Genomic DNA, 57,671 nt, shown 5'->3' with positions numbered 1-57,671 from the left:
AGCACGAAGTTTGGCGGAGTGGGAGCCATCAGGGCCATCTATTTCTTTCTGCTGCTCACGCACATCAGCCTGGCTGTGGTGACGGTGGCGCTGGTACTGTTTACGCTTTACTTTGCGCTTACCGGGCAATACACCAAGCACAAAGCCATTGCCCGCTGGACCTTTCCGGTGTGGCTGTACGTGTCGGTGACGGGAGTTATCGTGTATTTCATGATTTCGCCGTATTACCCTGCGTAGCGGGAAACTTTGCTGGAATCCTCTTGTTGCCTAAATCATGAAAAAGACCTTCTTTGCCGCCGCTTTTACCCTGTTTCTGGGGATGATGCTGAGCTTGCTGCCGCTGGCGGCCCAGGCCCAGTGCACGATGTGTAAGTCGCAGGTAGAGGCTGCCCGGCAGGAGCGCGACGACTACGATGTGGCCGGCCTCAACAAAGGCATTGTGTACATGATGACCGTACCGTACATTTTGATGGGTGCGGTGGGCTATTTCTGGTATCGCCGCACGCACCCGAAGGCCAAAGCCGCCAAGGCCTAATGGAGCAGCCTGCCACGGCCATTGCTTCGACCGGGCTGGCACTGCTGGATTTACGCTGCCCGCGCTGCCACACCGGCAAGCTCTTTGCCCATCCTGCGCTGAGCACCAGCTTTGTGGAAATGCCGGCGCAGTGCCCCGTCTGCGGGCAAACGTATGAGCCGGAGCCGGGCTTTTATTTTGGCGCCATGTACATCAGCTCGGGGTTTTCGACGGGGATACTGCTGCTGATTGGTTTTTTGCTCTACTATTTCGCCAATGACCCGCCGCTCTGGGTGTATGTAAGCTGCGTAGCTGCTGCCGTACTTGTGGTAACGCCCCTGCTGTTTCGGTACTCACGGGCCGTAATGCTCTACGGCTTCGGCGGGGCTCGTTTCGACCCGCGTTATTTATTGCGCTAGCGGCTAGCGCATTGCCAGTGAGAAAAGTGCTGCCTGCGGGCAGCATTTTTTATTAGGCGTGGATTTTGCGGCAGTGCCGAAAGCCGGACTTGCGCTTGAAAATGCACCAAGCACTCAGATTCGGCGGATTACTGGCTTAAATTCTTTCCGTTTGCATCATCAGCGCTACCCTTTCTCTTCTGTGATTGAAACGCCGGCGTGGCGGCGTCTGCCCTGGTTGCTGCTGCTGAGCGCGGTGCTGTGTTTTGCGGGCGGCTACCTGGCCAGTCGCTACGCGCAGGCACCCGGCGTGGTGCAGCGTACCGATGTTGAGCGCCTGCAACAGCTGGTACGCACTGCCGAGGCATTGGCCCGCCGCGAGGCCGATACCGTAGCCGCCGCGTTGCCGCGTGGCAACTATAGCTTTCAGAAGCTGCTGGCCCAAACCACCTATCCCACCTGCGTGCTCGACAATGGCGTGCTTCGCTATTGGTCCGATGCCACGCTCCGGCCCGAGTCGGAGGTGGCCGGGGCCGCGTCGGAGCGCCTGGTTGAAACGCCGGTAGGGCAGTTTTTGCAATTGCGCCGCATGGCCGGCCGCTATTTGATTCTGACGTATTTGCCGCTGAAACGGCAATACGGCATCAAAAACCGGTACTTGAGCGAAGGTGGCGAGCAGGCCCTGTTTCGCGGAATGGACCTGCAGGTGATAGCCGATAGTGCCGCGCGCGGACCTGCCCGCTTTGAGGCGACCGATGGCCATTTTCTCTTTTCCATAAAGCGGCTGCAGCCCAATCCGCTCACGGGGCAATATGTGCCGCTGGGGTTGTTGGGGCTGGGAAGCTTGCTCTATGCGGCCGGTTGGCTGCTGCTGGCCTGGCGCTGGTGGCGGGCCGGGCAGGTAGGGGCGGCGGTGGGGGCGCTGGTGCTGCCGCTGGTGCTGCTGCGCGCCGTGCTGCTGTACCTGGGCCTGCCGTACTCATTTATCGAGCTGCCGCTGTTCGACCCCAAGGTGTATGCGGCGGCATGGTGGGCCCCTTCGCTGGGCGATTTATTGCTGGATGCCCTGCTGATGCTGCTGCTGGCCGCTGGTGGGGTAGCGCTGTGGCAGCATTTCGACGTGCTGGCGCGCGTGCGCGCCCCGCGTACGCCCAGCGGCCAGGCGCTGGCGGTGGCAGGCATAGGGGCCGCCTTTTGTGGCTGGCTGGCGCTGCTGTTTGCGTACTACACCATTGCGTTTGGCAGCTCACAGATTAGCCTGGACATCACCCGCAATCTGCAGATAACCGGGGCCTGGGCCACGCTGGCACTGGCGGTGCTGCTGCACACGGCGGCCTGGCTGGCGGGGCTTTTTGGCCTGACGCAGCTGGCCGGGGCGGTGTTGCGGCAGGTGCCGCGGCGGGTGCTGCTGCTGGGGCCGGCGCTGGTGGCGCTGCCGGTGCTGGCCGGTGGGCTGGCCCTGGGCGAGCCCTGGGTGCTGCTGCTGGCGGTGCTGCTGCTGTTTGCGGCGCTGGTGCGGGTAGTCAATCTGAAAGCCAGCCCCACTACCGGCAATTACCAGGCATCGGTGCTGGTGGTGTTGTTACTGGCCCTTACTTCGGCTACCGGGGCGCTGGCGCTTTACGGCCAGTTCGAAAAGCAGCTCCTGATTGATAAACAGCGTCTGGCTGGCAATCTGCTGATTGATAACGACCTGCAGGGCGAGTTTCTGCTGGGCGAACGGATGCGCGACATTGCCGCCGACCCTTTTGTGCGACGGTCCTTGTCGGCGGCATTTGGGCGGCCCGAGGCGGTGCGCGAGCGCATTGCCCGGCAGTACCTGAGCGACTATTTTGATAAGTACGAAAGCACCATCACGCTATATGATGCGGCCGGTGACCCGATTGGCGCACCGCCCGGCACGCCGCGGCTGAGCGCGGCCCGCGCCGCTACCGAGCGCATGGCCACCCCCACCGACCAGGCCGGGGTGTACCTGATGCAGTCCGACAACCCCTTCGGCTCGCGGCGCTACGTGGCGCACATCAACGTGCCGGGCCAGCGGGTGAATGGCTTCGGCCTTTCTTTGGGAGCCATCAGGGTGGAACTGGCCCTCAAGAAGCTGACTTCCTACAGCGTGTTGCCGGAGCTGCTGGTCGACCAGAAGTTTTTTCAGCCCGGCCTGGCCACCGAGCTAAGCTACGCCGGCTACAACCACGGCCGGCTGGTGTACAGCGAAGGTGATTTCGACTACGCCAACCGCCTGCCCGCCGAGCTGCTGGCCACCCCGCGCCTCTACACCACCGGCATCACGCGCCGCAATTTCCACCATTTTGCCGTGCGCGGCTCCCGGGACCGCATTGCGGTGGTAACGACGGCCACGTACTCGCTGGGCGACTGGCTGGCCAATTTCTCGTTTCAGTTTTTGCTTTCGGCGTTTTTCTGGCTGCTGCTGGCGGGCGTGGTCCTGCTGGTGCGGGGCCGGGCGCTGCCACGGCTCAATTTCAGCACGCGCATTCAGCTGCTGCTGAACGTGGGCATTGTGGTGCCGCTGCTGGTGGTGAGCGTGGCCACGGCCAGCCAGCTCATCGACTCCTACAAGCGCGACCTGGCCCGCACCTACGAGCGGCGCGGGCAGCTGGCGCTGGAAAGCCTGCGTCGGCAGCGCCACCTGTTATCGGATAGCACGGCGCGGCCTACGCTGGCGGCGCTGGCCAAAACCGTGGCCGCGCTCACCGAAACCGACCTCAACCTGTACGATTCCCACGGCGAGCTGCTGGCCAGCAGCCAGCCGCTCATCTTCGATGCCGGGCTGCTGGGGCCGCTGCTGAACCCGCAGGCGATGGTGGCGCTGCAGGAGCGCAACCGGCCGCGGGCATTGCTCACCGAGCGGGCCGGCTCGCTGTCGTTCAATGCCTTGTACCTGCCGGTGCGGGCCGGGGCGGGAGAGGCAGTGGCGGCCGATTTGGCCGGGCACACGCTGCAGCATCCGGTTTCGAAAGCGCCCGGCACCGGCCAGCCGGCTGCTGCCGACGACATGGCCATGCCGACCGGCCCGATTCTGGGCTACGTGGGCATTCCGTTCTTCGACTCGGAGAAGGAGCTGAATACCAAGCTCACGGAGCTGTTCACCACCATCCTGAACATCTTCACGCTGATGTTTCTGCTGTTTCTGGGGCTGGCGTTTCTGGCGGCGCGGCAGCTCACGGCCCCGCTCAAGCTCATCACCGAAAAGCTCACCCAAACCACCCTCACCGGCGAAAACGAGCTGCTGGACTACCGCAGCTCCGACGACGAGATTGGCCTGCTGGTGCGTGAGTACAACGCCATGCTCACCAAGCTGGAAGCCAGCAAGCGCGAGCTGGCGGCGCAGGAAAAGGAGGCGGCCTGGCGCGAGATGGCCCGGCAGGTGGCCCACGAAATCAAAAACCCGCTCACCCCGATGAAGCTGAGCCTGCAGTTCCTGCAGAAAGCCATCAACGAGCGCCGGCCCAATGCGGAAGAGTTGATTGGGCGCATCAGCCAGACGCTCATCACCCAGATTGACGTGCTGAGCGACATTGCCACCAGCTTCAGCACCTTCACCAACCTGCCCACCATGCGCCCCGAGCGGCTGGACGTGGCCGCCGTGCTGCGCCGCTGCACCAGCCTGCACCAGCCCGATGCCGACGATGGCGCCCTGGAGCTGCGCATGCCCGCCGATGCCGAAACCGGCCGCTACCTCGTGTTTGCCGACGAAAACCTGCTCGTCCGCACCTTCAACAACCTGCTGATAAACGCCCGCCAGGCCGTGCCCGAAGGCCGCGCCCCGCACATCGATGTTTCGCTGGAAGCCATTGGGGCCAAGGGCGTGCGCGTGGCCATTCGGGACAACGGGACGGGGATTCCGGAGGAAGTGCGCGAGAAGGTGTTCGTGCCCAATTTCACCACCAAGGCCAGCGGCTCGGGCATCGGGCTGGCGGTGGCCAAGCGCGGGATTGAGAGTGCCGGCGGCAAAATCTGGTTTGAAACGAAAGTGGGGGAGGGCACCGACTTCTTCATTGAGCTGCCGCTGGCGGGCTAAAAGCTGCCGGCCCAACGGCACGAAACAGCCCGCTTCCGGCGTTACCCGCCAAACCCGACCTTTACCGCATGATTCGCCGCTTACGCCTGTGCTTCCCCCTCGTGGGCCTGCTCGTTGCGGCGCTGTTTTTCATAAACCGGGACACAAAAGCGCAGGCGCGGCCGGCCAAAGCCGATGAAGCCCTGCCGCCCAGCACCCGGCGCTGCCGCTACGTGCGGCTGGCGCCGGGGCGCGATACAATCAGCTTCGCGCTGACTGATACGCTGACGGTGGTGCCGTCGTCCGTGCTCATCAGCGGGCGCGGGGCCGACTACGACGGGCGCACCGACCGGTTCCGCTGGGTGCGGCCCGCCCCGCGCGACAGCAGCGGTGCGCCGCTGGCCGACTCCGTGCTGGTGTGCTACCGGGTGCTGCCGCTGCGGCTGAGCGCGGCGCGGTTCCGGCGGCCCCGCAGCCTGATGGATAGCGTGGGCTTCCGGCAGCCGATGCTGCGGTTCGAGGATTTCTCGGTGAAGGAGCAGATTCTCAACACGCCGGGCATCAGCAAAACGGGGAATCTGTCGCGGGGGCTGAGCTTTGGCAATACCCAGAACGTGTTCGTGAACTCGGCCCTGAACCTGCAGCTGGAAGGCCAGCTGGCCGAAAATATCCACCTCACGGCCGCCATCTCCGACCAAAACGTGCCGTTCCAGCCCGAAGGCAACACCCAGCAGCTCCAGCAGTTCGACAAAATCTACATCACCCTCACCAACCCCAACTGGAACCTGACGGCCGGCGACGTGGTGCTGCGCAACAAGCCCGACTACTTTCTGCGCTACTACAAAAACATTCAGGGCGCGGCGGCCGAGGCCAATTTCGGCCCGCCCATCGTGGGGCTGGCGGGCACCGGGGCCACGCAGGGCGTGGCCAATGCGGTGTTTCTGAACGGCGTGGCCGGGCAGGTGCCCGCTGGGGGCGTCACGGGGCCGTCGCCGGCCACGCTCAACCCGCCGGCCATCAGCCAGCCCCAGCTCACCGACCCCAACCGGCAGGTGCCCGGCGCGGGCCCGCCGCTGGCGGCCGGCGATAAAGCGGGCGTGACGGGCCATACGGTGAGCGCCGGCGGAGTGCGCCGGGGGCTGGTGTGGCGCAGCTCCACGTCCGTAGCGGGCGGGGTGGCCAAGGGCAAGTTTGCCAGCACCGACGTGGCGCCCATCGAGAACGTGCAGGGGCCGTACCGCCTCAGCGGGCCGAACGGCGAGCAGTACATCATCGTGCTGGCCAATTCGGAGAAGGTGTACCTCGACGGCCGCCTGCAAACCCGGGGCTTCGATGCCGACTACACCATCGACTACAACCTGGCCGAGGTCACGTTCACGCCGCGCCACCTCATCACCCGCAACTCGCGCATCAAGATTGACTTCGAATACTCCGACCTCAACTATGCCCGCTCGCTGGTGGCCGCCAGCCACTACCAGCAGCTGGGCCGCCTGAGCGTGCACGGCAACTTCTACCAGGAAGCCGACAACCCCGACAACGCGCCCAACCTGAGCCTGAACGATACCCTGCGCGAGCAGCTGCGCCGGGCCGGCAATGTGGCCGTGGCCACGGCCATCGGCGGCGATTCGGTGCAGTACGACCGCCGCATTGTGCAGTACCACCGCGAGCTGCGGGTGGTGGGCGGGGCGCGCGTGCCGGTGTTTACCTACGTCGGGGCCGATTCGCCCATCGACTCGCTGCGCGGCTCCTACACCGTGCGCTTCACCGACGTGGGGCAGGGCAACGGCGACTACATCCGCAGCACGGAGCCGCGCTTTCTGGCGGCCAACGGGACGGTGTATGAGTACGCAGGGCTAGGCTTGGGCCGCTACCGTCCGGTGCGCCTCATTCCGACGCCGCTGCTGAAGCAGATGGTGACGGCCGGCCTCAGCTACCAGGTGGATAGCAGCACCACGGTGTTTGCCGACGTGGCCCGCTCGCGCCTCGACCGCAACCGCTTCTCGCCCGAGAGCGACCAGGACGGGGCCATGCACGTTGGCTACGTGATGCAGGACCGCCGCCTGCCCGCCGCGCTGGCCAATGGCGTGCTGCAGGGCTACCGCCTGCGCTCCACCCTCGACTACGAGTACACCGGCAAGCGTTTCGCGCCGATTGACCGCTACCGCGACATTGAGTTTGACCGCAACTGGAGCAACACGACCACCACGGCCACCGGCACCACGCCGGTAGCGCGCGAAGACAACATCTTCAATTTCAGCGTGGGCGCGGCGAAGGACGTGAACAACAGCGTCAATTACCGCCTCAGCCGCCGCTTCCGGCCGGGCGAGGTGAACGGGGTGCAGCACTGGCTGGACGCGGCCCAGAAAGTGGGCAGTCTGGAGATGCGCGGCTCGCTGTTTCTGCTGAATTCGGATGCCGGGCGCTTCCACTCCGACTGGGCGCGGGGCGAGGCCACGGGCCGCTTCGTGGGTGGGCGCATCGTGCCCGGCTACGCCTATCGGTTCGATAAAAACCGGGTTACGTCCACCACCACCGACACCATTCGCTCGGCCAATTATTTTGACGAGCACGACGTGTTTATCCAGAGCCGCGACTCGGCCCGCACCCAGTTCCGCCTCGACTACACCTACCGCCGCGACCAAACCCCGAACGCCGAGCAAACGGCCCTGCAGCGGCGCGGCACCGCCCAGACCTGGCAGGGCACGCTGGCCTCGCGCATTGCCAAAACCCAGGATATCCGGGTGCTGGCCACCTACCGCGACCTCGACTCGTTGGGCCTGGCCCGCAACCGCACCGTGCTGGGTCAGGTGTTCTACAACGCCAGCCTGCTGCAAAACCAGGTGCGCTCCGAGCTGAACTACAGCGTGGCCACCGGCCGCGAGCTCAAGCGCGACTACTCGTTTCTGGGGGTGCCGGCCGGCCAGGGCACGCACTACTACGCCGGCGACCTCAACGGCAACGGCCGCGAAGACAAGGACGAATTCTTCGAGGCGCAAACGCCGGATGCGCAGTACCGTACCTACATCAAGGTCTATCTGCCGACGACGGATTACATCACGGCCTTCACCAACCGGCTGGCTTACCGCCTCACCACGGCGGCCCCGCGCGGCTGGCGCGAGGCCGGCGGCTGGCGGGCCGTGGCCGCCCGCTTCGCCACCCTCACCAGCCTCACCGTGGACCGCCGCACCACCGACCCGTCGGTGCTCAAGCGCCTCAGCCCGCTGAGCTTCGACAAGGAGGACAACCAGCTGCTGGCTTTTAATCAGCTGTTTCGGAACACGCTGTATTTCAATCGCTCGAACCCGGTGTTTGGGGCCGAGCTGACCCTGCAGCAAACCCAGCAGAAAACGCTATTGGCGCAGGGCTTCGATACTCGCAACCTCACCACCCAAAGCCTGCTGCTGCGCCGCACGCTGGCGGCCTCGTTCACGGGCCGCCTCACGGGCAGCCGCGACATCCGGGAGGCCAGCAGCACCTACCTGGCGGCCCGCAACTACCGCCTGCTGATTTACGCCATTCAGCCCGAAATCAGCTACCAGCCCACGCCGGCCTTCCGCCTCACCGGCACCTACGTGCACACGTTCAAGCAGAACACCCTGGATGCGCCGCTGGCCACGCTGCCCACGCCCACCCCGGCCGAAACCCACCCCGGCATCTTCGACGATTTGGGCCTCGAAACCCGCCTCAGCCAGGTAAGCAAGCGCACCGTGTCGTCGGCCATTCACTACACCCGCGTCGGCTTCGACGGCACCGACCCCAACTCCGTAGTGGCCATCGAAATCCTGAACGCGCTGCGCCCCGGCAGCAACTTCACCTGGAACCTTAACGTGGAGCAGCGCCTCAGCAACGGCCTGAACATCACGCTGGCCTACGACGGCCGCAAGGCCAGCGGCCTCAATGCAGTGCACACCGGCCGCATGCAGGTGGCGGTGCTGTTCTGACAGTCAATTTACCAGCGCACTACGGGCTTCTTCGCCGCCCGCGCCGCCAGCCCGGCCGTCAGCTCGCGCTGCTTGTACGACAGCGGCAGCTCCGTGCCCGAGCGGAAGGCCCGCACGGCGATTTCGGCGCAGGCGCGGGCATCGGAAAGGGCGTCGTGGTGGTTGAGCGGAATGCCGAACTGGCCGGCCACGTGGTCGAGCTTGTGGCGCTCGAAGTGGGGCCAGCACACCTTGGCCATCTTCACCGTGCACAGGGCATGAAAGGCCGGAATGGGCAGGCCGAAATCGCGGCAGGTGTATTCGAGCACGCTCACATCGAAGGCCGAATTGTGGGCCGCTACGGGCTGGCGGTGCAGGTAGGGGAGCAGCGTGGGCCAGGCATCGGCCAGGGAGGGCGCGTCGTGCAGCTCCGCTTCCGAAATGCCGTGGACCTGCTGGTTGCGCCAGTCCATGCGCAGCACGCGGGGGCGCAGCAGGGTATAGAATTCCTCCACAATCTGGCCGCCCTGCACCCGCACCACGCCCACGGCGCAGGCGCTTTCGCGGCGCTCGTTGGCGGTTTCGAAATCGATGGCCGTGAAGTTGAGGTGGGCCAGGGCCCGGGTAATTTCTGCTTGCATAGCGGGAAGATAATCCAGCCCGGTGGAATCAGTTGGCCGTGCCGGCTGCGGCCGGGGGCGTTGCATCGGGGGCGCAGCACACGTCCGGCACTTCAAAGTAGCGCTCCATCACGCCGTTGATGTTGCCTTCGCAGCCGGGCGTGAGGTCGATGTCGAATTCGATGTCAGAGCTGAATTGCCGCAATGGAATAAGCACCCGGCCGTAGGGCAGGCGCAGCGGCGGGAGGGTGATTTGGGGCTGACCCGCCTGGTGCGCCTGCCGCAGCGCCGCAAAGCGGGCCTGCATCTGGGCATTGAATGGAACGGCGCTCTCGGCCAGCTCGCGCCAGGCTTCTGCCACGTGGCCGGCCCCGAACAGCCCCGCAACCAGCAGCAGCGCCGGCCACCGCCGCTGCCAGCGCCGGCGGTGGCCGGCTGCCGGCTGCCGCCGGCCCCAGGCCCAGCCCATCACCGCCGTGGACAGCAGCAGCACGAGCAGCATCTCGTTTTGCGCCCGCAGCAACGGCGGCCCCACCACGATGTAGCGGAAAAGCAGGAACCCAAGAAAATTCAGCGCCCCGTACGCGGCCAACACGGCCGCCCACTGGCGGCGGGACCACCGCCCCGCAACGTGGGCGGGCGCTTGCTGGCCCAGCCACAGGCCGCCCGCCGCCGCCACCAGCACACTCAGCCCAATGAGTGGCCGCGCCACGAACAGCCCCATCGAATACGCCGCCCGGGGCCCCAGCACCAGCCAGCGGTAGGCGTGGAGCGGGTCGGTGGGCGGGGCCATGGCGGCGGCGCGGGCCCAGTTGCCGGGCGCGGCCGTGGCGGCTGCCGTTGCCGCCGCTCCGATGAGCAGCCACAGCAGCAGCTGCGGGCGAGCGGCTTTGGGCAGGGCAAAAGCCAGCAGCGCCAGCACCGGCCCCGCCTGCACCAGCGTAAGCTCGTTGCCGGTGAGGGCCATTATCAGCGGAAAGCAGGCGATGGCTGCCGTGCGCCAGCGCGTTGGGGCCGGCCCCCAGCCCGTGCGCAGGGCCAGGGCGGCGAAGTTGAGCAGGCCAATCAGCGGAATCTGGTAGGCCACGGCCCCGCAAAACCAATACAGAAACGAGAACGGCGCCGGGGCGGCATTGCAAAACAGCGCCAGCAGCAGCGCGGCTGCCCATAGTGCCCGCCCCCAGGGGCAGGCCGCTTTCAGGGCCGTGTGCAGCAGGGCCCGCAGCAGGTGCGCCAGGCTGGCCCACTGGGCCACGAACAGCCCGGCCGTGACCACTTTCACCCCGCCCAGCCAGCCGTAGGCCACGGGGTTCAGCACCGTCATGATGAAGGTGGTGGTGAAGCGGCCGGTCCAGGTTTGAAACAGCCACAGCTGCACGCCCCAGGTGCCGTGCTCCCGCATCCAGTAGGCATTGCGAAAGTCGTCGAAAAACGGCTGATTGAAAGCCGTGAGCAGCAGGAAAGGGGCCAGCGCCAGCAGCAGCGCCAGGCGCAGCACATACCTGTAAAATAGGGAAGGACTCAACTGCTATGCGATAAAATCAGGGCCTGCAATTGGGGCTATTACTGCAGAAGCTTCGCAACCAAAGCTACCAGAAAGGAAAGCAACACGGGCCATATGGCCCAGCTGGCGCGCCGCACGCTGTTGTCCAGGTCTTTGCTGCGACGGATAATCCATTGCGAATACGCCAGCGAACCGATGAGCACTATGCCGGTCAGGGCAGTTATTGCCTTGCTCGAGGTGGTGTAGAACAGGTACATGATGGGCAGCACCAGCAGCCCGATTAGCGAAGCATACGTCTTATACCAGGCCGGCGCAGGCATGGGCACTACCGGACTGAAAAGGCTGAGCTCGTGGGCCAGCTGGTCGGGCTGTTCTACCTGAGCCGGCATCCAAATCATGTCGGCAGCTCGCGCAGCCTTGATGACGAATACGCCCGTAGCAAGGCGCTCAATCCGGACTATCTCAGCTGCGCTAAGGCGTTTGGTTGGGGTATCGTGCTGCGTACGAATGATTTGCCCATCGTCAATCGTGAGGCACATGCTTTCGAAAAGTACCCGCTGGCGCTTCATGTTCCGGAATAAGCTGAAAACCAAAGCCCCACTCAACATGGCGATGGTAAGGAGCGAGGCCAGTCGATTGGATTCCGAATTGATTGTCGCAATGTAGAGGCTGGCCAGCAACAGCACCGTGCTGGTAATGACCATACGGAGCAAAACTTTCCCTTTCAGCTCGTTGAAACTGCCGGGCCGAACGCGAAACGAAGACATAGGTGAAGCAGCGAAATAGATTGACAGCAATGAGCAGATGGTGCGCCTTCAGATTCCGACGAGCCTGCGCGCCGCTTTCACCACGGCTAGCTCGGCCTGCCCGGCCGGAGTCTGGGCGGCATCCAGCGTGGCGCGGGTGGCGGCCAGCCACGCGGGCGAAGGGGCCTGCCCGGTTTGCAGCTGCGTGAGGCGCTCCAGCACCACCGTGGCCACGGCCGCCAGCCGGGCTGAAAGCGGGGCGTATTCCGTCAGGCCGGGGTTGCTGGTGAGCAGGGGCTGCAGCAGCACGTCGTTGGCCTGCCAGCGCACGGCCTGGGCGCGCAGCGTAGCCAGCTGGCGCAACGAAGCCGGCAGCCAGACGGGCGAAGCCGGCTTGTAGGCCACTACGCTATCTACCAGCACACCGAAGCGGCGGGCCACTTCCGACTCGGCCGGCGCGGCATCCACCAGGCGGTTGTAGCGCGTGTCGGTGGTATAGGTATAGCCCTGGAAATGGCGCTTGTACTCCTTCACCGGCTCCAGCACTTCGGCCAGGGTGCGCAGCGGCGCCACGTTGCCGGAGCCGGCCAGCTGCCGGAGCAGCAGCTCCGGCACCCGCTGGTGGCGCAGGCCCAGCCGGTCCAGCTCGTTGGAAACCAGGTTGAGGCGGCGGTACATATCGGCCACGTTCCGGGTGGTGGCCTGCGGCGACCACAGCCGCTCGGCCACGGCCGCGGCGCGCGGCCAGATGCGCGACTCGATGACGACGGAATCGGCGAACTCGCCCCACATGGCGGCCTCGCCGCCCAGCACCAATTTCTGCTCGGCGGGCGTCAGGGGCGTGTCGGGCGGCAGCGGGTCGGTGAGGTAGGAACTGGCGGCCGTGAGGTTCAGGTCGAGGTAGTAGCCGTTGGACAGCAGCACCGGGTGGCCCAGCCTGGCGGCATCGTTCAGCCCCTTTTTGCCGCGCCAGCTCTGGATGACGGCCTCCTGGGGCAGGTCGGGCCCGAGAATCTCGTCCCAGCCAATCATCGTTTTGCCGCGCTTCTGCAGCAGGGCCAGCACGCGGCGGTTGAAGTAGGTCTGCAGCTGGTGCTTGTCCACGGTTTTGCCGTCGGCCTTCACCATTTTGTTGGCCTGCATGTAGGCCACGATGCGCGGCGTCCGCCGCCAGTTGCGCCCGTCGTTTTCGTCGCCGCCCACGTGGAAGTACGGGTCCGGAAACAGCGCCGTCATCTCCGTGAGCAGCGAATCGAGGAAGGTGTAGGTGGTTTCGCGGGTGGGGTCGATGGCCACGTTGGTGGTGCGCCACAGCTTGTAGGGCGCGTAGGTCGAGTCGGCCGATTTCAGGCGCGGGTAGGCCACAATCCAGCTGGTGGTGTGGCTGGGCATGTCGAACTCCGGCACCACCCGAATGCCCCGCGCCGCCGCGTAGGCCAGCACCTCGCGCACCTCGGCCTGGGTGTAATACAGGCCATCGGTGCTGCCCACGGTTTGCAGGCGCGGAAACACCTTGCTCTCAATGCGAAAGCCCTGGTCGTCGGTCAGGTGCCAGTGCAGCACGTTCAGCTTCACGGCCGCCATGCCGTCGAGGTTGCGCTTCACCACGGCCACCGGCAGGAAGTGCCGCGCCGCATCGAGCGACAGCCCGCGCCAGGCAAAGCGCGGCTGGTCCTGAATATCCACTTCGGGCAGGTAGCGCTGCTTTTTTTCGGTGCGGGGCAGCTGCTCCAGCGTGGCCAGCGCCCGCAGCACGCCCTGGCTGGTGGGCGCGTCTATGCTCACGCCCACGGGCGTCACGCGCAGGCTATACCGCTCTTCGTCGAACTGCTCGGGCTGGCCCACGCGGCCGTAGCGGATTTGCAGCACCGGGCCGGTGGCGGGCTCGGCCGGGCCTTGCAGGCGGGTGAGCGTGCGGCGGGCGGCGGCCCGCACGGCCGGGGCGGCGCTGGCATCGAGCTGCAGCTTCAGGGGCTTGCTCAGGCTCAGGCGGCCCTGGCCCCAGCGCATTTCGGCGGGCAGCGGCATCTGGGCAGAAACCGGGCCGACAAGCAGCAGGCTTAGGAAGCTACCGCAAAGGCACGCGGAGAAAACCCGCCGAGGCCCGCTGAGGCGTTCCAGAACAACTCGGCGTACCTCCCCGACAACCTCGGCGAACCTCTGCGGTAACTTCCCGAACAATGTCCTCATATCAATCCCCGAGCTTTGAATTCCAGATACTTATTAATGGTATTCACCGTCAAATCCTTCGGCGCCGTCAGCAGCGAGTAGATGCCGTAGCGCTGCAATTCGAGCACAATCTGCCGCTTTTCCTGCGCAAATTTCTCGGCAATGGTCTGGTTATACACTTCTTCGGTAGTGGCGGCTGGCACATCCAGAAACTCTCGCAGCTCGGTGTTTTCGAAGAACACCACCAGCAGCAGGTGGTCTTTCGCCAGGCGGCGCAGGTAGGGCAGCTGGCGCTGCATGCCGTGCAGCGTTTCGAAGTTGGTGAACAGCATGAGCAGGCTGCGCTGCTTGATTTTGGCCCGCACCATGGAGTACAGCAGCTCGAAATCGGTTTCGAGGTACTTGGTTTTCTGGCGGTAGAGGATTTCCAGTATGCTCAGCAGGTGGCCGGGCCGCCGGTCGGCGGCCAGCGTCGCGCCGGGCTTGTTGGAGAAGGTGACGAGGCCGGCCTTGTCGTGCTTGAGCAGGGCAATGTTGCTGACCACCAGCGTGGCGTTGATGGCGTAGTCGAGCAGGCTGAGGCCGTCGAACGGCATCCGCATCACGCGGCCCTTGTCGATGAGGCAGTACACCTGCTGGGCGCGCTCGTCCTGGAAGTGGTTCACCACCAGCGCGTCGTCGGCGCCGGTGCCGGCGCGGCGGGCGGTGGCCTTCCAGTTGATGCTGCGCGGGTCGTCGCCGGGCACGTAGGGCCGGATTTGCTCAAACTCCATGCTGTGGCCCACGCGCCGGATGCGCTTCACGCCCACCTCGGTGAGGCGGTTGTGAATGGCCAGCAGCTCGTACTGCCGCATTTGCAGAAACGACGGGTACACCGGCACCACCTTGTTCTGGTCGTAGCGAAAGCGCCGCCGCACCAGCCCCAGCGGCGAGGCCGCGTAAATATTCAGCGCCCCAAACTCGTACTCGCCGCGCTTCACCGGCCGCAGCTGGTACCGGATTACCTGCGTCTCGCCGGGCTGGATGCTGGCCTTGAACAGCACATCGCGCCGCTGAAACTGGTGCGGAATCTCGTCAATCGTTTCGGTATCGATGGCGAAGCGGTAGCGGTTTTCGAGGTAAATCTGCACGTCGTTGTCCGAGCCGTTGGCCAGCTTGTCGCCCAGCACGCGCCGCCCGAACACCGGCGCGGCCTGGCCCTTCACCGGGGCGTAGAGCAGCAGCGCATCGAGCAGCACCAGCACCGCGAGCAGGCCCAGCGCGATGTACATCGGGCCCAGCAGCCAGGGCAGAAAAAAGGCCACCACGAAGCCGATGATGACTGCGACCAGAGCCAGAAAAAAGCGGGGCGTGAGAAATAGCGTCATGAATTGCGCAGTTGGTCGCGGACGTGCATCAGCGCGAAGCCCAGTAGATTAGGTCCCTGCCAGCGGGCCGGATTATCGGCATCGGGCGAGTCGGCGGCCAGCCCAATGCCCCAAATAGTGTCCACCGGACTGGCCTCAACCAGCACCCGGTCGCCGGTCGAAAGCAGAAATTTTGCCAGGTCCTTGTGTTGGCCAAACTTGTGCAGGTTGCCGGCCGTCACGATTTCAATCTTGTGCGCTTCCCAGACTTCGGGCTCGAAGTTCTGAATCTCACGACCTAATTTCTTGGCTTCGGCCGGACTTTTAGCGGCCAGAATCCGGTCCAGCGTGTCTTCGTCGTGAAACAGCCGCGCTTTCTCCGCCATCATCCAATGCTCGGTAGAGCGGTAGGTGATGCCCGCCACCACAAAATCGGCCACCCACCACTGGCTGAGGCAGGCTTTGGTGACAACGCCGTCCTTGCCGGGCTGGTGCCCCCAGAAAAACAGGTACTTGACGCGGGTATCCTGTGCCAGCTGGTCGAGGAGCCAAGGGGTGGAGTAGGGCATGGGGCTGGTTGAGGTAGCGACGCGACCCTTCGCGTCTCGTCGTTGCTGGTGTTGTTAGGTCCGCGCGGCTCTGGTCGTTCAACGACGAGACGCGGAGTGTCGCGTCGCTACATGGTTCGAATCAAGCTAGCGCGGCACTTCCACGCTCTGAATAATCTGCTTCACCACGTCATCGGGCGTGCCGCCTTCCATCTCGCGCTCGGGCGTGAGCATGATGCGGTGGCGCAGCACGCTGGGGGCCAGAAACTGCACGTCCTCGGGCGTCACGAAGTCGCGGCCGCGCAGGGCAGCCAGGGCTTTGGCCCCGTTGAGCAGGGCCAGCGAGGCGCGGGGCGACGCGCCGAGGTACAGCGACTTGTGCGCCCGCGTCTGGCCCACCAGCTTGGCGATGTATTCCAGAATATTGGCCTCCACGCGCTGCTGGCGCACCTGCTGCCGGAGCCCGGCCAGGTCGGCGGCGCTCAGAATGGGCTGCACGGCCTCCAGGTTGGTGCCGCCGAAGCCGCTGTGGTGGCCCTGCAGAATCTGCACTTCCTCGGCCAGGGTGGGGTAGCCCACCTGCAGCTTGAACAGGAAGCGGTCGAGCTGGGCTTCGGGCAGGCGGTAGGTGCCTTCCTGCTCCACGGGGTTCTGGGTGGCCAGCACCAGGAAGGGCTCCGTCATGGCGTAGGTGGTGCCGTCCTGGGTCACGGTGCGTTCCTCCATCACTTCAAACAGGGCCGATTGGGTTTTGGCCGGGGCGCGGTTGATTTCGTCAATCAGCACCACGCTGGCGAAAATCGGGCCCTGCCGAAACTCAAAATCCCCCTTGTTCTGCCGGAAGACGGAAGTGCCCAGCACGTCGCTGGGCATGAGGTCGGGGGTGAACTGGATGCGGCTGAACGGCACCTGCAGCGTGCGCGCCAGCAGCTTGGCCATGAGGGTTTTGGCCACGCCGGGCACGCCCTCGAGCAAGACGTGGCCATCGGCCAGCACGGCGGTGAGCAGCAGCTCCAGCAAGTCGGTCTGGCCCACAATGATTTTGCCGATTTCCGTCCGAATGGCTTCGGCCTGGGCCGTGAGGCGGGCAAAATCGGTGCGTGCGGCCAGGGCGGCTTCGGGCGTGGGCGCGGCGTAAGCGTTGGCATCGGGGGCCGGGGTGGGGGGCGTCAGGTCGTGGGGGGAGGGTTCCATTTAGAGCGTGCTGGCGTAGCCAAGTAAAGTTTGAGCGGTTGCTTCGTCGGCGCAGGCGGCGAGCAGATTGGCGTGAATGGTGGCGGCGTATTCCTTTGAAACAAGGTTTTTGTGGTAGAGCCTGAGGTCGTTCAGCAGTTCGGCGGTTTCGTACCAGTCAAGGTCCATCAGGGCTTTTTCGGCCGGCATCGCCTCCGCCTCAAACAAGGGGAAATTCCAGTCATACTTGATGAGGACGGCAAGCTTTGCAACGGTGAGCATAAGGCATTAGCGGGCTTCGCGTTTGAAATCACTCAGCGCCCGGCTCAGCTGCAGCAGCTGCTGGTCGGTCATCCGGGGGGCGGTGCGGGCGTGGTTCACCAGCCGCAGCAGCTCATCGACGCGCGGACGGGCCAGGCCCGATTTCTGGCTCAGCCGCTCCCGAAACGCCTCGTCGCCAAAGTCCGGGCTCACTTCCTGAAAGCGGGTGCGCAGGTAATCAATGAAGAGCCCGACTTTCTTCTCGGCAATCAGCGCGTGGCTGCTGCCCTGGCTATAGAGGCCGGCCACCGTGCGCGTAAACAGCAGCGTGGTATTGGGCAAGGGGTTGAGGGTGGGGATGATGCGCTGCCGCCGCCGCGCCCCCATGAACATAAACAGCACTGCCCCGGCCAGCGTCACGAAGTAGGCCACGCGCAGGGCTTCGTGGGCCACCAGCACCCGCAGCAGCGACTGCTCGCCGGCCGGGCCCTGCTTCTGGTACTCGTCCCAGAACGTGCGGCGGGCCGGCAGGTAGCGCAGCGCCGCCCCCGCAAACTGCTGCGAAGCCGGCCGCAGAAAGTAGATGTTGCTGAACGCCGCCGGCACCGAGCACAGGTAAAAATGCCCGCGCCCGTGCGGAATCTCCACGTACACGGCCCGGCCTTTTGCGTCGGTGGCCAGGGTGTGGCCCGCATGGCCGGGCTTCAGCACGAAGCGGTGCCGGGCCACCTTGCCCGGCAGCTGGCAGCGCACCGCCGCCAGCGCCGGATTGGCAAAGCGCAGCTCCACCGAATCGGGCAGCAGCAGCGGGCGCACGCCTTCCCGCACGGGCGGGTCAAGGCGCTCGACGCGCACGCCCAGCGAGTCGAGGAAAGCCCCGTTCAGGTCTTCGGCCGTAATGAAGGCGTTGTTGCCGCGCCGGGCGTAGGCCAGCAGCGTCCGCACGTCGAGCCGGACATTGTCAAACTCGTTGTTGACAAACAGGTAGTTGGCCTGTTCGTCGCGCAGGGGCAGCGGCAGGGAGTCAATTTTCGTAAGCTCATCCGGCGAGGGGTAGCGGCGGGACTGCTGCGGCGTTTCGTCTTCGGAAATGCCCGTGAGCAGGTTGTAGGCGGGCAGGCGCACCACCTCAACGGAATCGGTGCCGAGCAGGTGGGGCAGCTGGTCGAACAGCGCGTAGGTGCCGTAGGGAATCTTGTCGGTGTTGATGTAGGTCGGCGTCCAGTCCAGCGGCTTGGGGCGGTGCGACTCGACCAGCACGTACACCCCAAACAGCAGGACCAGCCCCAGCACATACAGCCGGAAAGTGGTGATGTGGCGCTTCATCGGGCGGCAGGGAAAGCGGTGGAGGAAGCGGCGGTGCGGATGGCCCGCTGGGCCTCGCGCACGGGGCCGTACTGCGCGGCGGTGAGGGGCAGCTCGCCGTACCACACGTACTCAAACTGGCGCGTGGCCACCCGAAACGCCTCGCGCAGCGGCCCGGCCGGCAGCTCGTGCAGGTAGGCGTGGTTGGTTTTGTTGGGCTCCCAGTGCAGCCGATTGGCATCGCTGAGGTGCTTCAGGGCTTCGAGGTAGCCCAGGCGCACGGCCAGGCGGTAGTTGCCGGCGGCTTCGGCTTCGGCCAGGCGGGCCGGGAAATCCACGGCGTGAATGTCTTCGTCCAGCACGTCGTAGTCGAGGCCCGTGCGGCGCCGGCTGCGGCCGAAGGCCCCGGTCAAATCGACCTGCAGGAACTTGAGCACCGCAAACACCAGCACCGCCACAATGGCCGCGTACCAGCCGTATTTCCAGGTCAGCCGGCCGCCGCTGGTGCCCAGCAGGCGGTTGAGCCAGCGCCCCAGCCAGCTCCAGAACCGGTCCCACAGGCCCAGGTCTTCGGGGGCTACTTCCTGGTACTGAAACGCGGGGTCGGCCTGCAGCTGGCGCAGGCGGGCGGCATCGGGGCGGCGGGCGGGCAGGGGCGTGCGGCGGTCGGGCGGCAGCGGCCACGCCCGAATCGGCTCATCGGCTTTGGCCAAGGGCTCAACGGGCTTCTCGGCCGGGGCCGGGGCCGGGGCAGCGGGCGGGGCGGGCTTTTGCGGCGGCTGGGCGGCCAGCGGCACCTGCGTCAGCAGCAGCGCGGCCAGCGGCAAGGCCCGGAATCTGAGCCCGAAAGCCGGCACCACCGCGCGGTTAGTATTCGCCTTCCTCATCGGGGCGGTAGAAGTGGCTGGTGGTTTCGGGCGCGGCCGTCTGGCCCAGCAGGGCCAGCTGCTGCCGGGCCCCGATGCTGTCGCGCCGCTCGGCCAGGTTGAAATACTGAAAGCCCATGGCCAGCAGGGGCAGGGCCAGCAGCAGCACGGCACTGCCCGAGTAGAGCAGCGTGGCGGCCTGCATCAGCAGCGACGTATCGTGCGGGGTTCCGGTTTTGGTGAGCTGCAGCACATCCATCACCATCAGCCCATACATGGGAATGGCAAAAATGTAGCTGATGGTGCTCTGGATGATGACCATCACGAAGCCCAGCCCGAATGTGGACCACCACTTGCCCTTGATGAGGTAGAAGCTGCGGGTGAGCGCGGCCACCGGGCCCAGGTCTTCGAGCCACAGCACCGGGAAATACAGCGCCAGCCCCACACCTATCCAGGCAATGACGACATAGAGCACCAGAATGAGCATAATGGCCCAGCCGGGGCCGCCCAGGGCCGCAATGCCCGCGAATACCCCTCCGAATATCAGCATGATGACCAGCGACAGGCCCAGCAGCAGCAGGCAGGCCAGCACCATGCGGCCCAGTCGCGGACGCATCCAGTCCCACACCTGGCGGGGCTGCACGGTTTCGGCGGCCGGCAGGTTGAGGCGCACCCGCAGGTAGCTATAGACGGTGCTGCTCAGGAGCATGAACGTGACCAGGCTGCCGAGCACGGTGAGGGCCAGCCCCACGCCCCCCCAGCCCCGGTACATGGCCAGCGGGTCGTAGTCGCCCATTGCGTAGGCTCCGGCCCGCCGCGTGCCCTGAAACAGGGTGGCGTAGAAGCCCGTAGCCTTGCCCATAAACAGGCCCAGGCCGATGCCCATGAGCAACGCTCCCGGCAGGGCAAAGTAGGCCAGGCATTTCAGAAAGGGCTTGAACTGCGAGCCGAGGAAGTCGAACGTGGCCCCGACTTTGCCGCCAAAATCCCGCTCGCGGCGGAAGTCCGATTCCTGGGTAAAAAGAGTTTTCATGCAGCTGGAAAGGAAGGTTGGGGAAGCATTGCGGGTCCGGCAGTGCCATCGCCAAAGCTACGGCAGGCGGGCCAGCCGCCGGCGCACCTGGCCGGGATAGATGCCAAAATACCAGCCAATAAAAGCGGCCGAAGCACCGATGATGGCGAGGCTGGCCGCAACGGGCATCTCGGTGTGGCGCGTCACGAAGCCTTCGAGAAAGCCGGCCACCACAAAAATGGGCACCAGCCCGATGGCCAGCTTCAGGCCGTCGCGGGCGGCGCGGCGGAACGACTCGGCCCGCGAGTAGGTGCCCGGAAACAGGATGCCCGTGCCCATCACCAGCCCGGCCCCGCCGGCCAGCACAATGGCCGAAATCTCCAGCGTGCCGTGAATCCAGATGGTGAGGAAGGATTGCAGCCCCACGCCTTTGTGAAAGAAGAAATACTGAAACGAGCCCAGCATCATGCCCGTCCGAAACAGCTCGACGATGGAGCCCAGCCCCAGGCCCACGCCAAACACGAACACGCGCAGCGAAACGTAGATGTTGTTGAGCGTGATAAACAGGAACATGGGCGCTTCGCTCTCGGTCTTGTACACGCCCATGGGGTCGCCGCGCCGGATGTTTTCCAGGGTCATGTTCACGTAGCCGTCGCCCAGCACCACGCGCACAAACCGGTCATCGAGCGCCGCCGACAGCGCCCCGATGGCCGTGAACACCACAAACAGCACCGCCGCCACCCGCAGCGTGCGGTGGTGCCGGGCCACGAGCAGCGGCAGCTCCTCGGCCCAGAACTGGCCGAAGCGCCGGGTATTTTCGGGCTTGTTGCGGTAGAGGCGCTGGTGCAGCCTGGCCGTGAGGTTGTTGAGGTAGGCCGTGGTCTGGCTGCCGGGGTAGAAGGTCTGGGCGTAGGCCAGGTCGTCGGTCAGGGCTACGAAGCGGGCGGCCAGCTCATCGGGGTTGGTGGTGGGCTGCTGTTCGTATTGCTGCCAGCGCGGCTGGTTCTGACGCAGGAAAGCGGGTTCGCGCACGGTGCTAAGGGATGGGGGTGGGCGGGTAGGCGGGCAGGAGGGTGGGCGGCGGTGGAATAGACCCCGCAGGAATTTCTCCTTTCCCAAAGACGAAGAAACTAGATTTGAGCTTTGCCGCTCTTTGTCAGCATTTATATTTTCATTTGCGGCGCGATTTCCACCGCTTCCCGCCCGCCTGCCCGCCTACCTCCATACCCTTAAAAAAAATGGCCTTCATCCGCGTCCACACTGCCCAAAACGTTACCCTCGAATACGAAGTCGCCAGCTTGGGCGACCGCATCGTGGCCACCATTATCGACAACATCATTCTGTTTGCCTGGGTGATAGTCTGCTTTCTGATTTTCTCTGCCCTGATGGGATGGAACAGCAACGAGGCCAAAACCGGCGTAGGGGCCGTGATACTGGGCCTGCTGGTGGGCATTCCCTACGTGTTCTACAACCTGCTCTGCGAGGTGTACCTCAATGGCCAGAGCCTGGGCAAAAAGGCCCGCGATATTCGGGTGATGCGCCTCGACGGCACCGCGCCCCGCCTCGGCGACTACCTGCTGCGCTGGCTGCTGCGCATCGTCGATTTCGGCATTTTCAGCGGCCTGGTGGCCGTCGTCACCATCGCGCTCAACGGCAAGGGCCAGCGCCTCGGCGACCTGGCGGCCGGCACCACCGTCATCAAAACCCGGCCCGTGGCGCCGCACGCCGTGCCCACCGCCGCCGACCTGACCGCCGTGGCCGGCTACCAGCCGGTTTTCCCGCAGGCCGCCCTGCTCGCCGACCACGACGTGACCCTGATACGCCAGCTGCTGCAGCGCGCCGCCACCCAGAACGACTACTTGCTGCTGAACGAAATCGCCAACAAAGTGAAGGCCATTACCGGCATCCAGACCAGCTTGCAGGACGAGCCTTTCCTGAAAACCATTCTGCGCGACCACGCGCACCTGGCCCAGGCCTAACGGCTGTTCTTTCGTGAAAACCTGGTGCGCCTTGCTGCTGCTGGCTCTGCTGAGCGGCTGCGATTCTAAACCCCGGCCGGCTGCTACAGCCGCCGCTGCTTCGCCCAACGCGCTGACTTCGGGCCCGGCTCCAGCCCCAGCCGCGGCACGCCCACCGGTGGCTGCCGTACTCGGCGACTATGAGGGCACGATGGGCGGCCGGTTTCCGTTTCGGCTGTCCATTACGGTGTCAAAGCCCGATTCGCAGCTGGTGGGCACCTACTATTACCTCAGCCAGCAGAAGCCCATCGAACTGAAGGGCTTTGTGGCCCCCACCGGCGAAATCTGGCTGCGCGAGTTCACGCCCCAGCCATCGGCCGAGGAAGAGGAGAAAATGCGCCACTGGCACGAGTCGATGGACCAGGTGCGCCAGCCGACGGCCCGCTTCATGGTGCGCCGCACCTCCGATGGTGCTTTGGCCGGTATCTGGCAGGAAGGGGGAGCCGGCCGCCGCCGGCCGGTGCAGCTTACGCGCTACCGGCCGCGCGGGCCGGCAGCGCAGGCCCACGTAGGCGAGCAGACGTATTTTGAGGAGTTTACCATACCGGTTTTCACCGTGCCCGACCCCGGCGTGACGCGGCGGCTGCACGAGATTTTCGGCGTGGAGCAGCTGACGGATATGCCGTTGGCGGAGCTGCGCGAAGAGCACCTTACGCACGAGTCGAACGATACGCCGCAGGGCTTCGCCGGGGTTTATTCGCAGGTGACGTACAACAGCCAGGGCCTGCTGAGCGTGGACTTGCATTCGGAATACACGGGTGCCAACGTGAGCCACAGCTACCGCACGGCGGTGGTGGACCTGCACACCGGCGAGCTGCTGACCGACGAAATCAACCCCACCCGCAAGGCACAATTCCTGGCCATCTGCGAGCAGAAGCTACAGGCGCAGCTGGCGGCCTACATCGCCGAAGAGTACCCGGGTGCCGCCCCGAACAGCGACGACGTGGATGTGGCTGGCCTGCGCAGCCAGCACGTCAGCTCCCAAAACCAGCCCGATGAAATGGGCATCGGGCCCGCAAGCGTGCGGTTTCACTACCCGGTGAATTACGAGGCGCAGTCGAACCTGATGTTCAAGCAATTTCAGCATCAGTTTTGGCTGGAATTCTCCTTTGCCGAGCTCAAGCCGCTGCTAAAGCCCGGCAGCCCGCTGCACCGCCTGCGCTAAGGCGCAACAAAAAAGCCTCGCTGGCTACCAGCAAGGCTTTTTTGTTGCAATCAATTCATCAACAGCCTATTCCACCGCCAGCTGGCGGGTAGCCACGGGTTGGCCATCCACGGCGAGGCGCACGAAATACAGGCCGGGCTTCACGGCGCCGGTGTTCCAGCGCAGCGTTTGGGCGCCGGCCGGCAACAGCTCCGCTGCCGGAGCGGCCACCCGGCGGCCGGTGTTGTCGAACACGCTCAGCTCGACGCGGCCGGCGCGCGGCAGCGTGAAGCCGAGGGCCGTGCTGCCGTGGGCCGGGTTGGGGTAGAGGCTTACGCCCGAGGCCAGGTCGGTGCGCTCGCGCACGGCCGTGACCACACCGGCCGGGCCGGCCACGGCAATGTCGCGGGCGGCCAAACCGTTGCCGATGGTGCCCACCAGCGTAGTGGCCCCGGTGGTCAGGTTCACGGTGTAGAAGTTGGTGTTGGCCGTTGTGCCGGGGTTGGCCACCAGGTAGGCCGTGTTGGTGCCCGCTGCCGGCGAGTAAATGTCCAGGTCCAGGCTCGAAGCCGTGGCGTTGGCCATGATGCCGGTGGCGCCCACCGTGTTCAGGGTGCCGTTGTTCGGCGGGTTCTGGGTGGTGAGGATGTTCAGGCTCAGGTCGTAGTTGTAGAGCGTGGTGGCCGTGGCGGTGGTGCCGGCCACGCTGTTGGTGTAGGCCACCGCGCCGATGTTGGGCGTGGCGTTGGCGTTGGCGTCGGTGGTGGCGTAGGCCAGGTTGGTATCGGTGGCCGAGATGGTGCCGTCAATCGGGTTCAGGCGGTAGTTGGCCCGGTTCGAGGACGTAACCCGGATGCGGTCCACGGTGGGGTTGAAATCGAAGCCCACTTTGCCCGTGCCCAGCTCCAGGCGCACGGCGGCGCCCACGGCCGTGGCCACGCCCGTCACCGAATTCACCGAATAAACCTGGGCATTGGCCCCGGGCGCGGCCAGGGCCGCATCGTAGCCCAGCGCATAGAGCGTGTTGGTGGCGGGCCGGATATCCAGGCCCACCAGCGTCTGGGTAGCCGCTACCCCGCTGAGGCCCACGGAAGTGCGAATGGTAGCGGGCAGGGCCGTGTCAAACGAAATCAGGTTGGTGCCGGCCAGGGCGTAGGCCAGGTTGCCGGTCACCGTGGGCGGCACCGTGCGGGTGATTTGCAGGGCAATGTCCGTAAAAGCCGTCAGGCCGCCCCCCGAAGCCGAGTTGCCCAGGCCGCCCACCAGCGTGGTGGCTCCCGTAGCCAGGTTCACGGTATACAGCTCATTGGTAAAGCCCACGGTGCCGCCCGTCGAAACGGCCAAATAAGCCTGGTTGGTACCGGTGGTGGGGTTGTAGCGAATGTCCATATCGGCGCTGAAAGTAGCGCCGGAAGTGTTGAGGCCCAGGCTGCCCACGGTGTTGAGCGTGCCGTTGTTGGGTGGGTTTTGCAGCGTGAGCCGGGAGTTGGTTTCGTCGATGTCGTAGAGCGTGGTGGCCGTGGCTCCAATGTAGCTGTTGGTGTAGGCCACTGTGCCCACGCCGGGCGTCTGGTTCGCGTTGGCATCGGTGGTGGCGTAGGCCAGGTTGCCGTCGGTGGCGGCCAGGGCCCCGGTCACGGGGTTCAGCCGATAGTTGGTGTTGTTGGCACCCGTCAGCCGGATGCGGTCCACCGTCGGGTTGAAATCGAACCCGATGCGGCCCAGGTTGCTGCCCAGGTTCACCGGAATCGTGCCACCCACCTGCGTCAGCGCGCCGGTCGTTACGTTGAGCGTGTAGAGCTGCACCTGCATGGCCGTCACGCTGTAGCCGGCTACATACACCTGCCCCGTATTGGGGCGGCTGTCCATGCCCACCAGCACCTGGCCCATCGCCAGGCCCACAATAGGCGTAGTGCTGGCGAAGGTGCTGGGCGTGGCCACATCAAACGTAACGAGGCTGGAGCCCGTCGCGGAAGTGCTTATCAGGCCGTAAGCCGTTTGGGCGTGGCCAGGGCGGGCACCGAGTAAAAGTAAGGCTGCTGCTGCCAGTCGGGGTAAAGTAAATCGTGGTTTCATGCGAAGATTGGAAGTGAATGGTGAACCAAAGGCAGATACGAAGCATATCTCCGGGCCGATTGATTTTAATCGAACTTTAATCTTCTGGCAGCCAGGCCGGTTCATGCATCAGGCCGTGCCCCCAGCAAGCAAAAACCCGCAATCCGGCCAGCGGATTGCGGGTTCTCAACGCCCATTCTGCTTGCCTGAGCGAGGCTAATGGGTTGTAAACGAAGCGGTGATGCCTACCACGGCACGGGCTGGCCCTGCCAGGTCACGAAGCTGCCGTTCTCTTCCGCGTGCAGCTGCTCGGCCAGCCGGATGATGCCACGGGCCGAGTCGGCCGGCTCTTGGGTGGCGTGGTCGCCGCCCATGTCGGTGCGCATCCAGCCGGGGTCCACCAGCACCGAAATCAGGCCGTATTTGCCGATTTCGGCCGCCAGGCTGCGCATGTACATGTTCATGGCGGCTTTGCTGGCGCTGTAGTGGTAGGGGTCGCCGGTGGCCTTCCAGGTCAGCGAGCCCTGGCCCGAGGAAATGCTCAGAATGCGGCCCTTGCGTCCGGCGCGCAGCAGCGGCAGCAGCGCCTGCGCCACCAGCAGCGGCCCAATGGCATTCACCTGCATGGTTTCCATGGCATCTTCGTGGGTGAGCTGGCCCAGGCGCTGGTGGGCATCGCCGGAGCCCGCGTGCGGGTACACGCCGGCGTTATTTATCAAAACGTCAATGCCGTCGGTGGCGGCCAGCACCGCCTGAGCGGCGGCGGCAATGGACTCGGCGCTGGTCACGTCCAGCGGCAGCAGGGCGAGGCGCTCGGGGTACTGGCGGCGCAGGCGCTGCAGCTCGCCTGCTTCGAGGGGCTGCCGGCTGGCGGCAAACACCTGGTCGCCGCGCTCCAGGTACTGGCGGGTAAGTTCGAGGCCCAGGCCCCGGTTGGCTCCGGTGATGAAAACGCGCATGTGGTGATTTGGGGATTAGCTTGAAGAATTGGGGCCGAAGTTTACGCACAAAAGCCCAACCCGTGGCAACGTTTGCGCGAAGGCTTTTTGCGCCTGGCGCTAATTTGGCGCTTCCATTAGCCCCAAAAACCCCAAAGCCGACGCGTTATGGACTTTAACATTGCCACGCTTACCGCTGCCGAGGCCCGCGCCCTGCTGCCGCAGCTCCACGAGCTGCTCCGCGATGCCGTCGATTCGGGCGCTTCCGTCGGCTTCCTGCCGCCCCTGCCTGCTGCCGAAGCCGAGGACTACTGGCAAAGCGTTATCGCCGCCGTCGAAGCCGGGCACCGGGTGCTGCTGGTGGCGCGCACTGCCGATGCCCTGCTGGGCACCGTGCAGCTGGACCTGGCCACCCGGCCCAATTCCCTGCTCCGTGCCGAGGTTTCCAAGCTGCTGGTGCACACGCGGGCCCGCCGCCAGGGCATTGCCCGTCAGCTGCTGCTGGCCCTGGAAGACCACGCCCGGCAGCTCAGCCGCAGCACCCTCATCCTCGACACCCGGCACGGCGACGGGGCCGAGTTGCTTTACCAACGCATGGGCTACCACTTCGTCGGAGCCATTCCGGCGTATTTCATCAACCACGACGGCAAGCCGCACGCCACCGCCGTTTACTACAAGCTGCTGGAATAGAAAAGGCCGTCATGCAGCGAAGCATGACGGCCTGTTTGTACCTGACTGCCGCGGGATTACCCAGCTGCAATGGCTTTGCGGCGCGAGCCGGTTTTGGGCACCCGCTCTTCGCCCTGCGCCAGCAGCTCCTCGTCGCGCTCCGTCGATTTCTTCACCCAGCTCACCGAGTACAAATCCTTGCGGCGGTCGCGCAGGTTGCGCACCGCGCCGCTGGTGTTTAGGTCTTTGAGCAGGTCGAGGTCGAGGTCGGCAATGAGCGTCATCTCCGTGTTGGGGGTGGCTTCGGCCACGATGGCGTCGTGCGGGAAGGCAAAGTCTGAGGGGCTGAACACGGCCGACTGCGAATACTGAATGTCCATGTTCTCGACGCGGGGCAGGTTGCCCACCGAGCCGGTGATGGCCACGTAGCACTCGTTCTCGATGGCGCGGGCCTGGGCGCAGAGGCGCACGCGCTGGTAGGCATTCTTGGTATCGGTCCAGAAGGGCACGAACAGAATTTTCATCCCTTCGTCGCTGAGCATACGCGAGAGCTCGGGGAACTCCACGTCGTAGCAAACCAGAATGCCGATTTTGCCGAAATCCGTGTCGAAGCACTTCAGCTTGTCGCCGCCGCGCATGCCCCAGTAGCTGGCCTCGTCGGGCGTGACGTGCAGCTTGTACTGCTCGTCCACCGTGCCGTCGCGCCGGCAGAGGAAGGCCACGTTGTGGAGCTTCTCATCCAGGTACACCGGCATCGAGCCGGCCACCACGTTGATGTTGTAGCTCACGGCCAGCTCCATCATCTTGGCCTTGATGGGTTCGGTGAAGGCCGCCATGGCCCGGATGGCTACCGCCGGCGAGTCTTCGTTGGTGAGGGCCATGAGGGGCGCGTTGAAAAACTCCGGAAACATCACGCAGTCAGCCTTGTAGCCGCTCACCGTGTCCACGAAGAACTCAATCTGCTGCAGCAAGTCCTCCAGGCTGCGGGTGGCGCGCATCTGCCACTGCACAATGCCGATGCGAACGTTGGACTTCTGATTGCCAATGAGTTTCTCCTCTTCCTCGTAATACACGTTAATCCACTCCAGCAGCGTGGCGTACGCCTTCGACTCGGAGTCGTAGGGCAGGTAGCCGCGAATGATTTTCCGCACGTAGAAGTCGTTCGAGAGCTGGAAGGTGAGGATGGGGTCGGTGAGCTCCTTGTTGCGCACCTTTTCCACGTACTTGGCGGGCGTCATCTCGTTGGCGTAGGTGGCGTAGCCGGGAATGCGGCCGCCGGCCACCATGGCGCGCAGGTTCAGGTTCTCGCACAGCTCCTTACGGGCGTCGTAGAGGCGGCGGCCCAGGCGCAGGCTGCGGTACTCGGGGTCCACAAACACGTCCACGCCGTAGAGCGTGTCGCCGTCGGCATCGTGGGTGTCGAACTTGCCCTGGCCCGTGATTTTGGCGTAGGTGTGCTTGTCGCCAAACCGGTCATAATCAACAATAATGGCCAGGGCCGCCGCTACCAGCCGGCCATTGTCCTCGATGCCAATCTGACCCTCGGGAAACTTGCGAATCAGCGCGCTGAATTCCTCCGACGACCACGCGCCTTCCATGTTGGAATATACCTGGTCCATGATGTCCTTGATGGCCTTGAAATCGGAGCGGCGCAGGGTGCGCAGCACCAGCTTGTGGGCCGGCACGGCGGTGGGGGTCAGGCGCTCGGCCGCTACCAGAGCATTGGGCTTGCCTATTTTTTTGGCGTGGGAGCCACCCGGCGTGGCGTGGCCATTGGAACCGGCGGGCTTGCCATTGGAAGAAGTTGCCATAAGAGAATGCGGAAATCAGTCGTTAGTAATCGGTAATCAGCGTCGGACGAATGTAGCCCGCAGCAGGCCAGGGCCCGCGTTAAACAATTGCTACCATGCCCGGGCACGCCGGCGCGCCACTCGTCCAACAAAATTACCCGTAAAAAAACCCGTTGGCGACGTTCACCAACGGGTAGTCAAACGGCAAAAGGCCCAAAACGGTGCAATCGGCCCGAAATTCTACTCGCGCACCACGCGCCGGGTGGCCGTGCCCCGGCTTGTTTGCACCGTCAGCAGGGCCACGCCCCGGAAGGTGCCAAAGGCCTCGGCATCAAGGGTGAGGGTGCCATTGCTGCCGCTGAATGCGCGGCGGAACAGCACCCGGCCCACCAAATCGGTGCCCGACACCGTGAGCGGCCCGCTGCCGGCCGGCACCGTGAGCGCCAGGGCGCTGCCCACGGCCGAGGGGTTGGGGTAGGTGCTCAGCGCGGCATCGGTGGTGGCATCGTGCGTGGCCAGGCGGATGATGCGGCGGTAGATGTCGCGGTATTCGACGTTGGTGATGGTTTCCTGCCCACCAATTTCGCGGGTGGTGATGGTGAGCACCGGAACGTGGTGAGTTTTGGCTAGCCACTTATACTCGCGGGTCAGCGGCAGGTCGAGGCCCTGGCCGGCCGTGCCGCCAAAGGCAATGCTGTCGTGGTCGATGAGCTTGGTGACCACGCGCACCGTCTGAAACGTGCCGAAGGGCGTGGTGAGCGTGCCCCAGGCATCGGGCGTGTTCACGCGCTTGCGCTTCTGGCTAAGGTAGCCGACAGTAGCAATGGCCGCCGGCGTGGAAAAGTACGAGCTGCTGGAATCGCGCGCACTGGCAAAGCTCAGCGGAAAGCGGTAGATAACGTCCTGCTGGGCCTGGCTGGCGTAGGTGACCGGAATGGCCGTGCCCGCCAGCGAAGCGCCAAAACCCACCGAGCGGAAATCCTGCTGGGCCGCCGTGGCCGCCGACAGGTTGTAGAACTGGTACGAGTCGGTGAGGGCAATGGGCAGCGCCACGGGCAGCAGCGGCAGCGCCTGCGGCGAGGCCACCGTGGCCCGGTTCACGCCGCCCAGCAGCGCCCCAAACGTGAACGTGTACAGGGCCGAAACGGCCGAAGCCGTGGCCAGCGGCACAAACGACTCAACCCGCTGCGATACCGGCACCAGGCTGGTGTAGTTCCAGGTTTGGTTGGCTCCCCGGCGGCTGAGGGGCGGGGCGGCGGCCGGCAGCACCGGGCTGGCCACGCTCAGGCGCAGGCTGTCGACGCCGGTGGTGAGCGAGGGCATGTCCGTGCGGTCGATGACGGGCGAAACCTGGGCCTGGGCCAGCGCAGGAATGGCAGCAAGTGCCAGCAGAGTAAGGGTTTGACGCATAAACGAGTAGCAGTGAGTGGCTACGAAGATACGCCCGGGAAGCAGCACATGCCCAAGCTTATGCCACGCCCTGCATCTCCGGCACTTCGCCCGCCGGCACCACCAGCTTGCCGGCCGTGGCGGCCACAATCTGCGCCACGCTCACGCCGGGGGCGCGCTCGCGCAGCACAAAGCCGTCGGGCGTTACTTCCAGCACGGCCAGCTCGGTCACGATTTTCTTCACGCAGCGCAGGCCAGTGATGGGCAGCGTGCAGTCGGCCAGAAGCTTGGACGAGCCGTCTTTGGCTACATGCTGCATGGCCACGATGATGTTTTTGGCCGACGCCACCAGGTCCATCGCGCCGCCCATGCCCTTCACCATCTTGCCCGGAATCTTCCAGTTGGCAATGTCGCCGCGCTCCGAAACCTCCATCGCGCCGAGGATGGTCAGGTCCACGTGCTCGCCCCGAATCATGCCAAACGAGTCGGCCGAGGAGAAGATGCTGGAGCCAGGCAGCGTGGTCACGGTCTGCTTGCCGGCGTTGATGAGGTCGGGGTCCACCTGGTCTTCGGTAGGGAAGGGGCCCATGCCGAGCAGGCCGTTTTCGGACTGCAGCTCCACGCTGATGCCGGCCGGAATGTAGTTGGCCACCAGCGTGGGAATGCCGATGCCGAGGTTGACGTAGGAGCCGTCTTTCACTTCCTGCGCAATGCGCCGGGCGATGCCGTGTTTGTCTAGCATAATTTTCTGAGCCGCGGATTTAGCTGATTGGGAAGCTTTTGCGGATTTTGTGGGTGGGAGTTGGCGTAAGAAAACAATTACCGGGTGCCTGTGGCAGCTGGTGCGGCAGCGCCAGCCGCGGCTTTCTGGCCGGGCACAAACGACTGATAGACGGCCGCTTTGAACTTGCCGGCCAGGTCGCGGCTGGTGCTGCTGGGGTATTTCTGGGTGTAAATCAAACCGACTATTTTTTCCCTGGGGTCGACCCAATAGGTGGTGCCGAAGATGCCGCCCCACTCATACGAGCCGGCCGACAGCCCCGGCACCTGGGCCTTCTCCGGCGTGGTGATGCTGAAGCCCAGGCCAAATTTATTGCCGCCCTGGCTCACGGCGCCCATCTGGTTCTGGGTGATGAGGGCCACGGTGGCGGGCTTGAGCAGCTGGCGGCCGTTGTAGCTGCCGTTGTTCAGCATCATCTGCAGGAAGGCCGCGTAGTCGTCGATGGTGGACGACAGCCCGGCCCCGCCCGAAAAATACGTGCCCCTGGCTTTGGGATAGTCAGGTATCATGCGGCCCTGCGGCATCATAGGCACGGTTTGCTTGCTGGCGTTTTCGGTGTAGAGCTCCACAAGACGGCTCTGCTTATCGGCCGGCAGGTAGAAATAAGTATCCTTCATGCCCAGCGGCTGAAACAGCCGCTGGCGCAGAAACTGGTCCAGCGACTGGCCCGAGAGCACCTCAATCAGCCGGCCCAGCACGTCCACGCTCAGCCCGTAGGTGAACCGCTCGCCCGGCTGGTGCATCAGCGGCAGCCGGCCCAGCGCGTCCATCGAGGTAGCCAGCAGGCCCTCCGGCGTGCCGATGCCGCTCGGAATGCCCGCTTTGGCATAAATGGCCGTGGCTTCCTTCGTCCCAATCACCGGGTAGCTGATGCCCGAGGTGTGCGTAAACAGCTGCCGGATGGTAACCGGCCCGTTGGCCGGCACCGTGGTATACGTCGAGTCCTTCGGGTTGAAGCTGGCCAGCACCTGCGCGTTGGCAAAGGCCGGCAGGTACTTGGCAATGGGGTCGTCGAGCTGGAACTTGCCTTCGTCGTAGAGCAGCATCAGCCCCACGCTGGTCAGGGCCTTGGTCTGGGAGGCAATGCGGAAAATGGCATCCGTCCGTAGCGGGCTCTGGGTGAACATGTTGTCAACGCCAAAGGCCTTGCGGTACACCACCTTGCCGTCGTGCAGCACCAGCGCCAGGGCACCGGGTACGTGCTTGTCGTAGCGGCGAATGGAGCCGTTGGCCGTCGGCTGTGATAAGGGGCCGTACGCACCGCCCGGGCGCGAATCGGCAGTGTACTGCGTTAGCAATTCATCAATGCGCTTGGCCTCGGCCGGGGCGATGGTAGGGGGAGCTACTGCCGGAGCCAGTGCCGTTTTCGGCCGCGCCGCCTGACGGGCCGGGGCCGCCACCTGAGCAAATGCGGCCGAGCTGCTCAGCAGCAACAGCAGCGCGAGGGATTTGTTGCGTAAAGACATATAAGTAAGGTGCTTGGCAAGCATCAGGGCTTGGGAAAAGAATGGGGTATGCGACGAGTCGCCGCCAGCCGGCGCAATTGAAGCCACTGCACCACCCGCACGCCCACCAACAGCGCCAGCACTCCGGGAATCAGCAGCAATAGTACCCAGGTATTGGCCTCGTTGTAGGAGGTGTGCGTGCGGTTGGCCAGATTCACCATAAAATCAGTGCAATACCAGAAGGCGAACCGGACCAGCCGGGTGCCCCAGACAAGCAGGCTATGCACGGCGCAAGGCTTTAAGCTGCCGAATCAGCACTGCGTTGCGCAGCGCCCCGTAGGTGAGCCCCAGCAGCAACAGCGGAATCAGGCCCAGGTAAAAGGCGATATTGACCGTGGCATACCATTGCCGCCCGCCGCTCATCAGCCCCCGCACGGTGGCCGAGTACAGCGGCCGCAGCCGAAAATAGGCCGGGCTGTTGGCGGCAGTGGCGTGGGGGCAGTCGTGGGCTTCGCAGTAGCGCGAGCAGCGGCCGGCCAGCCGGGCGGTGGTGGGGGGCGGACTGGTTTCGTTGAGGTACACCCCGAAAGCCACCGGCAGCAGCGCCAGCAGCAGCACCAGTAGTCCCAGCAGCAGGCGGATACGCAACGCAACTCGCATAGCTCAGGCCGTTGGTCTGGTTACGAAGCCGCCCGCACCGTGCGCTGCTCGATGCGTTTCTCGTACCGCTCGCCCTGAAAGATGCGCTGCACAAAAATGCCCGGCGTGTGAATCTGGTTGGGGTCGAGTTCGCCGGCGGGCACCAATTCCTCTACCTCAGCCACCGTGATTTTGCCGGCCGTGGCCATCATCGGGTTGAAGTTGCGGGCCGTGCCTTTGTAGACGAGGTTGCCGGCCGTGTCGCCCTTCCAGGCTTTCACGAAGGCGAAGTCGGCGTGCAGGGCGGTTTCGAGCAGGTACATCTTGCCGTTGAACTCGCGGCTTTCCTTGCCTTCGCCCACCTCGGTGCCGTAGCCGGCCGGCGTGTAGAAGGCCGGAATGCCCGCGCCGCCGGCCCGGCACCGCTCGGCCAGCGTGCCCTGCGGAATCAGCTCCACCTCCAGCTCGCCGCTCAGCAGCTGGCGCTCAAACTCGGCGTTTTCGCCCACGTAGCTGGAAATCATCTTCTTCACCTGCTTGGTTTGCAGCAGCAGGCCAATGCCGAAGTCGTCAACGCCGGCATTGTTCGAGATGCAGGTCAGCTCGCGTACGCCGAGGCGCAGGATTTCCTGAATGGCGTTTTCGGGGATGCCGCACAGGCCGAAGCCGCCGAGCATCAGGGTCATGCCGTCGGCGAGGCCCTGGAGGGCGGCCTGGGCGTTGGGAACGGTTTTGTTTATCATCGGGTGGGATTGGGGCGGCGTGGCTCCGCCGTTGGAGGCCGAAAATTACATCAGGAAGGAGCGACGCAACCCCTGCCGGTTAGTCGCGCGGTTGCGAGGCGGTTGCGGTCGTTCGCGCAGCCGAATAAGGTTCTTAAGGCACCGAAGCGAACCACAAAGTTCGCGCTACCGTGCAACCGCGCTGGTCACGGCCGCACCGGGGCCGCGCCCGGCGAGTTGGGCGCGTAATCGACGGGCAGAAACTCGCCGATTTTCTCGAAGCCCCAATACTCGCCGTTGAACACATCCAGCGGGTTGAGCAGCGTGCCGTTGGCCTGAATGGCGGCCTCCTTGCCCTGCAGCTTCAGGCGCGATACCTGCCGCTTGAGCGGATAAGGCGTTTTGGGGTAGCCCAGAAAGGCCATCGGCCGCTTGTAGAGCGGGTCGGGGTCTTCGCCGAAGTGGGCCACCTGGAGCTCGCCCCTGAAGCGCAGGTACGTGCGCTTGCCGCCCGGCGACACGCGGCGGATGCTGTCGATGGGCAGCGGATTCTGGTTGAGCGAGGCAATCACCGGCGCGTAGCTTTCCCAGGTATCAATCGAGTCCTGCTCGGCGGTGCTGAACTTCCCATCGGGGTGCAGCGCCGTCAGGGCCTGCCGCTGCTGGTCGGCGCGCTCAAACCGGGGGTTGGGCGTGATGGTAATCTGCTGGGTCAGAAAGCCTTCGGCCTGCACCCGGTTGGCATACACGCTCCGCAGAAAGTGCATGAACGAGCCCGTGTAGGCCGTGAGGCGGTTGGCGGCCCAGCGCTTGCGCTCCTTCTCGTCGCGCGGCGTCATTTCCTCAAACACCGGCTGGCCGTAGTAGAAAATCGAGCCATCCTCCTTGTTGTAAGAGAATTGCAGGCCGTAGTATTTCAGGCGGTAGCCCAGGGCGTCGTTGTCAATCTGCACAAATTCCTTGGCGCGGGCCGTCAGCTCCTTGGTCGAGTCGTCGTACATCACCCGCACGCTTTCGGGGTTGCTGATGTGGCACTGCTCCGAAAACGTGGTGCCGCCCAGAAACAGGTTGGCAAACTCCTTATACTCCTCCGGCTTGTTGGGCTCGGGCTTCACCACCACTTCGCCCAGCTGGTTGCCGGTGGGGGCCAGCTGCAGGCTCACCTGCTGAGGCTCACGGGTTACGGTAATGTTCTGCTTCGACAGGTTGTAGCCCACATACGAGCCGACAATGTCGTAAGTACCGGCCGGCACCTTGGGAAACTCAAACTTGCCCTGCTCGGTGGTGGTGGCGCCCAGCGTGGTATTGGCCAGAAACACGCTGGCAAAAGCCAGCGGCTCGTGCGTCACGGAATCCGTTACCACGCCCGTGATTTTGCCCTGGGCCCAGGCCGCGCTCACCGTTGTCAACAAGACACAGTTTATCAAAAATAACCGCAAGTAATTCATCAGCAATAAAATAGAGTAAAACAAAAAGCGCCGCTTACGCCAGCACCCGCCGCGTGGCCGCCTCATCCAACGCCAGTTGGGCCGTCAGCGCGTCCAAGCCGTCGTATTTTTCTTCGCCCCGCAGCCAGGCCACAAATTCCAGGGTCAGCAATTGGTCGTACAAATCCCCGCTGAAATCCAGCAGGTTCACCTCAATGGTCTGAGCCAAATCCTTGCCAATGGTGGGCCGCACGCCAATGCTGAGCATTGCCTGATGCCGCGTGCCCGCTGCCGTAATGGCCCACACGGCATAGATGCCCTGGGCCGGCACCAGCTTCAGAGATTCCGTAATTCGCAGATTAGCCGTAGGATAACCAATGGTGCGCCCCAGCTTCTGGCCGTGCTCCACCACGCCGGTCAGCGGGTATTGGTAGCCCAGGTAGCGGTTGGCGGTGGCCACGTCGCCCTGCCGCAGCGCCTGCCGGATGCGCGTGCTGCTCACGCCCACGGCGTCCACGTCCTCGCGCGGAATCTCCTCCACGGTCAGGCCGTAGCGGTCGGCGTGCTGGCTGAGGTAGTCGAAGCCGCCTTCGCGGTTTTTGCCAAAGCGGTGGTCGTAGCCAATAACCAGCTGCTTGGCGCCCACCGTTTTCAGCAGCAGGTTCTGGATGTATTCTTCCGAAGTCCACTGCGCGAACTCCCGGGTGAAGGGCACGATGAGCAGGTAGTCAACCTCTGCCGCGGTCAGCTTGGCAATGCGCTCCTCCAGCGTGTTGAGGAGCTGCAATTCCAGCAGCTCGGGGTGGGAGGGGGGCGGCCCCAGCACCAGCCGGGGGTGCGGCCAGTAGGTAATCACCACCGACGGCCCGCCGCTGGCCCGCGCCACCTCCCGCAGCCGCGCCAAAATGCGCTGGTGCCCGACGTGGACACCATCGAATGTGCCGCTGGTGAAGACGGCATTGCCAAGAAACGGAAACTGGGCCGGGTCGCGGATGACGTGCATAAGGCGCCGGTGAAGCGAATAAAAAGGGAAAGCAGCGCCGCGAAGGTAGCGGGCACAAGCCTTAACTACGCTTATTGGCGCGTTTCGGCCGGCTCCGAGCCCTCGGGCTGCGGTGCATCCGCGCTGGCGTCAGCCGCCGGTGCAGCGTCGGGGTGCTGGTGCTCTTTCACGGCCAGGGCATCGGCCTGCAGCGCGGCAAAGTATTGCAGGCCAGCCCGGTTGGGGGCAGTGGCCGGCCGCTCACGGCGGGGGCGGGCCGGGGCGTCGCCGTCGGGCCGGGGCGGGCGCAGGGCCTCAATGGCCTCCAGCGTGAAAGCGTCTGCGTTGCGGTACTCGCCGATGCGCGTACGCACCAGCCGGGTGAGGTGGGCGCCGCAGCCCAGGGCCGCCCCAAAATCGCGGGCCAGGCTGCGGATGTAGGTGCCCTTCGAGCACACCACCCGGAAATCGACCTCGGGCAGCGCAATGCGCGTCAGCTCAAAGGCTTTGATAGCAACGGTTTTTGCTTTGATTTCGGCCGCGCCCCCCTGGCGGGCAATGGCGTAGGCGCGCTGGCCGTCAATCTTCACGGCCGAGAACAGCGGCGGCGTCTGCTCGATGGTGCCGGTGAACTGGGCCGTAGCGGCCGTAATCTGCGCCTCGGTGAGGTGGGCGTAGGGGCGGGCCATGTCCACGGCCGTTTCCAGGTCGAAGCTGGGCGTGGTTTCGCCGAGGCGGAAGGTGCCGGTATATTCCTTTTCCTGGGCCTGAATGAGGTCGATTTCCTTGGTTTTCTTGCCGGTGCAGAGAATGAGCAAGCCCGTCGCGAGCGGGTCGAGCGTGCCGGCGTGGCCGATTTTCTTAATGCGCAGCGCATTCTTCACCTTGCGCACCACGTCGAAGGATGTCCACGTCAGGGGTTTGTCCAGGAGCAGGACTTCGCCCGCTTCAAAGTCGAAATCGGCCAGGCTTTTCTTCATTATACCAGGTTCAGAGGAAGTTTCAACGCCAACATAACCAGCAAAATACCGCCCGCAATGATGCGGTAGATGCCAAAGGCCCGGAAGCCATACCTGGCCACAAAGCCCACAAACAGCCGAATGGCCAGCAGCGCCACCACAAAGGCCACCACGTTGCCCAGGGCCAGCTGCTTCAGCTCCGTGCCGGAAAAGAGGTGCGTGACATCCACGCCGTTGGCTTTGGCTTCTTTGTAGTAGTCGTAAATGTCCTTCACCGCCGCCGCGGCCATGGTGGGCATGGCCAGGAAGAAGGCAAACTCGGCCGCCGCCTTGCGCGTGAGCTTCTGGGTGAGGCCGCCGATGATGGTAGCCGCCGAGCGGCTGGTGCCCGGCACCACGGCCAGGCACTGAAACAGGCCGATTATCAGCGCTTCTTTGAAGCTGGGGTTGGTGACCGGATGGCCGCCCTTGTTGGGCTCCTCCTGCGGAAACCAGCGGTCGATAAACAGCAGCACCACGCCGCCCAGCACCAGCATCACCGCCACCGTCGTCACCGATTCGAGCAGCGCGTCGATGTGCTTCTTAAACAGCAACCCTACCACCACAATGGGCAAAAAGGCCACCAGCAGCTTCAGGTAAAAGTCGATGCTCTGAAAGAAGCGCTTGTAATACACCACAAACACCGAGAGAATAGCGCCCAGCTGAATCACCACCAGATAGAGCTTGAAAAACGGCGTGGGCGCAATGCCCAGCAGGGCCGAGGCAATAATCATGTGCCCGGTGCTGGAAACGGGCAAAAACTCGGTAATGCCCTCCACGATGGCGAGGAGCAGCGCGTGCCAATAGGTCATTGGAAGTGGTTAATGATTAGTGATTAACGGGTAGTGATTGGGGAGCGGCCAGCGAGCGTTAGCCCCCGGCCGTTAATCACTGCCCGCTAATTACAGGCGCTTGTAGGCTGGGGCGGCGGGAGCAGGAGCAGCAGGCGCATTGGCCGCCGCCACAGCGTCGGCGGTGAGGCCGGGCGTTGTTACGGGCGCTACCGGGGCGGGCTCCAGCGACTTGTCGCGCACCATAATGGCGGCAAACTCCACCGCGAAACCGGCCAGCAGCAGCAGCGGCCCCAGCGTGATGCCCACGAAATCCTCGCCGTAGTTGGCCTTGTCGCCAAACATCATGGTGATGAAGCCGGCGGCCAGCAGGGCTAGGCCCACCCACATCAGGCGGTAGTTGTAGGGGCCGAAGGCGAAGCGAAAAGCAGGTTTGGTCGGTTGCATAGAAAATCAGGAAGGGGTTAGGGCGGCGCTCAGCAAGACGGTCTTTTAATACAGGTCGTCGAGCGACATTTTGAGGTACTTGTGCACGGCACGGGCCGAGCTGAAAAAGCCAATAATCACGCCCAGCCCCACCACGGCCAGCAGCAGCACGCCCAGCCGAACGTCGTCGCGCAGCAGGCGCAGCTCGCTCACCTCCAGGTAGGCGTATTGCAGCAAGGCGATGAGGATGAGCGCCGCCAGCACGCCACTGGCCAGCCCCTGCCAGGTGGCGCGCCGCAAAAACGGCTGCTGGATAAAGAGCCGCGTTGCGCCCACCAGTTGCATGGACCGAATGAGAAAGCGCTGCGAAAACAGCGCCAGCTTGATGGTATTGTTAATCAGAATGACCACCACCAGCACCAGCACCGCCGCAAAGCCCAGCAGCACCAGGCTCAGGCGCGTGAGGTTGTTGTTGATGCTGGTAAACAAATCCTGCGGGTACTGCACCTCAAATACGCCGCGCTGGGCCGAAATGCTGCGGTTGAGCTGGCGCAGGTGCACGGTATCAGTAAACTCGGGCTTGATTTTGAGCACGTAGGCATCGCGCAGGGGGTTGTCGCCGAGGAACTGGCGGAAGTCTTCGCCGGTGCTTTGCAGCAGCTGGCGGGCCCCTTCTTCCTTGCTCACAAACTTGATTTGGGGCTTGCCGCTGCGCTCGGCCACGAAGGGCTGCTGGCCCAGGTCCTGCTGCAGGCGCAGCAGTTCGGTTTCGGGCAGGTCGCGGTCGAGGTACACCTGCACTTCCAGGTTTTCGCGCACCACTTCCGAGAGCTTTTGGGCGTGCACCAGCAGCAGGCCAAACAGGCCAATCACCACCAAGGCCAGCGTAATGCTGAACACCACGAGCAAAGTAGGGTAGGAGCCGAGCTTTTTCTTGCGGGTATGTGAAGTGGTGGGGGCAGCCATATTCAGGCAAAGGTAGGGGCAGTGAAGTATTAGAACGTCATGCTGAGCGCAGCCGAAGCATCTCGCGTGCAGCAGTAATTCTTCCGATTGAGGTACTACTACGCGCGAGATGCTTCGGCTGCGCTCAGCATGACGTTTCTTTCATAGCAACAATTACAGATTCGTGCGCGGGTCCTCGTCCACGGTCATTACTTCCTTGCCTTCGCGGGCTTTCTGGGTGTTGCGCACGCTCTTCTTCGGGTTTTTGCGGCTGAACAGCTCGCCGAACGAGTTGAACTGCTCGGTGTGCAGCAGCGAGAGGCCGGCGCGGGGCTGGTTGATGGTTTCGAGGTCGCGCGGGGTGGTTTCGTAGCGCAGCTTTGCCCGGAACTTGCCGTCGGCCCGCAGGTAGTATTCCAGGCTCAGGTCGCCGAGCAGCGAGGCCTGGCCGGCGGTGTTGCCCGTGGTGGTGGTACCGCCAGTGGCGCTGCTATTCACCAGGTTGGGGTTATTGGTGAAGCCGCCTTCGCGGGTCACGCGCAGCCGGCCGTTGAGGAAGGAATAGCTCAGGCGCACCTGCAGGGCCTGCAGCTGCTCGGCGGTGAGGCCGTTGATGTTGAAGTCGATTTCCAGGTTCTGGTCAATCTGCGAGGTGAGCAGGCCGAGCTGCGTGCTCAGAATCTGGCCCAGGCTGTTTTGCACGGTATTGTCCTGCCCCCGAATGGAAATAGTGTTGCCAAACGAGCCCGGCGGCGAAAGCTGCTTGAATACCAAGAGGCTGAAAACCTGTCGGTTCAGCTCCTGCTCGTCGTTCCGAAGCGAAGCCGTGAAAGCCGCCAGGTCGCCCTGCAGCGTGCCCGGCGCATCGTTGAACTCAAGGTTGAGCTTGATGGCCGGCAGCAGCAGCGGGCCGGTCAGCGTCATCACGGCCGTAACCGGCACCACGGCCACGCTGCCCGAAGCGCCGGTGCCCAGCACGGGGGCCAGCGAGGTGCGCTGGGTGTAGGTGGCCGTCACGTTCATCTCGCCGGCCAGCGGGTCGCCGTTCCAGGAAATGATGCCGCCGGGCCGCACCACAAACTCCTTGTTAATCAGGCCCTGCAAGGTGAAGTTGTAGGCGCCGCGCACGATTTCCACCTGTCCGTACATGTTGAACTCGCCGCGCGTGTCGATGGCCATGCGCAGCTGTCCGGCGGCCGAACCGCGAATCACGTCGCCGGTGCTCTCATCCAGCAGAATTTCGATGTAGGCCTCCGGGGTCACGGTCAGGTTCATGTTCAGCGTGATGCCGGACAGGTCCACCTTGTCCTGGGCACTCACGGCCACCGCCTTCTTGGTGATGACGGTATCTCCCACCGGGTTGTGGTTCACGAACTTAATATAGCCGGCCTTCTCGGCCTTCGCTGCATTGTCGAGCGGCAGCGACAGCCGGGTGCCAGCCTCGCTGCTGGCCCGCACCACCACGTTGAGGTCGTCGGTGGGGCCGGTCACGCGGGCCGTGCCCGTGGCGTAGGCCGTACCGAAGTACAGGTCGTTGTCTTTGCGGGTCGTGTTGAGTACCTGGAGCTTACGGAAATTAGCCGCAATATCCAGGCTCATGTCCTTGAAACCCTTGTGGTGCACAATGCCATCCACGGTGCCGGAATTGCCCAGCGCATCGCGCACCCGAATGCTGTGAAACTCTATCGACGTGTTGGTGAAGCTGATGCGGTCGGCAAAGGTGTACGTGGTGCCCAGGTAGCCAAAGGTGAGCCGGCCGTTGCTCACGTCCACCAAACCCAGCAGGTTGGGCGAGTCGAACCGGCCGGTAAGCCGTAGCTCGCCCTGCCCGGTGCCGCCCAGGTTCTTGAAGATAGAGCCCAAAAACGGTTGCGCCAGCACAATGGGCGCATCATTCAGCTTGCCGGTGAGGTTGAGCTGATTGGTCGGGTCATTGGGTGAGATGTCGCCGAATACGTTTAGTACCAGCTGGTTGCTGCGGGCAATATCGAGGTTCACGCGGAGCTTGCCGGCGGCGTTGTCCCAGTCGCCGTGGCCGGCCACCTGGCCAATCAGGGTGCCGTCATAGGTCAGCGAGTCCACCCCGAGCGTGCTGTTGATGGCCAGCGGGCCGTAGATGCCGCTCACGGTGCCCTGGGCATTGACGCGGCCGCCCAGGCGCTGGCCGGTGAGCGGGTTGAGCGTGGCCAGCTCGAAGTCCTTCAGCTGCAGCTCCAGCGGCGGCTTGCTGGCATCGGGCGAGATGAAGCCCTGCGCGCCCACAAACTGCTCGCCGTTGCTAAATGTCAGGTTCTTAATGTCAAACTCGCGGCCGAAATCCGAAATTCGTACCGAGTTGTTTTCCGCAATGGTCCAGTCCTTGTCCAGCAAGTGCACATCGGACCTGCGGAAAACGACCTCCACTGCCCGGCTCAAAAAGCCCAGCGACCCGTTGATGGTGGCCTTGTTGGTGGTGCCCGTCTGGGCCAGCGAAGTCGAAAAATTGATGTGCTGCTGGTCCCACACGCCTTCCACGAAAAACTTTTCGGTGCGGCCCAGGCCGGGCAGTACCTGGCTGGCGCTGGTTACGCTGGCCTGGGCCAGAATGTCGGATTGGTAAGGCAGCTTCGAAGTCAGGAAGTCGAAGTCGTCGTTCACCGTTCGCACCGGGCCGTAGCGCAGGCTGTCGAGGTGCCCGCCCAGCTGGAAAATCGACGTGGTGCCGCTGCGGAACGAGCCGTCGATGCGGCTGCCGTCGGCCACCTGCAGGTCGGGCACGAACAGCCCCAGCACCGGATTTGGCTTTTTCAGATTGAGCAATATGTCAACCTGATATACCGGCAGCGCCCGCTGCTTTTTGCGGCGGTAGTAGTCGGCGGTGGCGGCGGCGTTGCTCTCGAAGTTGAGCCGATACTCGGTGATGAGCGTCTGCACGTCGTGCACCACATCGGAAGTGTTGAAGGTGCCGGCCATGCTGGCATCCACGGCTTCGGAGCGCAGCGTTACGCGGCGCTGGTTCAGGCGGTTGCGGGTGCTCACCACGTCCAGCGTGTCGAGGCTCAGCCGGCGGCTGCCCAGGCTGAAGCGCGAGTGCCGCAGGTTGGCGTAGCCGATGAGCGAGTCGAGCTGCACCCCCTTGAAATGAACGTTGGCCGTGGTGGATACGATGAGCGGCTGGCTCAGCAGGCCCAGGGTGCGCAGGTTGGCGTAGTCGATTCGGGTCCGGACATCAACGTTTTCGTGCTTGCGCTCCGTGTCGATGCTGCCGTCGGCCACCAGGCGCACGGCCGGGTCGTTCACGCTGGCGTGGCCGCTGAAGTGCTGGGGCCGGAAGCTGCCATCAAACGCAATGTTGCGGTAGCGGTAGCCGTTGAGCCAGATGGCCGGCACCGTGAGCGTGGCCTTGCCCTGCGCCGAAGCCGGCAGAAAGCCCGTGCCGGCCACGCGCCCGTTCAGCGTCACGTCCCGGATGATGCTTTCATCGCCCAGAAACTTGCCCAGCTGGAAGGCATTCGAGCGCACCGTGCCCTCGTAAACCGCGTGGGTGAAATCGGTTTTCGTCTTCAGGTTCACGTCCGTTTCCACGAAACCCAGGGCCGTATCGAACGAGCCATTGGCCACAAAGTCGTCGTAGAAGCCCAGAAACTGCCCCTTCAGCTTTACCGTGCCCAGCTTCTGCACAAACTTGTTGGCCGAGGCCGGCAGCCAGTGCTTCAGGTCGCTGGCCAGCACCACCGACGGCAGCAGGCGCAGGTCAATCAGGCTTTCCTTGTAGTTGGGCAGGCCATCGGCGTGGGCGCGCTTGGCCACAATGTGGGTGCCTTGGCCGTAGCGCACGTCCAGGTTGTTCACCTTGAAATCGCGCACGTAGCCCTCGGCATCGCCCGAAATAGCCACCGACTCGTGCAGCTCGCTCAGCTGCGGCGCAAACTTGGCAATGTCGTCCGAGTACACCTTCGAATTGCGCAGCCGCGCAATGGTCTTCATCGAGTCGTTGTAGTCGGTGAAGTTGTGAAACACGCGAAACTCAAAGCGCACGTAGTCTTTGATTTGGCTGCGGCCCACGCGCAGGCTCAGGTCCTTGAACTCCCAGAAGTGCGGCCCGTAGGTCATGTCGGCCGTGATTTCGCGGAGCTGCGAATTGGAAGGCGTTTCCACGGCGTGCAGGTGGCTGATGCGCATGGCCAGCGTGTCGCCCAGCCGGATTTTGGAGATGTCGGCGTAGATGCTGTCCACCAGCAGGTGGTCGTAATCGATGCTCTGGCCGTAGGTTTTGGCGCGCGGCACGTCGCCTTTCTCAATGGCAAAGTGCCCGTTGCGCAGCGCCACGGCGCCAATCCGAAAATCGAACGGCGCCGACTTGCTCGTGTCGGTCGAAGGCCCAATCAGGCGCTTCACCGACGAGATGAACTGGTCGAGTGTGGTGGAATCGGGCTGGCCGGGCAGGTTTTTCAGCTCAAAGCGCGGCTCATTCAGCGTGAGGGTGGCAATGTGCAGGTGGCGCGGGTCGAACACCGAAAACAGCGCAATGTCCGCATCGGCCCGCCCGATGCTGAACAGCTCGCCGCCGCGCCGGTCCTTCACGCTCACGCCGTCGAGCAGCACGCGGGAAAACGGCCGGATGTCGACGCCGCCAATCGTGACCTGCTGCCCCAGCTTGCGGGTGAGCACGTCGGCCACCTCGTGGCCGATGCGCGTTTGCACGCTCGGAATGCGCAGCGCCACCAGCGCCCCCACCACGGCCAATACCACCAACAGGCCGAAGCCCAGCAGTATTTTCAGCAGAATGGCGAAGAAACGACGCACCGGAGCAGAACAGTTGAATGCGAAAAACGCGGTTTAATCCGCAAAGTTGCGGTTTTTTGGCGGTGAATGGCAAGCGCCAGCCGCTTCAACCAATTATCAAGCCAGGGGAACGGCTGCCGGGGTCAGACCGTTTATTCGCATTAGGGCCGAATTGAGCCCGTAACACGACCTTTGTGTTTTGTGTCCCCGCCACGGAGAGGCGGCGGCAAAATATCGACTCAGCTCAGGTTTTCATCGACAAGCAACCTGGCCCGGCGTTGAGCCGCTGCCTGCCCATTCTCCCACTTTTCAGCATTATGGCTTTGCCTGCTCATCCCATTATTCTCGCCATTGAGTCGTCGTGCGACGATACCGGCGCGGCCGTGCTGGCCGGCGGCCAGCTGCTCAGCAACGTGGTAGCCACCCAAAAAGTACACGAGCAGTACGGCGGCGTGGTGCCCGAGCTGGCCTCGCGCGCCCACCAGCAGCATTTGCTGCCCGTCGTCACGGCCGCCCTCCGCGAAGCCGGCCTCACCAAAGCCGACCTCGACGCCGTGGCCGTCACGCAGGGCCCCGGCCTGCTCGGTTCCTTATTGGTAGGCGGCATGTTTGCCAAGACGCTGGCGCTGGCGCTCGACAAGCCGCTGCTGGCCGTGAACCACATGCGGGCCCACATCCTGGCCCACTTCATCCGCGACCCCAAACCTGAATTTCCCTTCCTCTGCCTCACCGTGAGCGGCGGCCACACGCAGCTGGTAGTGGTGAAGTCGGCGCTGGAAATGGACGTCATCGGCCAGACCATCGACGACGCCGCTGGCGAGGCCTTCGACAAAACGGCCAAGCTGCTCGGCCTGCCGTACCCCGGCGGCCCCCACCTCGACAAGCTGGCCCGCCAGGGCAACCCCGAGCGCTTCGCCTTCCCCGTGGGCGCCATGCCGGGCTACGACTTCTCGTTCAGCGGCCTGAAAACGTCGGTGATGTATTTCCTGAAAAAGGAGGTGGCCGCCAATCCCGACTTCATACAGGAAAACCTGGCCGACCTCTGCGCCAGCATTCAGCACACCATCGTGGCCACGCTGCTGCGCCAGCTCCGCCGCGCCGCCGCCGATACCGGCCTCACGCAAGTGGCCCTGGCCGGCGGTGTGGCCGCCAACTCCGGCCTGCGCACCGCCCTGGAGGCGGAAGCCGCCTCGCAAGGCTGGCAGGTATTCATCCCGGAGTTTCAATTTTGCACCGATAATGCGGCCATGGTGGCCATGACGGCCCATTTTCAATACGAAGCCGGCGAGTTTGCCACCCAGCTCAGCAGCCCCAACCCGCGCCTGAAGCTCACGTAGGCGTAGCTTCGCGCCCCGTTCGCGACCTAGTACCTTGTAGCACATGCTTTAGCTTGTGCGGCGTTGCGCGTTTCCGGCACAAGCTAAAGCATGTGCTACAATTTTACCATCATGGCCAAAAAAGACGATAAACCTGCCATTATCAACATCAAAAACCGCCGCGCCAGCCACGAATATTCTTTCCTGGCCAAGTACGACGCGGGCGTGATGCTGCAGGGCACCGAAATCAAAAGCATCCGCGAAGGCAACGTGAACCTGAGCGACGGCTACTGCACCTTCGACCACCGCGGCGACCTCTGGATTCACAGCATCCGCATTGCGCCCTATTCTTTAGGTACTTACAACAATCACGACGCCATGCGCGCCCGCAAGCTCCTGCTCAACAAGCGCGAGCTGAAGCAGCTGGCCGGCAAGAGCACCGACCAGGGCCTCACCATCATTCCCCTGCGCCTGTTTGTGACGGACCGTGGCTTTGCCAAAATCGAAATTGCCCTCGCCCAGGGCAAAAAGCTCTACGACAAGCGCAACGACCTCAAGGAAAAAGCCCAGAAGCGCGACATGGAACGGATGTGAGAAATGTGGGTGATGTAGAAATGTGAAAATATGAGTTGAGCAAAGCTTGGATTAAAGCAACGGTAGCATCTTTGTAGTCGGTGGAAACTGAGTTTGAACGACATTCTCACATTTCCACATCACCCACATTTCTCCCATTATTTTGAATCCCGGCATCTGCGCCCTGAGCGCCGTCCCCGTTCGCGCCGAGCCCAACGACCGGGCCGAACTCGTTACCCAGCTGCTGTTTGGCGAGTGCTACCAGATTCTGGTGAAGCAGGAAAGTTGGCTGCAGGTGCAGCTCGCCGCCGATGCCTACGTGGGCTGGATGGATGCCAAGCAGCACACGCCCGTATCGCCGGAATACTACGCCGACTGGTGCGCCCAGGACCACCCCCGCGCCCTCGACGTGGTGCAGGCCGTGAGCGACGCCACCACCAAAATTCCGCTCACGCTGGGCTGCCGCCTGCCGTTTTTCGATGGCATGAATGTGCGCATCGGGGCCCGCGACTACTTCTACAACGGCACCGCCACCAACCCCGCCGCCGCGCCGGACACCGCCCGCCAGGCCGCCCTGCTGCGCAAAACGGCCCTCATGTACCTGAAGGCGCCCTACGTGTGGGGCGGCAAAAGCATCTTCGGGCTCGACTGCTCCGGCCTGTGCCAGCAGCTCTACGGCCTGGTGGGCATCCAGCTCCCGCGCGACGCCCGCCAGCAGATTGACCACGGCCGCACCGTCGATTTCGTGACCCAGGCCCGGCCCGGCGACCTCGCCTTTTTCGACAACGCCGAAGGCCGCATCGTGCACGTGGGCATGGTGATGGAGGAAGGCCAGATTCTGCACGCCCACGGCGAAGTCCGCCTCGACCCGCTCGACCACAACGGCATCTTCAACCGCGACCGGCAGCGCTACTCCCACAAGCTGCGCCTGATAAAGCGCCTGCTGCCGGAGTAGGGGCGGGGGCAGCAGCAGAACGCCATGCCGGGCGGAGCCGAGGCATCTCGCGTGCAGCAGTAAACCCTGATGGCAGGATTACCACCCCACGCGAGATGCCTCGGCTGCACTCGCCATGACGTTCTTTTTACGCTTTGATGAACCGCTGAACTTAACCCCGATACGCTTGTTTATCTGGTCGGAAACCGCTAGCTTTCGGCGGGTTATCCGAGCCCACAAGCGTATATGGACCAAAAAGTGTTAGTGCTGAATGGCGACTATACCGCCATTACCCTGTGCAGCGTGCAGAAGGCGTTTGTGCTCTTATTCCTCGACAAAGCGGAGATGGTGGCCAACTCGGCCACCGGCACCCTGCGCACCATTTCCCAGTCGTTTCCCAAGCCGAGCATCATCCGCTTGCAGCGCTACGTGCGCGTGCCCTACAAAGGCATTGCCCTGAGCCGCCACAACATCTTCAAGCGCGACCATTTCGAGTGCCAGTACTGCGGCTCGACGAAAAATTTAACGCTCGACCACGTCGTGCCCCGCTCGCGCGGCGGAGAATCTTCGTGGACCAATCTGCTCACGGCCTGCGCCCGCTGCAACCACGCAAAAGGCCACCACACGCCCAATGAGGCCGGTTTGACTATTCGGCAGCAGCCCAAGAAGCCCACGCTGGCGGGCTTCCTCAAGCTTTCGGCCGGCACCATCGACCAGAACTGGCACGCGTACCTGAATTAAGTTCAGCCGTATAGAGTTAGGAAAGGGTACCTTTGAACGTACACCAACCCTAACCCTGCTTATGGCCCTCCCCAAGTTCGCTGCAACCCGCTCGTTTCATACCGAGCTCAAGACCCGTATCAATCACTATTTCGAGGAATCGGGGCAGCGGATGACAGGCGATTTTAGCCTCATTTTCAAGGGCGTGCTGCTCGTGAGTATGATGGCGGCTCTCTACGTGCACCTGGTGTTTTTCACGCCGGCCTGGGGCTGGGCCCTGCTCGAATGCGCCCTGCTCGGCTGCGTCATTGCGGCCATCGGCTTCAACGTGATGCATGACGGAGCGCATGGCAGCTTTTCGCGCTTTGCCTGGGTAAATAAGCTGGCGGCATACACGCTGGGCGTGCTCGGCGGCAGCCCGTACATGTGGAATTCGAAGCATAACCTCATCCACCACACCTATACCAACATTGAGGGCCACGACGACGACATCAACATCCAGCCTTGGATGCGCATGACGCCCGACCAGCCCAAGCACCCGCTGCATCGCTACCAGCACTTCTATTTCTGGGCGCTCTATTGCATGCTCTACACGTCCTGGATTTTTGCCATGGACTACCAGAAGTACTTCTCCCGCCAAATCGGTGCCATCGGCCTCAAGCCTATGAACACCGGCGAGCACGTCAGCTTCTGGGGCTTCAAAGTGCTGAACCTCCTGCTCTACGTCGTGCTGCCCATCTACATGGTCGGCTTTCTGCCCTGGTTTGCGGGCTTCATGCTGAGCACTGCCGTAGCCGGTCTGGTCCTGAGCATGGTGTTTCAGCTGGCTCATACGGTAGAAGATGCCGCTTTCCCAACGCCTTGCCCCACCACGCACAAGCTGGAAGACGAATGGGCCATCCATCAGGTACGCACCACCGCCAACTTTGCTACCGACAACAAAGTGGTTAGCTGGCTGGTCGGTGGCCTCAACTTCCAGATTGAGCACCACTTGTTCCCCAAAATCTCGCACGTTCACTATCCGGCCATCAGCAAGATTGTGCAGCAGGTGTGCGCCGAGTTCGACGTGACGTACAACAACTACGCCCGTACCCGCTCCGCCGTGGTATCGCACGTCCTCTTCCTGCGTCAGATGGGCCGCGCCGCCTAACCCGCGCACTCAGCAGATAAAAGAAAAGGCCCCAACGCAATTGCGTCGGGGCCTTTTCTTTGGTTGCGAAGTCGCGTCTGCTAACCAACAAAAGCCAGCAGGTCGGCCGTCAGCTTATCCTTCTCGGTGAAGAAGAGGCCGTGCGGCGCGCCTTCGTACACCTTCAGCTCAGCACCGGCCACCATTTTGGCCGTGCGCTCGCCACTCACCGGGAATGGGACCGTCTGGTCCTTATCGCCGTGAATCACCAGCGTGGGCACCGTCACTTTTTTCAAATCGTCGCGGAAGTCGGTGCCCGAGAACGAGGTCACGCAGTCGTCCGTGGCGTTGGGCGCGGCCAGCGTGGTCACGGTCTGGTTCCAGTTCAGCACGGCTTGGCTCACCGGGTGGCTGATGAGGCTCTGGCCGTAGAAATCCTTAGCGAAGCCTTCCAGGAAGGCAAACCGGTCTTTGGCAATGCCTTCGTGCATCTGGTCGAACACCTTTTGCGGCACGCCGTCGGGGTTGTCGCTGGTTTGGAGCATATAGGGCGTCACGGCGCTCACGAAAGCCACGCGGGCTACCCGCGCCTGCCCGTAGTTGCCGATGTAGCGGGCGATTTCGCCGCCGCCCATCGAGAAGCCCACTAGCGTCACGCCGGTCAGGTTCAGCTCCGTCAGGAGCGCATTCAGGTCCGAGGCCAGCGTGTCGTAGTCGTAGCCGCCCCACGGGCGCGACGAGCGGCCGAAACCGCGCCGGTCGTAGGCAATCACGCGCTTGCCGGCTTTGGCCAGCGCCACCGCCTGATGCTCCCACATGGTGTGGTCGAGCGGCCAGCCGTGGATGAGCACCACCGGGGCGCCCTGGCCCCAGTCTTCGTAGAAAATATTAATCGGGTTGCCAGCCGTGTCTTCGCCTGCTTTGATATAGGCCATTAGAGTAAGGTGTTTTGGGTGAATGGATACATTCTCCTTACGGGCGTGGCGTTGTGCGGGGTTTGGCGGCGTGGTGTTAAGATTGTGGCTTGTGGTAATGAGTGCGCATTCTATTCAATTCTATATATCGACTGATATCGAAGTAGTTGGCTTAGAGCGACGAAAACTATACGCTACTGCTGCGGCCATGATAACTAAGAGCACAAACTGAAGAATAACATTGATACGCTCAGGAGCTGACACGATAGACAAGTGGCTTCGTGTAATTCTAACTAAATCAACCAATGAACCTATTAAAGCAAAACCAATAATGATGGCACACAGGATTTTAGCCCAGAGTTTTCCTTGTTTGACTTTGTAGAAAAGGAATCGCACAATTCCTAGAATGATGAGGGGAATCCATATCGGGAAGGGTAAGCCACCTGGGCTGAAAAAACCTGTTTTAGTGAAGAAGTTTATAGCTAAGCCGGCTACAAACGCACATAAGAGAACATTTGAAGCAATGACAGCTTCCCGAGTTGAATTATTGTTATTCATAATGAGCGAAGGTAGAGTTCGCCGCACCAACTTAACTACTGGCTATTATCTGATTAACAGTTAGCAAAACCACTTGAAAACCCGTACCTTTGCGGCCCCGCCAAGGTGGCGGGCCTTGCGCCCTAACGGCAAGAGGTTCAAAAGCAACGGCGTAGCAGCCCGGGCTTCGGCCGCTGCGCTTTTACAGTGAAGCCCAAAGCGTATTTATGGCAACTGAATTAGTTGACGATTTTGATTGGGACAACGTTGGAGCCACCGGCTTTGGCGGTAACTATTCTTCGGACCAGCGCGCTGAGATGGAGAAAATGTACGGCGACACGCTGACGACCGTACAGGAAGAAGAAGTAGTGAAGGGCACCGTGGTAGGCATCACCGACCGCGACGTAATCCTGAACATCGGCTTCAAATCCGATGGCCTGGTGTCCATTACCGAATTCCGCGACCTGCCCGACCTGAAAATCGGTGACGAGGTGGAGGTATTCATCGAAGACCAGGAAGACATCAACGGCCAGCTCATCCTGAGCCGCAAGAAGGCTAAAATCAAGCAGGCCTGGAAGGCTATTTACGATGCCCTCGAGTTGGATACCATCCTCGAAGGCGTGGTGAAGCGTCGCACCAAAGGCGGCCTCATCATGGAGCTCGACGGCGTAGAAGCCTTCCTGCCCGGCTCGCAAATCGACGTGAAACCCATCCGCGACTTCGACATTTATGTTGGCCGTCGCATGGAAGTGAAAGTGGTGAAAATCAACTCCGCTTTCGACAACGTGGTGGTTTCGCACAAAGTACTCATCGAGAAAGACCTCGAGAAGCAGCGTGAGGCTATCCTGAACAACCTGGAGAAAGGTCAGATTCTGGAAGGCAACATCAAGAACATGACCAACTTCGGCGTGTTCATCGACCTCGGCGGTGTCGACGGTCTGCTGCACATCACGGACATCTCGTGGGGCCGCATCGCTCACCCGAGCGAAGTGCTGACCCTGGACCAGAAGCTGAACATCGTAGTATTGGACTTCGACGAAGCCAAGAAGCGTATCAGCCTCGGTCTGAAGCAGCTGACTCCCCACCCGTGGGATTCGCTGCCGGCCGACCTGCAGCCGGGTTCGAAAGTATCGGGCCGCATCGTGAACGTGGCCGACTACGGCGCTTTCATGGAAGTGGTACCCGGTGTGGAAGGCCTCATCCACGTTTCGGAAATGAGCTGGAGCCAGCACCTGCGCAACCCGCAGGACTTCATCAAGCAGGGCGACACGGTGGAAGCGCAGATTCTGACGCTCGACCGCGAAGACCGCAAGATGAGCCTCGGCATCAAGCAGCTGACCGAAGACCCGTGGACCCGTGGCGACTTCGCCTCGACCTACGCCGTGGGCACCAAGCACAGCGGCACCGTGCGTAACCTGACCAACTTCGGCCTGTTCGTTGAGCTGGAAGAGGGTGTGGACGGCCTCGTGCACGTGTCGGACCTGAGCTGGACCAAGAAAATCAAGCACCCCTCCGAAATGGTGAAGGTGGGCGATAAGCTCGACGTAGTTGTGCTGGAGCTGGACCTCGGCGCCCGTCGCCTGGCCCTGGGCCACAAGCAGCTGGAAGAAAACCCCTGGGATACGTTCCAGACGGTGTTCACCCCCGGCTCGGTACACAAGGCGACCATCACCGAGAAGACCGAGCGTGGCGCGGTGCTCGAGCTGCCGTACGGCATCGAGGGCTTCGCGTACCCCAAGTCGCTGGTGAAGGAAGATGGCACGACCGCTGAGAATGGCGAGTCGCTCGACTTCCGCGTAACGGAGTTCTCGAAGGACGACCGCCGCATCGTGCTCTCGCACACGGCCGTATTCAACAAGGAAGCCGCTGCTGAGGACGACAGCCGCAACGCCAAGTTCAAAAAGAAAACCAACGCCAAAGGCGGTGAGCCCCAGGGCGAAGGCAAAATCAGCGACCTGAAGAAGAACGAAGAGAAGTCGACCCTCGGCGACCTCGACGCGCTGAGCGCCCTGCGCGACCAGATGATGGGCAACGAGCGCAAGGCCGGTGAGCAGAAGCTCGCCGCCGCTGCCAAGGCTCCCAAGGCCGAAGCCGCTCCGGCCGCTGAAGAAGGCGGTATCCTGGCCAGCATCAGCGGTGCCATCGATACGGTGAAGCACGCTGCTTCGGATGCCGTGGATGCCGTGACGAGTTCGGATGCTTTCCACAAAGCTTCGGAAGTAGCCGGTGACCTGGTTGACAAAGCCAAAGGCCTGGTGGCCGGCGACGATGCCGACAAAAAGGACGACGAAGCCAAAGCTTAGTGCTTGACTTTGATTGAGAAAGAGCCCCGGCCGCAACGCCGGGGCTTTTTTTATGCCCCAAACCTTGCCTACGCCAAACTGCCTGCCTACCTTTGCGCTCCCAAAAGACCACAACCGGTGACGTGACCGAGTGGCTAGGTAGAGGTCTGCAAAACCTCCTACAGCGGTTCGAATCCGCTCGTCACCTCTCCAAACTGACCTAATCCCCTTGTAAGATTTCTTATAAGGGGATTGTCATTTTGCGCCAACTGGGCAAGAGCCTGAAATCAGGTACCGTGAACGGCGTTTATATTCAGATAGGGGATTCCAGCACGTTTGGGGCACGGAGCAACAAGTGTTGCTCAGTTCAACCAGGCACGCCTGTGGCTGAATAATGAATTGCGTGCCCGCGCCGGCGCCTTGAGCGGGGGGATGGTTGCCTATTCGCCTGCTATGTACGCCGAAAGCTATCCGGATGACACGGTGCGCTGCGCCGATAAGGTGCATCCGTGGGACCAGGGGGCGAAAGAGCTGGGGAAAGGCACTATTGCCCACGGCATTGCCAGCTTCGGAAAGATTGAGCTAAAGTAAAAAGCCGCAGTAATTTCGGCGCATGGGTCTACTTCGCTTGCTACTGGCTATTGCGGTTATTATCTCTCATTCCGGGGCGCTGGGGGGCATTCAACTGGTAGGAGGGGACGTAGCGGTGGAGGCGTTTTTTATGATTTCCGGGTTCTATATGGCACTGGTGCTCAATGGCAAGTACCGGCCGGGCGCATATGGGCTGTTCATTTCCAACCGGCTGCTGCGGCTCTATCCGGTTTATTGGGTGGTGCTGCTGCTCACGGGGCTGGTCAGTGTGCTGTGGTACGTGAAGCTGGGCGTGGCCCTGAAGCTGGAGCCGTACCAGCAGCTGGCGGGGCACTTCAGCATAATGGACTGGGGGGGGCTACTGGCGGCCAATCTGTTTATTGTGGGGCAGGATGTGCTGCTGTTTCTGGGCATAGACAAGAGCGGCCACTGGTTTTTCACCAATCATTATGCGCAAAGCGTGCCGCCGGTTTACCAGCTCATGTTTGTGCATCAGGCCTGGAGTTTGTCGCTGGAAATTATGTTTTACCTGGTGGCTCCTTTTCTGATGCGCCGGCCCGTTGGGGTGCTGGTGCTGGTAGCGGCAGCGAGCTTGCTGGTGCGGCTGGGGCTGTACTGGCAGGGCCTCTGCCACGACCCGTGGAGCTACCGGTTTTTTCCATCCGAACTGTTGTTTTTCGTGGTGGGGGCGTTGGCTTACCGGGGCTATCAGTGGCTGGTGCTGCGGCCGCCATCGAACGCCCTGCTATGGGTGGCTTTCGGGGTAATTGTTGGGTTTACCGTTTGTTACCAGTTTGTGCCGGGCACTTTGCTGCGGCAGGTGGCGTACTACGGCTGCCTGGCGGTGGCACTGCCGTTCGTGTTTCTGCACACCAAAGACACCCGGTGGCTGAATAGGCTGGGCGAGCTGTCGTACCCCGTTTATATCACGCATGTGCTGGTGCTGCTGGTGGCGCCCGTCCTCATGAGCAGGCTCCGCATTCCACTGGCTTACCAGACCGCCTGGGTGGTGGTGGTGAGCATCCTGTTTTCGCTGCTGCTCATCCGCTACGTGGCAGAACCGGTGGAGCGCATCCGGCAGCGGCGGGTGCTGGCGCGGGCTGCCGCCAGCCGCTAATGCCGCCCGCGCAATGATGGCAGGACAAGCTGCGAGGCAAAACCGGCCCAGTACGGCCCGCAACCGCCATCTACGGCCGCCGCTTTTTCTCCGATAAGCGGGGCAGGTTGCCGGTTTTCGGCAGCATTGTGCCTACATTTCGTAGCCAAGTTGGGCTGTGCCCGTACTTGTGCCCGAACCTGTCGCCCTTATCACTCCGAACCCCTTATGAAAATTATTGACCTCCGCACCATGCGCGGGCCGAGCTACTGGTCTGTGAAACACCACAAGCTCATTGTTGCCAAAGTTGACTTACAGGAGTTTGCCGGCCAGTGGTCGAATGCGATTTCGGGCTTCCCGGCCCGGCTGATGAAGCTGTTTCCCAACATCGGGCAGGTGCAGCCCGGCGGCATGAGCGGCAAGCAGGCCGCCAAGCACCAGCCCCTGACCCTGGACGCCCTCAACGACGGCGAGCCGCTGGGCCACGTCATTCAGCACGTGGCGCTGGAGCTGCAGCGCCAGGCCGCCATGCCGGTGTATTGGGGCAAGAGCTACCCCGCGCACGAAGACGGCGTGGAGTACGTGGTGTTTGCCTACCAGGAGGAGCGCGCCGGCCGCCGCGCCGCCGAGGCCGCCGTGGAAATCGTGGAGGCCGTGTGCAAAAAGGAGAAGGTGGATTTGAAGCCCATCATTGCCGAGCTGCACGAAATCCGGGAAGACGAGTTTTTTGGCCCCAGTACCTATAGCATTGTGGCTGAGGCTGCTTCGCGCAATATTCCTTACATCCAGCTCAAGAACACGAGCATCATTCAGCTGGGCTACGGCGTGAACCAGAAGCGCATCTGGGCCACCACCACCAGCCTGACTTCGCACGCCGGTGTGGAGGTGGCCGGCAATAAGAACCGCACCAAGGCCATGCTCAACGACGCGGGTGTGCCCGTGCCGCGCGGCACCACCGTGTATTCGGAAGCCGGGCTGCGCGACGCCATCGACGAGCTGGGCTTTCCCATCGTGACCAAGCCGCTGGACGGCAACCACGGCAAGGGCGCCACCATCCGCATCATGAACTGGAAGGATGCCGCCGAGGGCCTGAAAGCCGCGCAGGTGTACTCGCGGGCCGTGATTGTGGAGCAGTTCATTGAGGGCTTCGACTTCCGCCTGCTGGTGGTGAATGGCAAGCTCATCGCCGCCGCCAAGCGCACGCCGGCGGCCGTAACCGGCAACGGCAAAAGCACCATCCAGCAGCTCATCGACGAGGTGAACAAGGACCCGCGCCGGGGCATCGGCCACGAAAAGGTGCTCACCAGCATCAAGGCCGACAAGCACACGCTCGACATTCTGAAAGCCCGCAAGCTGACGCTGAAATCGGTGCTGCCGGCCGGCGAGGAAATCTACCTGAAAAGCACCGCCAACATCAGCACCGGCGGCACTGCCACCGACGTCACCGACCAGATGCACCCCTACAACGTGCTGCTGGCCGAGCGCGTGGCCGGCATCGTGGGCCTCGATATCTGCGGCATCGACCTGATGGCCACCGACATTGCCATCCCGCTCAACGAAAGCCGGGGTGCCGTGATTGAGGTAAACGCCGCGCCGGGCTTCCGCATGCACATCTCGCCCGCCGAGGGCCTGCCGCGCAACGTGGCCGCGCCCGTGGTGGACATGCTGTTTCCGCGCGGCAGCACGGCCCGCATTCCCATCATTGCCGTGACCGGCACCAACGGCAAAACCACCACCACGCGCCTCATTGCGCACCTGGTGGCCAGCAAGGGCTACAAAGTGGGCTTCACCACCACCGATGGCATCTACATTCAGGGCGTGCAGCTGCAGAAGGGCGACTGCACCGGCGGCCAGAGCGCCGAGTTCGTGCTGAAAGACCCGACGGTGAACTACGCCGTGCTCGAAACCGCGCGCGGCGGCATGCTGCGCTCGGGCCTGGGCTTCCATACCTGCGACATTGCCGTGGTGACCAACGTGGCGGCCGACCACCTGGGCCTGCGCGACATTTACACGGTAGAAGAAATGGCGGCCGTGAAGGGCGTGCTGCCCCGCACGGTGCGCAAAAACGGCTGGGCCGTGCTGAATGCCGACGACGACCTGGTGTATGCCATGGCCCGCACCGTGGATTGCCAGGTGGCGCTGTTCAGTATGAACGAAAACAGCCCCCGCATTCAGGAGCACGTGGAGGCCGGCGGCGTAGCGGCCGTGTACGAGGAAGGCTACGTGACCATCTACCGCAACAGCTACAAGCTGCGCATCGACCGCGCCGCCGAGTTCCCGGTGACGTTTGAGGGGCGCGCTGGCTTCAACATTGAAAACTGCCTGGCCGCCGGGCTAGCCGGCTACCTGGCGGGCTTCGATAAGGACGACATCAAGACGGCGTTCCGCACGTTCATCCCCTCAGCCGCCAAAACGCCGGGCCGGATGAACGTTTACAAGTTCCCGAAATTCGATGTGATTGTGGACTACGCCCACAACACGGCGGGCATCACCAAGTTTGCCGAGTTTATGAACGCCACGCCGGCCACGCGCAAAATCGGGGTGGTATCGGGCCTGGGCGACCGCCGCGACGAGGACACGCTGGGCTTCGCCCGCATTGCCGGCCGCATCTTCGACGAGGTGATTCTGCGCCAAGACCGGGACCTGCGCGGCAAGTCGAAGGAATTCCTGAAGGAAATCATGGAGCGCGGCCTGCGCCTCGACAAGCCCGACCTGCCCATCACCTACATCGAAAACGAGATGGACGCCATCGACCACGTCCTCAAAACCGCGCCCGAAGGCGCCGTGGTCACCATGCTCTCGGAAAACCTGAGCGCCACGCTGGCCAAGCTCGACGAGTTCGAAAGCGCGAATTCGGTGGGGTAGGGTGCGGGGCCTGCCCCCCCCGTCGTTGAGCGGCCACTTTGGAGTTCGTTCAACGACGGGCGGGGGCAGGCCCCGCACCCTACTCATATACTGTAACTTTTATTCATTTCTACTTCCTTTCCCGATGAAAAACCTCTCCTCTTTCTTCTTTGTGGGCCTGCTGGCCCTTCTACTCCAGGCCTTGCGCCTCCCAGCGGCGGCCCAGGCGCCGGCCTGGCAGTCGGCGCGGGCCGTGGCGGTGGCTGCAGCGGCCGGTGTAAACAACTATTCGGGGGTATCGGCCACGGCCGTTGATGCAGTAGGCAATGTATACCTAGGAAGTGTTAACAGTGATTACTTTGTGGCATGGAGCAAATGTTGACGGACGCGCAGTGGGCGCGGTTGGCGCCGC

General features: G+C 63.2%; 48 protein-coding genes and 1 tRNA gene (1 of these 49 running past the window's edge). 19 read left to right on the top strand and 30 right to left on the bottom strand.

Features of this window, described 5'->3' with window-relative positions:
• The 5 genes from ACYVHT_RS06450 to ACYVHT_RS06430 form a co-directional block, all read left to right on the top strand.
• Positions 1–237: the final stretch of a DUF420 domain-containing protein gene (locus tag ACYVHT_RS06450; protein ID WP_460549171.1), read on the top strand. Its footprint begins 342 nt before the window's first position; only the last 237 of its 579 coding nucleotides appear in the window; its start codon lies beyond the left edge, outside the window; it ends in the stop codon at positions 235–237.
• Between the two features lie 37 nt (positions 238–274).
• Positions 275–535 carry a hypothetical protein gene (locus ACYVHT_RS06445; RefSeq protein WP_460549169.1) on the top strand — a complete coding sequence of 87 codons (261 nt, stop codon included), beginning with the start codon at positions 275–277 and terminating at the stop codon, positions 533–535.
• Positions 535–933: a DUF983 domain-containing protein gene (locus ACYVHT_RS06440; RefSeq protein ID WP_460549167.1), complete on the top strand. Its 399-nt coding sequence runs from the start codon at positions 535–537 to the stop codon at positions 931–933. Before ACYVHT_RS06445 ends, ACYVHT_RS06440 begins: the two co-directional genes overlap by 1 nt.
• 181 nt (positions 934–1,114) lie before the next feature.
• Positions 1,115–4,951 carry a sensor histidine kinase gene (locus ACYVHT_RS06435; RefSeq protein ID WP_460549165.1) on the top strand — a complete coding sequence of 1,279 codons (3,837 nt, stop codon included), beginning with the start codon at positions 1,115–1,117 and terminating at the stop codon, positions 4,949–4,951.
• A gap of 68 nt (positions 4,952–5,019) precedes the next feature.
• Positions 5,020–8,871: a hypothetical protein gene (locus tag ACYVHT_RS06430; protein WP_460549163.1), complete on the top strand. Its 3,852-nt coding sequence runs from the start codon at positions 5,020–5,022 to the stop codon at positions 8,869–8,871.
• Between the two features lie 8 nt (positions 8,872–8,879).
• Here the strand turns inward: ACYVHT_RS06430 and ACYVHT_RS06425 are convergent, their stop codons facing one another.
• The 12 genes from ACYVHT_RS06425 to ACYVHT_RS06370 all read right to left on the bottom strand — a co-directional run bounded on the left by ACYVHT_RS06425 (position 8,880) and on the right by ACYVHT_RS06370 (position 21,432).
• Positions 8,880–9,491: a 3'-5' exonuclease gene (locus ACYVHT_RS06425; protein WP_460549161.1), complete on the bottom strand. Its 612-nt coding sequence runs from the start codon at positions 9,489–9,491 to the stop codon at positions 8,880–8,882.
• 28 nt (positions 9,492–9,519) lie between these two features.
• Positions 9,520–10,995 carry a DUF6056 family protein gene (locus tag ACYVHT_RS06420; protein WP_460549159.1) on the bottom strand — a complete coding sequence of 492 codons (1,476 nt, stop codon included), beginning with the start codon at positions 10,993–10,995 and terminating at the stop codon, positions 9,520–9,522.
• A gap of 38 nt (positions 10,996–11,033) precedes the next feature.
• Positions 11,034–11,678: a hypothetical protein gene (locus ACYVHT_RS06415; RefSeq protein WP_460549157.1), complete on the bottom strand. Its 645-nt coding sequence runs from the start codon at positions 11,676–11,678 to the stop codon at positions 11,034–11,036.
• Between the two features lie 111 nt (positions 11,679–11,789).
• Positions 11,790–13,748 (bottom strand): beta-N-acetylhexosaminidase, encoded by a 1,959-nt coding sequence (locus tag ACYVHT_RS06410; RefSeq protein ID WP_460549155.1) that lies wholly within the window; start codon positions 13,746–13,748, stop codon positions 11,790–11,792.
• 158 nt (positions 13,749–13,906) lie between these two features.
• Positions 13,907–15,256 carry a DUF58 domain-containing protein gene (locus ACYVHT_RS06405; RefSeq protein WP_460549153.1) on the bottom strand — a complete coding sequence of 450 codons (1,350 nt, stop codon included), beginning with the start codon at positions 15,254–15,256 and terminating at the stop codon, positions 13,907–13,909.
• Positions 15,253–15,804 carry an NADAR family protein gene (locus ACYVHT_RS06400; RefSeq protein ID WP_460549151.1) on the bottom strand — a complete coding sequence of 184 codons (552 nt, stop codon included), beginning with the start codon at positions 15,802–15,804 and terminating at the stop codon, positions 15,253–15,255. Before ACYVHT_RS06400 ends, ACYVHT_RS06405 begins: the two co-directional genes overlap by 4 nt.
• Before the next feature lie 126 nt (positions 15,805–15,930).
• On the bottom strand, positions 15,931–16,977 hold the full coding sequence (locus ACYVHT_RS06395) for an AAA family ATPase (protein WP_460549149.1): 1,047 nt from the start codon (positions 16,975–16,977) through the stop codon (positions 15,931–15,933).
• The gene (locus ACYVHT_RS06390) at positions 16,978–17,238 is read right to left on the bottom strand and encodes a hypothetical protein (RefSeq protein WP_460549147.1); all 261 of its coding nucleotides are present in this window, start codon (positions 17,236–17,238) and stop codon (positions 16,978–16,980) included. It lies immediately after the preceding gene.
• Between the two features lie 6 nt (positions 17,239–17,244).
• Positions 17,245–18,543 carry a DUF4350 domain-containing protein gene (locus tag ACYVHT_RS06385; protein ID WP_460549145.1) on the bottom strand — a complete coding sequence of 433 codons (1,299 nt, stop codon included), beginning with the start codon at positions 18,541–18,543 and terminating at the stop codon, positions 17,245–17,247.
• Positions 18,540–19,409 carry a DUF4129 domain-containing protein gene (locus ACYVHT_RS06380; protein WP_460549143.1) on the bottom strand — a complete coding sequence of 290 codons (870 nt, stop codon included), beginning with the start codon at positions 19,407–19,409 and terminating at the stop codon, positions 18,540–18,542. The genes ACYVHT_RS06385 and ACYVHT_RS06380 overlap by 4 nt, the downstream gene beginning before the upstream one ends.
• The gene (locus tag ACYVHT_RS06375) at positions 19,390–20,421 is read right to left on the bottom strand and encodes a hypothetical protein (protein WP_460549141.1); all 1,032 of its coding nucleotides are present in this window, start codon (positions 20,419–20,421) and stop codon (positions 19,390–19,392) included. The genes ACYVHT_RS06380 and ACYVHT_RS06375 overlap by 20 nt, the downstream gene beginning before the upstream one ends.
• A 57-nt stretch (positions 20,422–20,478) precedes the next feature.
• Positions 20,479–21,432: a stage II sporulation protein M gene (locus ACYVHT_RS06370; RefSeq protein ID WP_460549139.1), complete on the bottom strand. Its 954-nt coding sequence runs from the start codon at positions 21,430–21,432 to the stop codon at positions 20,479–20,481.
• A gap of 206 nt (positions 21,433–21,638) precedes the next feature.
• On the opposite strand from ACYVHT_RS06370, the gene ACYVHT_RS06365 reads away from it, so the two are divergent.
• Positions 21,639–22,379, top strand: a complete 741-nt coding sequence (locus ACYVHT_RS06365; RefSeq protein ID WP_460549137.1) for an RDD family protein — start codon at positions 21,639–21,641, stop codon at positions 22,377–22,379.
• A 13-nt stretch (positions 22,380–22,392) separates the two neighbouring features.
• Positions 22,393–23,583, top strand: a complete 1,191-nt coding sequence (locus tag ACYVHT_RS06360; protein ID WP_460549134.1) for a hypothetical protein — start codon at positions 22,393–22,395, stop codon at positions 23,581–23,583.
• A gap of 66 nt (positions 23,584–23,649) precedes the next feature.
• On the opposite strand, the gene ACYVHT_RS06355 is transcribed toward ACYVHT_RS06360, so the two are convergent.
• On the bottom strand, positions 23,650–25,638 hold the full coding sequence (locus ACYVHT_RS06355; RefSeq protein ID WP_460549132.1) for a DUF4394 domain-containing protein: 1,989 nt from the start codon (positions 25,636–25,638) through the stop codon (positions 23,650–23,652).
• A 224-nt stretch (positions 25,639–25,862) separates the two neighbouring features.
• Positions 25,863–26,576, bottom strand: coding sequence for an SDR family oxidoreductase (locus ACYVHT_RS06350; RefSeq protein WP_460549130.1), 714 nt, complete (start codon positions 26,574–26,576; stop codon positions 25,863–25,865).
• Between the two features lie 147 nt (positions 26,577–26,723).
• On the opposite strand from ACYVHT_RS06350, the gene ACYVHT_RS06345 reads away from it, so the two are divergent.
• On the top strand, positions 26,724–27,245 hold the full coding sequence (locus ACYVHT_RS06345) for a GNAT family N-acetyltransferase (RefSeq protein ID WP_460549128.1): 522 nt from the start codon (positions 26,724–26,726) through the stop codon (positions 27,243–27,245).
• Between the two features lie 56 nt (positions 27,246–27,301).
• Here ACYVHT_RS06345 and ACYVHT_RS06340 read toward each other — a convergent pair whose 3' ends face one another.
• The 14 genes from ACYVHT_RS06340 to ACYVHT_RS06275 form a co-directional block, all read right to left on the bottom strand.
• On the bottom strand, positions 27,302–28,843 hold the full coding sequence (locus ACYVHT_RS06340; protein ID WP_460549484.1) for a GNAT family N-acetyltransferase: 1,542 nt from the start codon (positions 28,841–28,843) through the stop codon (positions 27,302–27,304).
• A gap of 411 nt (positions 28,844–29,254) precedes the next feature.
• On the bottom strand, positions 29,255–30,424 hold the full coding sequence (locus ACYVHT_RS06335) for a hypothetical protein (RefSeq protein WP_460549127.1): 1,170 nt from the start codon (positions 30,422–30,424) through the stop codon (positions 29,255–29,257).
• A gap of 58 nt (positions 30,425–30,482) precedes the next feature.
• Positions 30,483–31,145, bottom strand: a complete 663-nt coding sequence (locus tag ACYVHT_RS06330) for a sugar phosphate isomerase family (RefSeq protein WP_460549125.1) — start codon at positions 31,143–31,145, stop codon at positions 30,483–30,485.
• Positions 31,146–31,222: 77 nt separating this feature from the next.
• On the bottom strand, positions 31,223–32,650 hold the full coding sequence (locus tag ACYVHT_RS06325; RefSeq protein WP_460549123.1) for a serine hydrolase domain-containing protein: 1,428 nt from the start codon (positions 32,648–32,650) through the stop codon (positions 31,223–31,225).
• 23 nt (positions 32,651–32,673) lie between these two features.
• Positions 32,674–32,916 (bottom strand): hypothetical protein, encoded by a 243-nt coding sequence (locus tag ACYVHT_RS06320; RefSeq protein ID WP_460549122.1) that lies wholly within the window; start codon positions 32,914–32,916, stop codon positions 32,674–32,676.
• Complete coding sequence (locus ACYVHT_RS06315) at positions 32,909–33,289, bottom strand: hypothetical protein (protein WP_460549119.1); 381 nt, start codon at positions 33,287–33,289, stop codon at positions 32,909–32,911. The genes ACYVHT_RS06320 and ACYVHT_RS06315 overlap by 8 nt, the downstream gene beginning before the upstream one ends.
• Positions 33,290–33,309: 20 nt before the next feature.
• Complete coding sequence (locus ACYVHT_RS06310; protein WP_460549117.1) at positions 33,310–34,011, bottom strand: CoA transferase subunit A; 702 nt, start codon at positions 34,009–34,011, stop codon at positions 33,310–33,312.
• 185 nt (positions 34,012–34,196) lie between these two features.
• Entirely contained in the window at positions 34,197–35,417 is a 1,221-nt protein-coding gene (locus ACYVHT_RS06305) for a carboxypeptidase-like regulatory domain-containing protein (protein WP_460549114.1), read from the bottom strand.
• A gap of 55 nt (positions 35,418–35,472) precedes the next feature.
• Positions 35,473–36,420, bottom strand: coding sequence for a bifunctional riboflavin kinase/FMN adenylyltransferase (locus ACYVHT_RS06300; protein WP_460549112.1), 948 nt, complete (start codon positions 36,418–36,420; stop codon positions 35,473–35,475).
• A 71-nt stretch (positions 36,421–36,491) separates the two neighbouring features.
• The gene (gene truB, locus ACYVHT_RS06295; protein ID WP_460549110.1) at positions 36,492–37,379 is read right to left on the bottom strand and encodes a tRNA pseudouridine synthase B; all 888 of its coding nucleotides are present in this window, start codon (positions 37,377–37,379) and stop codon (positions 36,492–36,494) included.
• A complete protein-coding gene (locus tag ACYVHT_RS06290; protein ID WP_460549108.1) occupies positions 37,379–38,209 on the bottom strand; it encodes an undecaprenyl-diphosphate phosphatase in 831 nt (276 codons plus the stop codon). The genes truB and ACYVHT_RS06290 overlap by 1 nt, the downstream gene beginning before the upstream one ends.
• Positions 38,210–38,299: 90 nt before the next feature.
• Positions 38,300–38,635 (bottom strand): DUF3098 domain-containing protein, encoded by a 336-nt coding sequence (locus tag ACYVHT_RS06285; protein WP_460549106.1) that lies wholly within the window; start codon positions 38,633–38,635, stop codon positions 38,300–38,302.
• A gap of 45 nt (positions 38,636–38,680) precedes the next feature.
• A complete protein-coding gene (locus ACYVHT_RS06280) occupies positions 38,681–39,580 on the bottom strand; it encodes a cell division protein FtsX (protein ID WP_460549104.1) in 900 nt (299 codons plus the stop codon).
• Positions 39,581–39,733: 153 nt separating this feature from the next.
• Positions 39,734–44,344: a translocation/assembly module TamB domain-containing protein gene (locus ACYVHT_RS06275; protein WP_460549102.1), complete on the bottom strand. Its 4,611-nt coding sequence runs from the start codon at positions 44,342–44,344 to the stop codon at positions 39,734–39,736.
• Between the two features lie 296 nt (positions 44,345–44,640).
• On the opposite strand from ACYVHT_RS06275, the gene tsaD reads away from it, so the two are divergent.
• The 5 genes from tsaD to ACYVHT_RS06250 all read left to right on the top strand — a co-directional run bounded on the left by tsaD (position 44,641) and on the right by ACYVHT_RS06250 (position 49,016).
• A complete protein-coding gene (tsaD, locus tag ACYVHT_RS06270; protein WP_460549100.1) occupies positions 44,641–45,660 on the top strand; it encodes a tRNA (adenosine(37)-N6)-threonylcarbamoyltransferase complex transferase subunit TsaD in 1,020 nt (339 codons plus the stop codon).
• A gap of 111 nt (positions 45,661–45,771) precedes the next feature.
• Complete coding sequence (smpB, locus tag ACYVHT_RS06265; protein WP_460549097.1) at positions 45,772–46,233, top strand: SsrA-binding protein SmpB; 462 nt, start codon at positions 45,772–45,774, stop codon at positions 46,231–46,233.
• 142 nt (positions 46,234–46,375) lie between these two features.
• Positions 46,376–47,167 carry a C40 family peptidase gene (locus ACYVHT_RS06260; protein ID WP_460549095.1) on the top strand — a complete coding sequence of 264 codons (792 nt, stop codon included), beginning with the start codon at positions 46,376–46,378 and terminating at the stop codon, positions 47,165–47,167.
• 225 nt (positions 47,168–47,392) lie between these two features.
• Positions 47,393–47,887, top strand: coding sequence for an HNH endonuclease (locus ACYVHT_RS06255; protein WP_460549093.1), 495 nt, complete (start codon positions 47,393–47,395; stop codon positions 47,885–47,887).
• Between the two features lie 61 nt (positions 47,888–47,948).
• Positions 47,949–49,016 (top strand): fatty acid desaturase family protein, encoded by a 1,068-nt coding sequence (locus tag ACYVHT_RS06250; protein ID WP_460549091.1) that lies wholly within the window; start codon positions 47,949–47,951, stop codon positions 49,014–49,016.
• Between the two features lie 80 nt (positions 49,017–49,096).
• Here ACYVHT_RS06250 and ACYVHT_RS06245 read toward each other — a convergent pair whose 3' ends face one another.
• Together ACYVHT_RS06245 and ACYVHT_RS06240 are read right to left on the bottom strand one after the other, a co-directional pair.
• Complete coding sequence (locus ACYVHT_RS06245; RefSeq protein ID WP_460549089.1) at positions 49,097–49,930, bottom strand: alpha/beta fold hydrolase; 834 nt, start codon at positions 49,928–49,930, stop codon at positions 49,097–49,099.
• Between the two features lie 120 nt (positions 49,931–50,050).
• Positions 50,051–50,467, bottom strand: coding sequence for a hypothetical protein (locus ACYVHT_RS06240; protein ID WP_460549087.1), 417 nt, complete (start codon positions 50,465–50,467; stop codon positions 50,051–50,053).
• Between the two features lie 206 nt (positions 50,468–50,673).
• Here ACYVHT_RS06240 and rpsA point away from each other — a divergent pair, with 206 nt between their 5' ends.
• The 6 genes from rpsA (at position 50,674) to ACYVHT_RS06210 (ending at position 57,641) form a co-directional block, all read left to right on the top strand.
• A complete protein-coding gene (rpsA, locus tag ACYVHT_RS06235) occupies positions 50,674–52,749 on the top strand; it encodes a 30S ribosomal protein S1 (protein WP_460549086.1) in 2,076 nt (691 codons plus the stop codon).
• A 116-nt stretch (positions 52,750–52,865) separates the two neighbouring features.
• Positions 52,866–52,936: transfer RNA gene (locus ACYVHT_RS06230), tRNA-Cys, on the top strand.
• Positions 52,937–53,181: 245 nt separating this feature from the next.
• The gene (locus ACYVHT_RS06225) at positions 53,182–53,319 is read left to right on the top strand and encodes a hypothetical protein (protein ID WP_460549084.1); all 138 of its coding nucleotides are present in this window, start codon (positions 53,182–53,184) and stop codon (positions 53,317–53,319) included.
• 22 nt (positions 53,320–53,341) lie between these two features.
• On the top strand, positions 53,342–54,436 hold the full coding sequence (locus ACYVHT_RS06220; protein ID WP_460549082.1) for an acyltransferase family protein: 1,095 nt from the start codon (positions 53,342–53,344) through the stop codon (positions 54,434–54,436).
• A gap of 207 nt (positions 54,437–54,643) precedes the next feature.
• Positions 54,644–57,280: a cyanophycin synthetase gene (cphA, locus tag ACYVHT_RS06215; RefSeq protein ID WP_460549080.1), complete on the top strand. Its 2,637-nt coding sequence runs from the start codon at positions 54,644–54,646 to the stop codon at positions 57,278–57,280.
• A gap of 124 nt (positions 57,281–57,404) precedes the next feature.
• Positions 57,405–57,641: a hypothetical protein gene (locus ACYVHT_RS06210; protein ID WP_460549078.1), complete on the top strand. Its 237-nt coding sequence runs from the start codon at positions 57,405–57,407 to the stop codon at positions 57,639–57,641.
• The last annotated feature ends 30 nt before the right edge of the window (positions 57,642–57,671 follow it).

This window comes from Hymenobacter daeguensis (assembly GCF_054780555.1).
This window is presented reverse-complemented; position numbering and strand designations above follow the sequence as displayed.

Bases quoted from the DNA above. Each gene is read 5' to 3' on its own strand.
- ACYVHT_RS06445 (WP_460549169.1), top strand. From the start codon at position 275: ATGAAAAAGACCTTCTTTGCCGCCGCTTTTACCCTGTTTCTGGGGATG.
- ACYVHT_RS06440 (WP_460549167.1), top strand. From the start codon at position 535: ATGGAGCAGCCTGCCACGGCCATTGCTTCGACCGGGCTGGCACTGCTG.
- ACYVHT_RS06430 (WP_460549163.1), top strand. From the start codon at position 5,020: ATGATTCGCCGCTTACGCCTGTGCTTCCCCCTCGTGGGCCTGCTCGTT.
- ACYVHT_RS06425 (WP_460549161.1), bottom strand. From the start codon at position 9,491: ATGCAAGCAGAAATTACCCGGGCCCTGGCCCACCTCAACTTCACGGCC.
- ACYVHT_RS06415 (WP_460549157.1), bottom strand. From the start codon at position 11,678: ATGGTCATTACCAGCACGGTGCTGTTGCTGGCCAGCCTCTACATTGCG.
- ACYVHT_RS06410 (WP_460549155.1), bottom strand. From the start codon at position 13,748: ATGCCGCTGCCCGCCGAAATGCGCTGGGGCCAGGGCCGCCTGAGCCTG.
- ACYVHT_RS06405 (WP_460549153.1), bottom strand. From the start codon at position 15,256: ATGACGCTATTTCTCACGCCCCGCTTTTTTCTGGCTCTGGTCGCAGTC.
- ACYVHT_RS06400 (WP_460549151.1), bottom strand. From the start codon at position 15,804: ATGCCCTACTCCACCCCTTGGCTCCTCGACCAGCTGGCACAGGATACC.
- ACYVHT_RS06395 (WP_460549149.1), bottom strand. From the start codon at position 16,977: ATGGAACCCTCCCCCCACGACCTGACGCCCCCCACCCCGGCCCCCGAT.
- ACYVHT_RS06390 (WP_460549147.1), bottom strand. From the start codon at position 17,238: ATGCTCACCGTTGCAAAGCTTGCCGTCCTCATCAAGTATGACTGGAAT.
- ACYVHT_RS06385 (WP_460549145.1), bottom strand. From the start codon at position 18,543: ATGAAGCGCCACATCACCACTTTCCGGCTGTATGTGCTGGGGCTGGTC.
- ACYVHT_RS06380 (WP_460549143.1), bottom strand. From the start codon at position 19,409: ATGAGGAAGGCGAATACTAACCGCGCGGTGGTGCCGGCTTTCGGGCTC.
- ACYVHT_RS06375 (WP_460549141.1), bottom strand. From the start codon at position 20,421: ATGAAAACTCTTTTTACCCAGGAATCGGACTTCCGCCGCGAGCGGGAT.
- ACYVHT_RS06365 (WP_460549137.1), top strand. From the start codon at position 21,639: ATGGCCTTCATCCGCGTCCACACTGCCCAAAACGTTACCCTCGAATAC.
- ACYVHT_RS06355 (WP_460549132.1), bottom strand. From the start codon at position 25,638: ATGAAACCACGATTTACTTTACCCCGACTGGCAGCAGCAGCCTTACTT.
- ACYVHT_RS06350 (WP_460549130.1), bottom strand. From the start codon at position 26,576: ATGCGCGTTTTCATCACCGGAGCCAACCGGGGCCTGGGCCTCGAACTT.
- ACYVHT_RS06345 (WP_460549128.1), top strand. From the start codon at position 26,724: ATGGACTTTAACATTGCCACGCTTACCGCTGCCGAGGCCCGCGCCCTG.
- ACYVHT_RS06340 (WP_460549484.1), bottom strand. From the start codon at position 28,843: ATGGACCAGGTATATTCCAACATGGAAGGCGCGTGGTCGTCGGAGGAA.
- ACYVHT_RS06335 (WP_460549127.1), bottom strand. From the start codon at position 30,424: ATGCGTCAAACCCTTACTCTGCTGGCACTTGCTGCCATTCCTGCGCTG.
- ACYVHT_RS06330 (WP_460549125.1), bottom strand. From the start codon at position 31,145: ATGCTAGACAAACACGGCATCGCCCGGCGCATTGCGCAGGAAGTGAAA.
- ACYVHT_RS06325 (WP_460549123.1), bottom strand. From the start codon at position 32,650: ATGTCTTTACGCAACAAATCCCTCGCGCTGCTGTTGCTGCTGAGCAGC.
- ACYVHT_RS06315 (WP_460549119.1), bottom strand. From the start codon at position 33,289: ATGCGAGTTGCGTTGCGTATCCGCCTGCTGCTGGGACTACTGGTGCTG.
- ACYVHT_RS06310 (WP_460549117.1), bottom strand. From the start codon at position 34,011: ATGATAAACAAAACCGTTCCCAACGCCCAGGCCGCCCTCCAGGGCCTC.
- ACYVHT_RS06300 (WP_460549112.1), bottom strand. From the start codon at position 36,420: ATGCACGTCATCCGCGACCCGGCCCAGTTTCCGTTTCTTGGCAATGCC.
- truB (WP_460549110.1), bottom strand. From the start codon at position 37,379: ATGAAGAAAAGCCTGGCCGATTTCGACTTTGAAGCGGGCGAAGTCCTG.
- ACYVHT_RS06290 (WP_460549108.1), bottom strand. From the start codon at position 38,209: ATGACCTATTGGCACGCGCTGCTCCTCGCCATCGTGGAGGGCATTACC.
- ACYVHT_RS06285 (WP_460549106.1), bottom strand. From the start codon at position 38,635: ATGCAACCGACCAAACCTGCTTTTCGCTTCGCCTTCGGCCCCTACAAC.
- ACYVHT_RS06280 (WP_460549104.1), bottom strand. From the start codon at position 39,580: ATGGCTGCCCCCACCACTTCACATACCCGCAAGAAAAAGCTCGGCTCC.
- tsaD (WP_460549100.1), top strand. From the start codon at position 44,641: ATGGCTTTGCCTGCTCATCCCATTATTCTCGCCATTGAGTCGTCGTGC.
- smpB (WP_460549097.1), top strand. From the start codon at position 45,772: ATGGCCAAAAAAGACGATAAACCTGCCATTATCAACATCAAAAACCGC.
- ACYVHT_RS06255 (WP_460549093.1), top strand. From the start codon at position 47,393: ATGGACCAAAAAGTGTTAGTGCTGAATGGCGACTATACCGCCATTACC.
- ACYVHT_RS06250 (WP_460549091.1), top strand. From the start codon at position 47,949: ATGGCCCTCCCCAAGTTCGCTGCAACCCGCTCGTTTCATACCGAGCTC.
- ACYVHT_RS06245 (WP_460549089.1), bottom strand. From the start codon at position 49,930: ATGGCCTATATCAAAGCAGGCGAAGACACGGCTGGCAACCCGATTAAT.
- ACYVHT_RS06240 (WP_460549087.1), bottom strand. From the start codon at position 50,467: ATGAATAACAATAATTCAACTCGGGAAGCTGTCATTGCTTCAAATGTT.
- rpsA (WP_460549086.1), top strand. From the start codon at position 50,674: ATGGCAACTGAATTAGTTGACGATTTTGATTGGGACAACGTTGGAGCC.
- ACYVHT_RS06225 (WP_460549084.1), top strand. From the start codon at position 53,182: ATGTACGCCGAAAGCTATCCGGATGACACGGTGCGCTGCGCCGATAAG.
- ACYVHT_RS06220 (WP_460549082.1), top strand. From the start codon at position 53,342: ATGGGTCTACTTCGCTTGCTACTGGCTATTGCGGTTATTATCTCTCAT.
- cphA (WP_460549080.1), top strand. From the start codon at position 54,644: ATGAAAATTATTGACCTCCGCACCATGCGCGGGCCGAGCTACTGGTCT.
- ACYVHT_RS06210 (WP_460549078.1), top strand. From the start codon at position 57,405: ATGAAAAACCTCTCCTCTTTCTTCTTTGTGGGCCTGCTGGCCCTTCTA.